Annotated in this window: 47 protein-coding genes, 1 tRNA gene, 1 pseudogene, 1 CRISPR repeat array and 1 other annotated feature (1 of these 51 running past the window's edge); of the genes and pseudogenes, 35 read left to right on the top strand and 14 right to left on the bottom strand. The window is 40.0% G+C overall.

Annotated elements, in window-relative coordinates; translation table 11 throughout:
* Window positions 1–385 carry the 3' end of an acyl-CoA thioester hydrolase/BAAT C-terminal domain-containing protein gene (locus DWW85_RS11415; RefSeq protein WP_173783669.1) on the top strand. Its footprint begins 557 nt before the window's first position, so the window shows 385 of its 942 coding nt (coding positions 558–942); the start codon falls outside the window, past its left edge; the stop codon is at window positions 383–385.
* 187 nt (window positions 386–572) lie between these two features.
* A complete protein-coding gene (locus DWW85_RS11410) occupies window positions 573–2,843 on the top strand; it encodes a glycoside hydrolase family 3 C-terminal domain-containing protein (RefSeq protein WP_117808691.1) in 2,271 nt (756 codons plus the stop codon).
* Window positions 2,844–3,063: 220 nt separating this feature from the next.
* Here DWW85_RS11410 and DWW85_RS11405 read toward each other — a convergent pair whose 3' ends face one another.
* The gene (locus tag DWW85_RS11405) at window positions 3,064–3,798 is read right to left on the bottom strand and encodes an N-acetylmuramoyl-L-alanine amidase (protein ID WP_117785320.1); all 735 of its coding nucleotides are present in this window, start codon (window positions 3,796–3,798) and stop codon (window positions 3,064–3,066) included.
* A 282-nt stretch (window positions 3,799–4,080) separates the two neighbouring features.
* Here DWW85_RS11405 and DWW85_RS11400 point away from each other — a divergent pair, with 282 nt between their 5' ends.
* Window positions 4,081–4,932, top strand: a complete 852-nt coding sequence (locus DWW85_RS11400; protein ID WP_117808690.1) for an amidohydrolase family protein — start codon at window positions 4,081–4,083, stop codon at window positions 4,930–4,932.
* A 462-nt stretch (window positions 4,933–5,394) separates the two neighbouring features.
* Here DWW85_RS11400 and DWW85_RS11395 read toward each other — a convergent pair.
* Window positions 5,395–5,467: transfer RNA gene (locus DWW85_RS11395), tRNA-Gln, on the bottom strand.
* Between the two features lie 214 nt (window positions 5,468–5,681).
* Between DWW85_RS11395 and DWW85_RS11390 the strand changes: the two genes are divergently transcribed.
* The 5 genes from DWW85_RS11390 (at window position 5,682) to DWW85_RS11370 (ending at window position 9,865) form a co-directional block, all read left to right on the top strand.
* The gene (locus DWW85_RS11390) at window positions 5,682–6,410 is read left to right on the top strand and encodes an acyl-ACP thioesterase domain-containing protein (RefSeq protein WP_021943622.1); all 729 of its coding nucleotides are present in this window, start codon (window positions 5,682–5,684) and stop codon (window positions 6,408–6,410) included.
* On the top strand, window positions 6,407–7,240 hold the full coding sequence (locus DWW85_RS11385) for a S1-like domain-containing RNA-binding protein (RefSeq protein WP_117808689.1): 834 nt from the start codon (window positions 6,407–6,409) through the stop codon (window positions 7,238–7,240). The genes DWW85_RS11390 and DWW85_RS11385 overlap by 4 nt, the downstream gene beginning before the upstream one ends.
* A gap of 94 nt (window positions 7,241–7,334) precedes the next feature.
* Window positions 7,335–8,447, top strand: coding sequence for a 3-dehydroquinate synthase (aroB, locus tag DWW85_RS11380; RefSeq protein WP_117785388.1), 1,113 nt, complete (start codon window positions 7,335–7,337; stop codon window positions 8,445–8,447).
* Window positions 8,448–8,473: 26 nt separating this feature from the next.
* On the top strand, window positions 8,474–8,854 hold the full coding sequence (locus tag DWW85_RS11375; protein WP_008401150.1) for a RidA family protein: 381 nt from the start codon (window positions 8,474–8,476) through the stop codon (window positions 8,852–8,854).
* Between the two features lie 69 nt (window positions 8,855–8,923).
* On the top strand, window positions 8,924–9,865 hold the full coding sequence (locus DWW85_RS11370; RefSeq protein ID WP_173783670.1) for a type II CAAX endopeptidase family protein: 942 nt from the start codon (window positions 8,924–8,926) through the stop codon (window positions 9,863–9,865).
* A gap of 768 nt (window positions 9,866–10,633) precedes the next feature.
* Here the strand turns inward: DWW85_RS11370 and DWW85_RS11365 are convergent.
* Entirely contained in the window at window positions 10,634–10,834 is a 201-nt protein-coding gene (locus tag DWW85_RS11365) for a DUF378 domain-containing protein (RefSeq protein WP_008401155.1), read from the bottom strand.
* A 301-nt stretch (window positions 10,835–11,135) separates the two neighbouring features.
* Here DWW85_RS11365 and DWW85_RS11360 point away from each other — a divergent pair, with 301 nt between their 5' ends.
* The 3 genes from DWW85_RS11360 (at window position 11,136) to DWW85_RS11350 (ending at window position 13,717) form a co-directional block, all read left to right on the top strand.
* Entirely contained in the window at window positions 11,136–11,498 is a 363-nt protein-coding gene (locus tag DWW85_RS11360) for a metalloregulator ArsR/SmtB family transcription factor (RefSeq protein WP_021943626.1), read from the top strand.
* Window positions 11,499–11,522: 24 nt separating this feature from the next.
* The gene (locus tag DWW85_RS11355; protein WP_021943627.1) at window positions 11,523–11,741 is read left to right on the top strand and encodes a heavy-metal-associated domain-containing protein; all 219 of its coding nucleotides are present in this window, start codon (window positions 11,523–11,525) and stop codon (window positions 11,739–11,741) included.
* A gap of 104 nt (window positions 11,742–11,845) precedes the next feature.
* A complete protein-coding gene (locus DWW85_RS11350) occupies window positions 11,846–13,717 on the top strand; it encodes a heavy metal translocating P-type ATPase (RefSeq protein WP_117808687.1) in 1,872 nt (623 codons plus the stop codon).
* Between the two features lie 487 nt (window positions 13,718–14,204).
* On the opposite strand, the gene DWW85_RS11345 is transcribed toward DWW85_RS11350, so the two are convergent.
* A complete protein-coding gene (locus tag DWW85_RS11345; protein WP_117785327.1) occupies window positions 14,205–15,821 on the bottom strand; it encodes a CTP synthase in 1,617 nt (538 codons plus the stop codon).
* A gap of 260 nt (window positions 15,822–16,081) precedes the next feature.
* Between DWW85_RS11345 and DWW85_RS11340 the strand changes: the two genes are divergently transcribed.
* Complete coding sequence (locus DWW85_RS11340; RefSeq protein WP_117808686.1) at window positions 16,082–17,887, top strand: metallophosphoesterase; 1,806 nt, start codon at window positions 16,082–16,084, stop codon at window positions 17,885–17,887.
* A 31-nt stretch (window positions 17,888–17,918) separates the two neighbouring features.
* Here DWW85_RS11340 and DWW85_RS11335 read toward each other — a convergent pair whose 3' ends face one another.
* On the bottom strand, window positions 17,919–18,449 hold the full coding sequence (locus tag DWW85_RS11335; RefSeq protein WP_242996189.1) for a nucleoside recognition domain-containing protein: 531 nt from the start codon (window positions 18,447–18,449) through the stop codon (window positions 17,919–17,921).
* Complete coding sequence (locus tag DWW85_RS11330; protein ID WP_117808685.1) at window positions 18,446–19,024, bottom strand: nucleoside recognition domain-containing protein; 579 nt, start codon at window positions 19,022–19,024, stop codon at window positions 18,446–18,448. Before DWW85_RS11330 ends, DWW85_RS11335 begins: the two co-directional genes overlap by 4 nt.
* Window positions 19,025–19,155: 131 nt before the next feature.
* Here DWW85_RS11330 and DWW85_RS13010 point away from each other — a divergent pair, with 131 nt between their 5' ends.
* From DWW85_RS13010 to DWW85_RS11260, 14 genes are all read left to right on the top strand, one after another.
* Window positions 19,156–19,479, top strand: coding sequence for a spore coat associated protein CotJA (locus tag DWW85_RS13010; protein ID WP_242996187.1), 324 nt, complete (start codon window positions 19,156–19,158; stop codon window positions 19,477–19,479).
* Window positions 19,480–19,482: 3 nt separating this feature from the next.
* Window positions 19,483–19,746 carry a spore coat protein CotJB gene (locus tag DWW85_RS11320; protein WP_008401169.1) on the top strand — a complete coding sequence of 88 codons (264 nt, stop codon included), beginning with the start codon at window positions 19,483–19,485 and terminating at the stop codon, window positions 19,744–19,746.
* Window positions 19,747–20,376 carry a manganese catalase family protein gene (locus DWW85_RS11315; RefSeq protein WP_021943636.1) on the top strand — a complete coding sequence of 210 codons (630 nt, stop codon included), beginning with the start codon at window positions 19,747–19,749 and terminating at the stop codon, window positions 20,374–20,376.
* A 230-nt stretch (window positions 20,377–20,606) separates the two neighbouring features.
* Window positions 20,607–21,227 (top strand): flavin reductase, encoded by a 621-nt coding sequence (locus tag DWW85_RS11310; RefSeq protein WP_117808684.1) that lies wholly within the window; start codon window positions 20,607–20,609, stop codon window positions 21,225–21,227.
* Window positions 21,228–21,262: 35 nt separating this feature from the next.
* A complete protein-coding gene (locus DWW85_RS11305) occupies window positions 21,263–21,655 on the top strand; it encodes a pyridoxamine 5'-phosphate oxidase family protein (protein WP_117785333.1) in 393 nt (130 codons plus the stop codon).
* Between the two features lie 595 nt (window positions 21,656–22,250).
* Window positions 22,251–22,973, top strand: a complete 723-nt coding sequence (gene cas6 / locus DWW85_RS11300; protein ID WP_242996186.1) for a CRISPR-associated endoribonuclease Cas6 — start codon at window positions 22,251–22,253, stop codon at window positions 22,971–22,973.
* Between the two features lie 19 nt (window positions 22,974–22,992).
* Window positions 22,993–24,675, top strand: coding sequence for a type I-B CRISPR-associated protein Cas8b1/Cst1 (cas8a1, locus tag DWW85_RS11295; RefSeq protein ID WP_242996184.1), 1,683 nt, complete (start codon window positions 22,993–22,995; stop codon window positions 24,673–24,675).
* Window positions 24,668–25,546, top strand: coding sequence for a type I-B CRISPR-associated protein Cas7/Cst2/DevR (gene cas7i, locus DWW85_RS11290; RefSeq protein WP_117808681.1), 879 nt, complete (start codon window positions 24,668–24,670; stop codon window positions 25,544–25,546). The genes cas8a1 and cas7i overlap by 8 nt, the downstream gene beginning before the upstream one ends.
* Window positions 25,530–26,237: a type I-B CRISPR-associated protein Cas5b gene (cas5b, locus tag DWW85_RS11285; RefSeq protein WP_242996182.1), complete on the top strand. Its 708-nt coding sequence runs from the start codon at window positions 25,530–25,532 to the stop codon at window positions 26,235–26,237. The genes cas7i and cas5b overlap by 17 nt, the downstream gene beginning before the upstream one ends.
* A gap of 29 nt (window positions 26,238–26,266) precedes the next feature.
* The gene (cas3, locus tag DWW85_RS11280) at window positions 26,267–28,636 is read left to right on the top strand and encodes a CRISPR-associated helicase Cas3' (RefSeq protein ID WP_117808679.1); all 2,370 of its coding nucleotides are present in this window, start codon (window positions 26,267–26,269) and stop codon (window positions 28,634–28,636) included.
* 33 nt (window positions 28,637–28,669) lie between these two features.
* Entirely contained in the window at window positions 28,670–29,140 is a 471-nt protein-coding gene (locus tag DWW85_RS11275) for a CRISPR-associated protein Cas4 (protein ID WP_117808678.1), read from the top strand.
* A 12-nt stretch (window positions 29,141–29,152) separates the two neighbouring features.
* A complete protein-coding gene (gene cas1b, locus DWW85_RS11270; RefSeq protein ID WP_117808677.1) occupies window positions 29,153–30,145 on the top strand; it encodes a type I-B CRISPR-associated endonuclease Cas1b in 993 nt (330 codons plus the stop codon).
* A 3-nt stretch (window positions 30,146–30,148) separates the two neighbouring features.
* Window positions 30,149–30,427: a CRISPR-associated endonuclease Cas2 gene (gene cas2, locus DWW85_RS11265; protein ID WP_117808676.1), complete on the top strand. Its 279-nt coding sequence runs from the start codon at window positions 30,149–30,151 to the stop codon at window positions 30,425–30,427.
* Between the two features lie 169 nt (window positions 30,428–30,596).
* Window positions 30,597–35,288: a CRISPR direct-repeat array (repeat unit 30 nt; unit sequence GTTTTAATAGATACATGGTGGAATGTGAAT).
* Between the two features lie 37 nt (window positions 35,289–35,325).
* A complete protein-coding gene (locus DWW85_RS11260) occupies window positions 35,326–36,099 on the top strand; it encodes a hypothetical protein (protein ID WP_117808675.1) in 774 nt (257 codons plus the stop codon).
* Between the two features lie 109 nt (window positions 36,100–36,208).
* Here DWW85_RS11260 and DWW85_RS11255 read toward each other — a convergent pair whose 3' ends face one another.
* From DWW85_RS11255 to DWW85_RS13005, 3 genes are all read right to left on the bottom strand, one after another.
* Entirely contained in the window at window positions 36,209–37,159 is a 951-nt protein-coding gene (locus DWW85_RS11255) for a PIN domain-containing protein (protein WP_117808674.1), read from the bottom strand.
* Between the two features lie 193 nt (window positions 37,160–37,352).
* Entirely contained in the window at window positions 37,353–38,444 is a 1,092-nt protein-coding gene (locus DWW85_RS11250) for a fibronectin type III domain-containing protein (RefSeq protein ID WP_117808673.1), read from the bottom strand.
* A gap of 831 nt (window positions 38,445–39,275) precedes the next feature.
* Window positions 39,276–39,596, bottom strand: a complete 321-nt coding sequence (locus DWW85_RS13005) for a LysR family transcriptional regulator substrate-binding protein (protein WP_278286980.1) — start codon at window positions 39,594–39,596, stop codon at window positions 39,276–39,278.
* 281 nt (window positions 39,597–39,877) lie between these two features.
* Here DWW85_RS13005 and DWW85_RS11240 point away from each other — a divergent pair.
* Together DWW85_RS11240 and DWW85_RS11235 are read left to right on the top strand one after the other, a co-directional pair.
* A pseudogene (locus DWW85_RS11240) lies at window positions 39,878–40,569 on the top strand (thiamine pyrophosphate-dependent enzyme); the annotation flags it as partial.
* 173 nt (window positions 40,570–40,742) lie between these two features.
* Window positions 40,743–42,962: a transglutaminase domain-containing protein gene (locus DWW85_RS11235; protein WP_117808671.1), complete on the top strand. Its 2,220-nt coding sequence runs from the start codon at window positions 40,743–40,745 to the stop codon at window positions 42,960–42,962.
* A 157-nt stretch (window positions 42,963–43,119) separates the two neighbouring features.
* On the opposite strand, the gene DWW85_RS11230 is transcribed toward DWW85_RS11235, so the two are convergent.
* Both DWW85_RS11230 and DWW85_RS11225 read right to left on the bottom strand, forming a co-directional pair.
* Entirely contained in the window at window positions 43,120–44,841 is a 1,722-nt protein-coding gene (locus DWW85_RS11230) for a polysaccharide pyruvyl transferase family protein (RefSeq protein WP_181986563.1), read from the bottom strand.
* 133 nt (window positions 44,842–44,974) lie between these two features.
* Complete coding sequence (locus DWW85_RS11225) at window positions 44,975–47,122, bottom strand: Tex family protein (protein ID WP_117808669.1); 2,148 nt, start codon at window positions 47,120–47,122, stop codon at window positions 44,975–44,977.
* Between the two features lie 355 nt (window positions 47,123–47,477).
* On the opposite strand from DWW85_RS11225, the gene DWW85_RS11220 reads away from it, so the two are divergent.
* The gene (locus DWW85_RS11220) at window positions 47,478–48,146 is read left to right on the top strand and encodes an HD domain-containing protein (RefSeq protein WP_117785361.1); all 669 of its coding nucleotides are present in this window, start codon (window positions 47,478–47,480) and stop codon (window positions 48,144–48,146) included.
* Between the two features lie 138 nt (window positions 48,147–48,284).
* On the opposite strand, the gene DWW85_RS11215 is transcribed toward DWW85_RS11220, so the two are convergent.
* Window positions 48,285–48,959, bottom strand: coding sequence for a uracil-DNA glycosylase (locus tag DWW85_RS11215; RefSeq protein ID WP_117808668.1), 675 nt, complete (start codon window positions 48,957–48,959; stop codon window positions 48,285–48,287).
* Window positions 48,960–49,188: 229 nt separating this feature from the next.
* Here DWW85_RS11215 and DWW85_RS12740 point away from each other — a divergent pair, with 229 nt between their 5' ends.
* Together DWW85_RS12740 and DWW85_RS11210 are read left to right on the top strand one after the other, a co-directional pair.
* Entirely contained in the window at window positions 49,189–49,338 is a 150-nt protein-coding gene (locus tag DWW85_RS12740; protein ID WP_021943377.1) for a hypothetical protein, read from the top strand.
* Window positions 49,339–49,473: 135 nt separating this feature from the next.
* Window positions 49,474–49,712, top strand: a binding site (T-box leader).
* 108 nt (window positions 49,713–49,820) lie between these two features.
* Entirely contained in the window at window positions 49,821–51,482 is a 1,662-nt protein-coding gene (locus tag DWW85_RS11210; RefSeq protein ID WP_117808667.1) for a 2-isopropylmalate synthase, read from the top strand.
* 72 nt (window positions 51,483–51,554) lie between these two features.
* Here the strand turns inward: DWW85_RS11210 and DWW85_RS11205 are convergent, their stop codons facing one another.
* Entirely contained in the window at window positions 51,555–51,965 is a 411-nt protein-coding gene (locus tag DWW85_RS11205) for a CBS domain-containing protein (protein WP_117808666.1), read from the bottom strand.
* Window positions 51,966–52,236: 271 nt separating this feature from the next.
* Between DWW85_RS11205 and DWW85_RS11200 the strand changes: the two genes are divergently transcribed.
* A complete protein-coding gene (locus DWW85_RS11200) occupies window positions 52,237–53,352 on the top strand; it encodes a hypothetical protein (RefSeq protein WP_117808665.1) in 1,116 nt (371 codons plus the stop codon).
* On the opposite strand, the gene yyaC is transcribed toward DWW85_RS11200, so the two are convergent.
* Complete coding sequence (gene yyaC, locus DWW85_RS11195) at window positions 53,331–53,906, bottom strand: spore protease YyaC (protein WP_021943380.1); 576 nt, start codon at window positions 53,904–53,906, stop codon at window positions 53,331–53,333. The genes DWW85_RS11200 and yyaC overlap by 22 nt on opposite strands.
* Before the next feature lie 232 nt (window positions 53,907–54,138).
* Here yyaC and DWW85_RS11190 point away from each other — a divergent pair, with 232 nt between their 5' ends.
* The 3 genes from DWW85_RS11190 (at window position 54,139) to DWW85_RS11180 (ending at window position 57,441) form a co-directional block, all read left to right on the top strand.
* A complete protein-coding gene (locus DWW85_RS11190) occupies window positions 54,139–55,401 on the top strand; it encodes a LysM peptidoglycan-binding domain-containing protein (RefSeq protein WP_173789106.1) in 1,263 nt (420 codons plus the stop codon).
* Window positions 55,402–55,471: 70 nt separating this feature from the next.
* Window positions 55,472–56,746: a DUF5711 family protein gene (locus DWW85_RS11185; protein WP_117785366.1), complete on the top strand. Its 1,275-nt coding sequence runs from the start codon at window positions 55,472–55,474 to the stop codon at window positions 56,744–56,746.
* Window positions 56,743–57,441, top strand: coding sequence for a CvpA family protein (locus DWW85_RS11180; protein ID WP_117808663.1), 699 nt, complete (start codon window positions 56,743–56,745; stop codon window positions 57,439–57,441). The genes DWW85_RS11185 and DWW85_RS11180 overlap by 4 nt, the downstream gene beginning before the upstream one ends.
* Window positions 57,442–57,671 lie beyond the last annotated feature (230 nt).

The raw sequence follows: 57,671 nt of genomic DNA, 5'->3' as shown, positions 1-57,671 counted from the left end.
CCGTTTTTACTATAATGAATGTTTTAAAGACCGTACGGATGCCAGCCGTATCAAGGTGGAAAATATACAGGGCGATGTGTTGTTGCTTGCACCGGAATATGATGATACATGGCCGTCGGATGAAGCATTTCCAAGAATCATGAGAAAGTTAGAAGAGGTTCATTTCCCTTACAGATACGAATGTGTGATTTATCCGGAAGCAGGTCATTGTCTGACGATGCCGGAGAAAGCGTTGTCGGGAATTGGTGGAGAAGAGAAGATGAACCGGATGTTGGCACACTTTATGACAATGGAAGCCAAATATCCGGAGGGTTGCCGGAAGGCAAGAGCGAAAAGCTGGAATAAGATGGTATCATTTTTTAAAGAAAGTTTCAGTGTGGAATGATTTGCATTGACGATTGCATCGGGGAGGGATTAAAATCAGAATAGAATAGATGCTATAAATAAAGCATTTGAGCAGGCAGAGGGACGGAACTTGAAGTGAAAGCCGACACAACGGTTCATACAGCCTGCAGCAACCGTATCGTTTGCAGATAAGGGTTGTAAATATCTGGACAGAAAGGAAAAATACGATGTTTCACAAAGATTATGAAAGAAAGATCAATCAGTTAGTAAATGAACTGACATTAGAAGAAAAAATAAAGATGATCCATGGTGCGGGTCTGTTCCGCACCGGGGCAGTAGAAAGACTTGGAATCCCCCCAATCGTGATGTCGGATGGTCCGACCGGGGTGCGGTTCGAATTTTTTAATGATAATTGGGGCAGAGCTGGACATAATGATGATGGCGTTACATACTGTCCGAGCAACAGTGCGATTGCAGCAACATGGAACCGGGAGCTGGCAGAAAAATCAGGAACGGTACTTGGTGAAGAAGCCAGAGGACGTGGCAAGGATATCATACTTGCGCCGGGTGTTAATGTTATGCGGACGCCGCTTTGCGGGAGAAATTTTGAGTATTTCAGTGAAGATCCATTTCTGATATCGGAGATGGCAGTTCCGGTGGTCAAGGGGATCGAGAGTTCTGACGTGGGTGCCTGTGTAAAACATTTTGCTGTTAATAATCAGGAAACAGAACGGAACTGGGTAAATGTCGAGATCGATGAACGGACGCTCCGTGAGATCTATCTGCCTGCGTTTGAAGCTGCAGTAAAGAAAGCAAATGTAAGATCTATTATGGGTGCTTATAATCTGTTCCGTGGAGTCCATTGTTGTGAAAATAATGAACTGCTCGGTGAGATACTGCGGAAAGAATGGAATTATGACGGTCTGATTGTTTCTGATTGGGGCGGCATCCACGATACAAAGGCTGCCGCAGAAAGCCCGATCGATGTAGAGATGTCGATCTATGCAAATTTCGATGAATACTGCATGGCAGATCCATTGTTAAATGCGGTAAGGAATGGCGAGATCGAAGAGGAAAGAGTTGATGAAAAGGTAAAGAGTATTCTTCGATTCATGCTCCGTGTCAAGATGATCGATATTGTAGAAGCCCAAAGTGGGTACAATGAACAGACGGCTACATATGCTGGCTGCACGGAACAGAAGCCGGCCGTCTATGCGGTTCGTGACTGGAGCCGGAAGAAAGGAAGTTATGATACTTCGGCGCATCAGGATGCAGTGTTAGAGACAGCCAGAGAATCAATTGTACTGTTAAAGAATGAAGATCAGAGACTGCCGCTTGCCCCTGAGAAGACACATCGGCTTCTGGTGATCGGACATAATGCAGCAAAGCTTCATTCAAATGGTGGCGGAAGTGCGGAGATTGCGGCACTTTATGAGATCAATCCACTGCTTGGCATTAAGATGGAGCTTGGCGGTAACTGCGAAGTGACCTATGCAGAAGGTTATTATGTACCGGATAAGAACAGACAGCAGGTACTGAACTGGCAGGAGGTAAGTCTGGATGAACTGGCATCGGAGCAGGGTGCTTATGAAGGAAATGATCCGGAAGGACGGAAGATCCAGAAGGCACTTCGTGAAGAGGCGGTTGCACTTGCTTCAGAATATGATGATGTGATCTTTGTTGGCGGTTTAAATCATGATACAGATGAAGAAGGATACGACAGACCGGATCTGAAGCTTCCATATCATCAGGATGAACTGATCACGGAGCTCTTAAAAGTGAATCCGAATATGGTCATTGTCATGATGGCAGGTAATCCGGTTGATATGAGCGCATGGATTGATGATGCAAAGTCGATTGTATGGATGAGTTATGCAGGAATGGAAGGTGGCAGAGCACTCGGTGAAATCTTGTTTGGTGAAGTAAATCCATCCGGTAAACTTGTGATGACCATGCCGAAATCTCTTGATCAAGTACCGGCGATGGTTTTTGGAGATTTCCCCGGAAGAACCTTAACGGAAGAAGAACATGAAAGAATGAATGCAAAATTGACGGAAACATACAGAGAAGGCGTATTTGTCGGATATCGGTATTATGACAAATATCAGATCCCGGTACAGTTCCCATTTGGCCATGGATTATCTTATACGACATTTTCCTATGGAGATATGCAGGTAAAAGAGCCGGATGGTCAGACATTTAAGGTACAGATCCCGGTAACAAATACCGGAAAGCTTGCCGGAAAAGAGACGGTAGAGCTGTATGTCGGAGAAGCGGAGGTAAGTCCGGAGAATCCTGTGAAGGAGCTGAAGGGCTTCTGCAAGTTATCACTTGCACCGGGAGAAACAAAGTATGCGGAATTTGAATTGACAGCAGATGCATTTCGTCATTTTGATGAGAAGACGGATGCGTGGAAGGTCATAGCAGGAAGTTATACGATCTATATCGGAAGTTCTGTTTCTGATATTCGATCGGTAACAACCATAACAATAAAATAATGAATAGATAAAATGCCGATATGAACAAACTGTCTGCCGGTACTATGAAACATCCATAGAGCAGCCGACTGATTTTCATACAATTTTGTGCTATGTCGGAGCTGCAAATGACTTTATTGCAGCAAAGACATATGCATATAAAATTGTATGAAAGGAAGGTAGGCAAACGTGATATTTCATAGTACCCGCAGGCGGGTTGTTTATATCGGCATCTGTGCGTTTATTGATATTCGTTGAGCCATTCTATTATGCCGTTTGCGATCGCGGCGGCGTAATCGTCCATGTTATCATCGTAGAGCTCTACGTCATTTTCGTTGCTGATAAAGCCCATCTCGATGATCAGACTTGTCATATTTGTCTGTTTGATAACGATGTAATCGTTGTCACTGTCAAACTGTGTTCCGGTACGGACACCACGGTTATCGGAGATTCCGACCTTTTCCAGATTGGACAGGATGGTATCTGCGATCGCATGGTTCTTTTCGGAACCGGAGCTGTAGATCCATGCTTCTACACCACAGGCCTCAGGATTTGCTGCGTAGTTCCTGTGGAGTGCCAGATAGAGATCTGCGTCGCAGTCATTTGCAATCGCAGCACGTTCTTCGGAAGAAACGGTAGAATCATCATCACGCGTCATGACAACTTTTACTCCGTTTTTCTTTAATAGTTTTGCAACCTTTAAGGAAAGCTTCAGATTCCCGTCTTTTTCATGAATATTATTAATTCCGGTTGCACCGATATCGGAACCGCCATGTCCCGGATCCAGACAGACTGTGTATTTTCCGTCCGGTTTTATGATCGAGACGGCATCCTTGCTGCTTTTTGACCGACTGACCGCCAACAGGACGGACAGAACGATAACGGCGATGAGCAGGACGATGTTGACACCGATCAGGAATTTTATGACAGACCGCATCTGTGTAACGGTCAGTTTCTTTTTTGTTTTTCCAGCCATAATGTATAAAACTGCCGGAGCAGCCCTTTCTGTTTCTAGTTTATTCTCAACTAAGATACTCTAAAATGATCGGATTTTCAATACGATAGAAAAGATTTAATATTTGTGTATATGGGCAATATACGAAGAAAGATGGAATGACAGGTGACATAATACAGCAATTTATATAGAAAAAACCAAAAGAAACCGATAAATTTCTAAAGATTTCAATATTGTCAAATGAAAATATGAGTGTTACCCTAATATAGGGTGGCAGGGAGAAGATAAGAAAAGGAATAAAAGATGATCGTAGATTTTCATACTCACACATATCCGGATAAAATAGCTTCAAAGACACTTGAACTGTTAGTAAGTAGATCAAAGACAAAGCCGGCATCAGATGGTACACTTGCAGGCTTGCAGCATTCAATGGCGCAAAGCGGCGTTGATATTTCTGTTGTCCTTCCTGTTGTAACCGCACCTCATCAGGTGGAGCGGATCAATACCGTGGCAAAGACAGTAACAGCCCAGTTTACGGGTAGTGGTGTCTGGTCATTTGGCGGAATCCATCCCGGAAATGATAACTATAAAGAGATTTTAAATGGTATCAAGTCTGCCGGATTAAAGGGAATTAAGCTGCATCCGGATTATCAGGATGCCATGTTCAATGATATCCGTTATAAACGGATCATCAGTTACGCAACAGAGCTTGGTCTGGTCGTTGTGGTTCATGCCGGAGTAGATATCGGGCTTCCCTCTGTAACACATTGTACACCGGACATGGTGTGCGAAGTATTAGATGAAGTTCAGCCGGAGCGGCTCGTTCTTGCACATATGGGTGGCTGGAATCTCTGGGACGAGGTACTTGCGAAGCTGTGCGGAAGAAATGTATATATGGATACAGCATTTTCCTATGGAGAGATTGCATGGCTTTCGGGTGCTGAACATCGTTGGAAGCTGGCATCAGAGGAGATGTTCCTGAAACTGATCAGAGCACATGGAGCAGACCGGATCGTATTTGGAACAGACAGTCCGTGGACAGATCAGAAGCGGGCCATAAAGGACATACAGGCACTTCCGTTATCAGATGAAGACAAGAAAAAGATCCTTGGAGAAAACGCATTGCAGCTTTTGGGACTGCCGGATGCAGAATAGAAAATATAAAGAGAACTATACAATATATTTGAAAGCATTAGAGGATTCATATATAAAAGTAAAATAAATTTCCGATAAATTAGTAAAAATAGACATTGCGCAAAAATTAAAAATGTGTTACAATTTTGTTACAATAAGAAAAGGAGAGAAGATAGCTCCTAAGACATCCGAAATTTAAGTCGTTGTTTTTTTCACAAAAAAATATTCATAAATACAAGGGACTGCCTGTAAGATGGCGGTCCCTTTCCCTTTCTTGTGCAATCAGGTTCCTCTCGTCTAACGACTCGATGATTAGCGGTCGTCAAATTGAAAACAATTTTGTGCAATCAGGTTCCTCTCGTCTAACGACTCGATGAACATTGACCATCATATAGAAATTTGTGCTCTTGCGTTGCAAGCACAATTTCTGCATGATGATTGATTGCACAAAAAAAGAACCAGATCACATCTGGTTCTTAAGAGCTGGGCTACAAGGATTCGAACCTTGAAAATGCTGGAGTCAGAGTCCAGTGCCTTACCATTTGGCGATAGCCCATTGCTGTCAACAGATGATATTATATTATAACAGTTTGAAAAAAGCAAGCACTTTTTTAAAAAAATTACAAAAAGTTATTTATACGCAATGAACACGAAAAATTTGAGAATAAAAATCAATGGAAATAGAAAATCCAGGTAGAAATAATAGCCCGGCTGTTGTATAATGGGAGCACTTGTGGAGATGACATTATAATAGGAAATGGAGAATACATATGTACAGTTTTGATGCGATCGTAAGATACAGCGAAACGCATGGAAGACAGGAAGCAAATGCGGCAACGATAGCAAATTACTTTCAGGATTGTGCGATCTTCGATTCAGAACAGGCAGGAATTGGAATTGAATATCTGAAGGACCATAACCGGGCATGGTTTCTGATCTCATGGCAGATCGATGTGGAGCGGTATCCGGTATTACAGGAGAAGATCAGGGTTGGAACCTGGGCATATGATTTTAAAGGTTCCATGGGATATCGTAATATAGTTATTCGGGATGAGAATGGAGCGAATATTGTACAGGCAGCTTCCCAGTGGAGTTATATTGATACTGATACGCTTCGTCCTGTAAGAATTGAGCCTGAAGTAGGAGCAGCATATCCTCTTGCAGAAAAGCTTCCGATGGAATATGCTCCGAGAAAGATCCGGCTGATCGAAGGCATGGAAGAGACAGACAGAAGGGTTGTTCTGCCTTATCAGATTGATTCGAATAACCACATGAATAATGAAGCATATATTGCGCTGGCGTTGGAATATATCGATTCGGATGACATGATCTGTCAGATCAGAAGCGAGTATAAGCGGCAGTTTGTAAAAGATGAATGTATCGTAATAAAGAAAGCAGAAAGAGATGATCTGATACAGTTTGTATTTGCAGATGAAGAAGATCAGACCAGATGTATAGTAGAATTTAAAACAAAGAGAACGGGGAGACAGACAGCATGATCAAGATTGGCGAATGGAACCATTTAGAGGTTGTAAAAGAGAAAGATTTCGGCATTTACCTTGCCGGGAAAAAATACGATGACGAGGAAGTCCTGCTTCCGAAGAAACAGGTACCTGCGGGAACAAGAATGGGAGATCAATTAGATGTATTTATCTATCGTGATTCCGCAGATCGCCTGATCGCAACAACAAATCATCCGATCATAACGATGGGAGAACTTGCAGTATTAAAATGTGTCAATGTGACAGGCATCGGTGCATTTATGGACTGGGGACTGGAAAAAGATATCCTGCTTCCTTTTAAAGAGCAGACAAGCAAGGTAAGGGAAGGTCAGTCGTATCTGGTCCGGATGTATGAGGATCGTTCCAAGCGTTTGTGCGTCAGCATGAAGGTATATGCCTATCTGGAGACACAGTCCCCATATAAGGCAGGGGATTCCGTAAGTGGAACGGTATTTGAATTTAATCAGAATCTGGGAGCCTTTGTTGCGGTTGATAATCGTTATTCAGCCCTGATCCCGATGAAGGAGATCCATTCCCGGATCAATGTGGGTGAGACGGTAGAAGCCCGTGTGGCAAATGTCAGAGAAGACGGCAAACTCAATCTGAGTTTACAGAAGCCGATCCGTGAACAGATCAACAATGACAGCGAGATGGTATACAATATCATTGAAAGCTATGGAGGAACCTTACCATTTAATGACAAGGCAGATAAAGAAGTGATCGAGAAAGAGTTCGGACTTAGCAAGAATGCATTTAAGCGTGCGGTTGGACATCTGTTAAAAGAGGGTAAGATCCGGATCACAGAGAAAAACATTATCATCAAATAATGTATTCGTAAATGAGCAGGAATGTTCAGGAGAAACAAAAAGACAGCTATGCGTGTTATATGGCTGAAAAGTACCAGGAAATGAAAGGATGAATATGAGTAATTTCAAGGTTGAATTAAAAAAAGTAGTAGACGACAGCTATGAGATCGAGATTGGATATGAGCTGGAACAGAAGCTGATCGATGATCTGAAAGCCGGTCTGGTTGGAAAAATATCCAAATTTGTAGTAGTTACAGACAGCAATGTAAAAGAGCTGTATGCGGACAAGATTTATAAGATGCTTGAAGAAGCAGGATACAAGACAGATCTTATAAGTTTTCCGGCAGGAGAACTGAGCAAGACCAGAGCGACAAAGGAGTATGTAGAAGATACCATGCTTGCAAAGGGATATCGGAGAGATTGCTGCATTATCGCCGTTGGCGGTGGCGTGGTGACAGACCTTGCAGGATTTGTAGCCGGAACCTACGGCAGAGGAATTCCGTTTATCAATTATGCAACCACACTGCTTGCGGCTGCTGATGCATCGGTAGGTGGCAAGACTGCTGTTGATACGCCGCTTGCTACAAATCTGATCGGCCTGTTCAATCAGCCACAGAAGGTATATCTGGATATCGCAACATGGAAGACACTTCCACAGCGACAGTTATCTTCAGGTCTTGCAGAGACGATCAAGCATGCTTGCCTTGCAGACAGGGAATTCTTCGATTATCTGTCAGAGCATATCAAAGATGTGCTTGCAGTAAAGGACGAGGTATGCAGACATATCGCGGAGAAGAACTGCGAGATCAAATATCAGGTCGTTATGAAGGACGAGCGGGAAAGCGGTTTGCGTGAGGTTTTGAACCTTGGACATACGGTTGGAAGAGCCATCGAGACAGTCAGTGATTATAAGCTGTTGCATGGAGAGGCCGTTGCGATCGGTCTGGTTGCAGAGGTGAAGATGGCAGAACATTTTGGCTACTGTACAGCAGAGGATGAAGCAGCTATGGTTGCCATGTTGAAGCAGGCAGATCTTCCAACGGAGATTCCGGATTATATAGACCGTGACGCTCTGGTTAAGAAGCTGTATACCGATAAGAAGGTCAGAGACGGACATTTGCGTTTCGTTTTACAGCATGGAATCGGCGCAATCGAGGTATTTGATGGTGACCAGTACGCAAAAGCCATACCGGAGAGTCTGGCAAGAGAGATTATTATGGAGATGTAGGCATTAAATTTCAGGAGGATATAAAAATGGATAAGAAGATAATCAGCACAGAGAAAGCACCACAGGCAATCGGACCATATTCACAGGCAATCGTTGCTAACGGATTTTTATTTACGTCAGGAATGGTTCCGATCGATCCTGCAACGAATCAGTTAGTAGAAGGAGATATCACAGTTCAGGCAAAACAGGCAATCTCAAATCTGAAGAATCTGATCGAGGCATCCGGTTCATCCTGTGACAAGGTTGTAAAGACTACAGTATTTATTAAGGATATGAACCAGTTCTCAATTATCAACGATATTTACAAAGAATATTTCAACAAAGATTTCCCTGCACGTTCTTGTGTAGAAGTTGCAAGACTTCCAAAAGACGTACTGATTGAGATCGAAGCAGTAGCAGTTGTATAAATAAAGATTATAAAATGATGGTGTGGCAGATGTATGAATGATATCTGCCACATTATTATAAGAGGGTATATGGAGACAAGAAAGAAAATTTTTGGAGCTGAATGTTTGTTTACAGCATTGATCGCAGTTTACGAGGTCGTAACGGTGTTGGCGTTATTTACAGATCTGTTTTCCGGCATCACGATAAAACAAAACATATTATTCAGTCAGAGTCTGATATTTGTACCAACAGTGTTATATCTGTTCATCATGAGAAAGCATGTAAAGGATATCATCTGGTTTCGGAGATTTCATCCGTTGACACTCCTGCTGATTCCACCACTGGTTCTGTTTATGGAGCCACTTATTACATTGTTAAATGCAATTTCAATGTTATTTGTGCGAAATGAGATCAGTAATGCAGCTTCAGCATTGGTTGATCATAATACACTTGGAACTTCGCTTTTTTTCATGGCATTTTTGCCGTGTGTGATAGAAGAACTGGCGTATCGTGGTGTCATGTTCGGAAGCTTTCATGAAGCCGGCAGATTAAAGGCCATATTGATGTCAGGTTTTTTATTTGGACTGATGCATATGAATTTTAATCAGATGGCATATGCGGTTGTGATCGGTCTGATCTTTGGATTTGTTGTAGAAGCAACCGGAAGCATTATTCCAACAATGATCATGCATTTTCTGATCAATGGTTTTTCTGTTGTTATAAAGCATATTGCAAATATCATTCCGGCGTTAAAAGATCAGGCAGAAAATACAGAAGTAACACAGACGATGCTGCTCAGCACCATCCGGGCATATATACCTATGGCACTGGTTGGCACTGTAATATCAGCAGGAATTATTTATCTGCTTGCAGTCATAAATGGCAGAAAGGAGAGCTTCGCCGCTGTATTCACCGAACCTTTTAATCGGTACGATGAAAATGGCAAAAAGCTTCGACTGCTTACCCCGCTTATGATCGTGGTCATCCTCTACTGCCTGATCCGCTGCGTTGTCGAAGAATTTTTATTTTAAGCATAAAACATCAGCTATCCCCATTCTGCAGAAGTTTAAGGTATTGAGCTTAAGGATTCCCTTTGTTTGAATACCTGTCTGCAAAGACTTGTTCAGTTTTCTATGATCTGTACATGTCTGATTCGCTCATGCTCCTGTGCTAACTCGTCCTTCGGACTCAAACAAGCACTCGCATTCGCTGACAATGTACATCTCATAACGAAAACTCCACAAATGTCTTTTCAGGCAGATATTAAAACGCAGAGAATCCTTAAGAATCAACAAAAATAAAACTGCGGAATGACGATAGCTGATATTTCTTTTTAGAACGCCTACCAAAATAATTCTATCAGATACCAGATAGCATTTATTTGGTGGGCGTTTTGTCGTTATATGTAAATGAGTGAAAAAATGTTCGCAAATGTTTACGAGTTTAAAAAGTGAGCGGACTGTGTATAGCAGGAATGATTACAGCAGAAAAAATCCCCCCGCAGAAACAATAAAAAGCTAAGATGATGAACAGAAAAATACACCATTCGATATACAGGCATTTATCCAGTTTCGGGTGTTGGTGTTTCCACTATGAAAAACGTTCGCGAGAGTTTCGTTATGAGATGCATATTGTCAGTAAATACGAGTGCCTGTTTGAGCCGAAGGCGAGTTGGCACAGGAGTATTTACGAATCAGACATATGCATCGAATAGGAAGCGAGCGAGTTTATCATAGTGGAGATATCAATAGCAGAAATTGGATAATCCCGTAAAGGTAAATGGTGTATTTTTCGTTCGGCTAGTCCTCGTTGCAGATCAGACCGTAGAAGGAGATCAGGTACAGTCCGGCGATACCAACGAGTGTGTAGATGATTCTGGAAAAGGCGGAGCCGGTTCCGAATAAAGCATCTACAAGATTAAAATTAAAGATTCCGATGATACCCCAAACGATCGCCCCAACGATCACAAGAGTAAGACAAATAACATTAAATACTTTCATGGCATTCCTCTCTGATTTCTAGTTATTTGGACATTAGTTTTTGGCAAGGTGTCGCAAAATTAATGGTTCCATATCTCTAGTTTGTGCGAATATGGAAAAAATATACTGCCATTATAAGGAAAAATGTATACACAGGATGAAGGTATAAAATGAAAAAATATAACATAATGAATCTGGCGACAAAAATTTATTTGAAGCAAATATAAAAATCAGTTGACAGGGTACAAACATAATGTTATATTAAAAACAACATATGAACAGATATTCAAATGTTCAATAAAACAACGAGAGGAGGAACAGAATGAATACGGACAGCAGGGAAGCATGTGAATGCAAAGAGAACGATATTGCTGAGATCACCGCTGAGATTAATGAGATGATGCCGGACGAGGAGAATCTGTATGATCTGGCCGAGTTGTTTAAAGTATTTGGCGATTCTACCAGAATCCAGATCTTATACACACTGCTGGATCATGAAAAAAGTGTTGGTGACATCGCAGAAGAGCTTGGAATGAATGCATCTGCCATTTCTCATCAATTAAGAGTGTTAAAACAGGCGAAGCTGATCAAGAACCGCAGAGCCGGAAAGAATATGTTTTATGAGCTTGCCGATGACCATGTAGCAGTGATCATGCGAATGGGACTTGAGCATATATTTGAATAATAAGAAAGGTTAAAGGTGAATATTATGAAGAAGAGATATAATTTAAGTGATGTAGATTGTGCAAATTGTGCAGCAAAGATGGAGGAGCAGATCAGCAAGTTACCGGGAGTTAACAGCGCATCTATCAGCTTCATGGCACAGAAACTTACATTAGACGCAGACGAAGATAAATTAGACGAGATCTTAAAGCAGGCAGAAAAGATCATCAAGAGCATTGATGAGGAAGCTACGATCGAATATTAGAAATAATGCAGATCTGAACATTAATACGTTACAGATTTACATAAGCTGAAAGAGAAGATAAAATAAGAAAATTATCGCAGATAGCAGAAAAAAGGTGATGGATTATGAGTAAGAAGCAGAGAAAGATGTTAATTCGAATCATCGTTGCACTGGTGGTATTTATCGCATGCGAGATTGCAGAGAAGCTCATCCATTTGAATGGAGTGTGGGATACAGTTGTAAAGGCTGCGATGTTCGCAGTACCATATCTGATGGCAGGATATGATGTCCTTTTAAAGGCGATCAAAAATATCAGCAAGGGTCATGTATTTGACGAAAACTTCCTGATGGCAGTTGCAACTGTAGGCGCATACGGAACCGGAGAATTTGGCGAGGCGGCAGCCGTTATGCTGTTCTATCAGGTCGGAGAATGGTTCCAGAAATATGCAGTCAACAGATCAAGAGCCAGTATCACAGATTTGATGAACATTATGCCGGAATATGCAAATATTGAAAAAGATGGACAGATCGTTCAGGTAGAACCGGAGACAGTTGCGATCGGTGATATCATCATCGTGCAGCCGGGTGAAAAAGTTCCTCTCGATGGTACTGTTATCGAAGGTGAAACATTTGTAGATACAGCAGCGCTTACCGGTGAATCCGTACCTAGAAAGCTGTCTGTTGGTGACGAAGTGTTAAGTGGCGTGATTAACCAGAACGGTGTGATCCGTGTCAAGGTATCAAAGGAATTTGACGATTCGACCGTATCGAAGATTTTGGAACTGGTGGAAAATGCAAGTACGAGAAAAGCACAGTACGAGCAGTTCATTACCAGATTTGCAAAATACTATACACCGATCGTATGTTTCCTTGCACTTGCAGTAGCGATCATTCCGCCGATCTTTGTAGGTGAATTTGGTAAATGGTTCCACCGTGCACTGATCTTTCTGGTAGTATCCTGTCCATGTGCATTGGTCATCTCCATTCCACTTAGTTTCTTCAGTGGAATCGGCGGAGCATCCAAGGCAGGTATCCTTGTAAAAGGAAGTAACTATCTGGAACTTCTGGGTAAAGCAAAGATTGCCGTATTTGATAAGACCGGAACTCTGACAAAGGGTGTATTCAAGGTTGTAGAGACATGCGCAAATGGAATCAGTGAGGATGATCTTCTGGAGCTTGCAGCATATGGCGAATATTACTCCAACCATCCGATCGCAGCATCGATCAAGGCTGCATATAAGGGAACGGTACAGATCGACCACCTCGATGGATATGAGGAAATCTCCGGAATGGGTATCAAGGTCTTAAAAGATGGAAAAGAAGTGTTAGTCGGAAATAAGAAGCTTCTGGATTCCAGAAAGATATCCATGGCAGGAGCAAAACAGCCATCCAAGGTTGGAACAGTCCTTTTCGTAGCGGAAAATGGTGCATATAAGGGATGTATCACGATCGCTGATGAGATCAAGGATGGCGTTAAGGATGCGATCGCATCAATCAAGAAATGTGGAATTGATAATGTTGTTATGCTGACCGGTGATAAGAAAGAGGTTGCTGACAGTGTAGCAAAAGAGCTTGGCATTGATACTGTATGTGCAGAACTGATGCCGGGTGATAAGGTAGATAAAGTAGAACAGCTTCTCCGCGAGAAGGATGAAGACAGTACATTGATCTTCACCGGTGACGGAATCAATGATGCGCCTGTTTTAATGCGTGCCGATGTCGGTATCGCAATGGGAGCTATGGGTCAGGATGCTGCGATCGAAGCAGCAGACATCGTTCTGATCGATGATGATCCGGGCAAGATTGCCGTAGCATATGCAATTGCCAGAAAGACGGTTCGTATCGTGCAGCAGAACATTGTGTTTGCACTTGCTGTCAAGATCATTGTTATGGTACTCGGTGCCCTTGGTTTTGCAAATATGTGGGCAGCGGTATTCGCCGATGTCGGTGTTGCCTTCCTCGCGATCATCAACGCAACCCGCGCACTGAAGCCATGATGTATAAATAAAAATACCATATAAGCATGAGACATCTATATCTTTATTACGCAGAACACTTTCGTTCTATTCTCACGCAGCGGTTCTAACCTCACTGCCTATGGCAGTTCACTAAGAACCGGCGTTCGAATAGGTCTGCTACATAAAATATAGATGTCTCATTTCTTTTATATGGTATTTTTAATTTGTTGCTTATGACGAGAGCGTTTCAAACTATAGATCTATGAATAAATCAAGATGATTCGAAAGCGAATACTTTATAACTGGTGTGTTTTCATATTGAGAATTTGAATAAAAAGAGAAGACCGTCTTACTATTATGAAGCAAGCCTGTTTCAACGCCGGTTCTTAGTGAGTCGCCAAAGGCGAGGAGCTTAGTACCGTTGCGTTGAAATAGAGTGCAAACGACTTGCGTAATAATAGGTAAGACGATCTTCTTTTTTTCATAGATTTATGAAAACACACCAGTTGTAAAGTGTTCGCATAAACTACTGCTCTTCGTGAGCGAGTGCCGCAGCAACAAAGCCTTTGAAAAGCGGATGCGCTTTATTTGGTCTGGACTTGAATTCCGGATGCGCCTGAGTTCCGATGAACCAAGGATGATCCGGAATCTCGATCATCTCAACGATATGACCGTCAGGAGAGAGACCAACCAGTTCCATACCATTATCTGTTAAAGCCTTACGGTAGTCATTGTTGACTTCATATCTATGTCTGTGACGCTCATGGATGTATTCTGTGCCATAGAGCTCATAGGATTTGGAATCTTTGCTGAGTACACATGGGTAAGAACCAAGTCTTAAGGTTCCACCGAGGTCTGTTACATCATGCTGATTCGGCATGATATGAATAACCTGATGGAAAGAGTTCGGATTGAATTCTGAGCTGTGGGCATCTGCATAACCAAGGACGTGTCTTGCAAATTCAACGATCGTGAGCTGCATACCGAGACACAGACCAAGGTAAGGAACCTTTTTCTCTCTTGCATACCGGATCGCTGTGATCATGCCTTCGATACCTCTGTCGCCAAAACCGCCCGGAACAAGGATTCCATCGACGTCACCCAGTGTTTCTTCCACATTTTCAGGAGTTACAAGTTCGGAATCTACCCATTTGATCTCGACCTCGGCATCGTTTGCAACACCGGCATGCTTTAAGGATTCAACAACGGAAATGTATGCATCATGCAGTGAGACATATTTGCCGACGAGAGCAACACGAACCTTTTTTTCCGGATTCTTCCAGGCAGTGATCATATCATTCCATTCCTTCCATGCATGTGGTTCCGGAGCAGGACAATCCATATGTAAGCATTTGCATACAACATCAGCGAGATGCTCTTTCTCCATAGCGAGAGGAACTTCATATAATACATCAACATCCAGATTCTGGATGACATTCTGGCTAGGTACATTACAGAATAATGCAATCTTATCCTTTAAGCCCTGATCCAGTGGATAATCAGAACGGCAGACCAGAATATCCGGCTGGATACCCATTCCCTGCAGGTTCTTAACACTCGCCTGCGTTGGCTTTGTCTTTAATTCACCGGAAGCTTTCAGATAAGGAATCAGAGTAACGTGGATCATAATGCAATTCTCATGTCCGACATCATGTGTGAACTGACGGATCGCCTCTAAGAAAGGCTGGCTCTCGATATCGCCGACTGTACCGCCAATTTCGATGATCGCAACCTCGGTATCCTTTGCATCCGGATTCCGATAGAAGCGCTCTTTGATTTCATTTGTTATATGTGGAACTACCTGTACGGTGTGTCCGCCGAAGTCGCCGTGGCGTTCTTTCTGTAAGATACTCCAGTAGATCTTACCGGTCGTAACATTCGAATTCTTATTCAGACTTTCATCGATAAAACGCTCATAATGACCAAGATCCAGATCAGTCTCCGCACCATCATCGGTTACGAATACTTCACCATGCTGGATCGGGTTCATAGTACCCGGATCCATGTTGATGTATGGATCGAATTTCTGGCTGGTAACCTTGTAGCCTCTCATTTTGAGCAGACGACCAAGGGAGGCAGCAGTGATACCTTTACCAAGACCGGATACGACACCGCCTGTGACAAACACGTACTTAATAGGCATAATAATTTCCTCCTGATATATTCTAAAAACGCATAGACATACGCTCTCATTAAAAAAACACTCATTATTATACGAGAGCATTTTTCAAAAGTCAATCAGCCGTATCGAAAAACAGGATGTATCCGGCATAAAAATATGGTATGATAGTATATAAGAAGTCAAACTTAATAAAATTATGGAAAAATATTTACAAACTTTAGAAAATAAAGTTAAAAATATACATTTGACAGGAAAATGAAGTGAGAAGACGGGAGATCTCGATGGGAGCAATTCAGTTTATCCATATCAGTGATGTGAATATCGGACGAAAAGCAGACAAATTACTGTTCGGACAGACCTGTGAAAAGGACGGGATAACGACCTTGAAACAGGTTGTTTCTGATGCAGGAAAATTACAGGCTGATTTTGTATTTATCACAGGGGATCTCTTTGACCATCCGGCAACAGAAGAAGATCTTGCGTGGATTGATGAGATATTTCTGCCGCTTGATAAAACGGCGGTCATTTATTGTCAGGGAGATCATGATTACATGAAATCAGATAGTGCACTTACGGGCTATTCTTTCCGGTCAAATATTTATGTGGCAGGCTGCAGCGAGTATCGGAATCCGGTTCCGGCAGGCTCTGCAATATATGGAGTAAAGCATGAAAATGCAACTGCCATGATCGATGTTATCCGGTTTCCGAAAAAAAATGCGGTACTTTATTGTGCCGGCTATTATAGTGCCGGAGCGCAGATGGCAGTTTTAGATGAACTGACACCGGCGGATGATGAGATGACAAATATTCTGCTGGCTCATGCCGGAAATCATGGTGCGATACCGATCGATTATCCGACGATCCGGAAAGCAGGATTTGATTATATCGGATTAGGACATGAAGCTTCCTATAAAAATATGTACAATGGCAGGATTTGTTATCCGGGTGTATTGGAACCGGACAATAACAGGGAGACCGGACCGCATGGCTATGTGCAGGGAAAGTTATCAGATGGCGTGGTATCGGTACGGCTTGTGCCTGCATCACAAAAGGAATATAAGACGATCCGCTATCCGGTCAGTAATTATATGTCAGATGAAGAACTGGCAGATGAATTGCATCGTATTATTGCAAGAGAGGGAGAAGAAAATATTTATTCGATCTATCTGGTACGACCGGAAAAATGTGAGAAGACCTTTCATTTGCAGGAGGCACTGGCCACTTACCGGATTGCCGTGCTGATCGGAGAAGTGTATCAGCGTGAGGATTATGATGAATACAGAAAAGCAAACCGGGGAAATGCATTTGGACGATTGCTTGATAAACTGGATGCTGACTCTCCGATCCGGGAGGATGGGGCGAAGCTGGCAGTTGACCTCGTTATAGAACGATCAAAGATATACACCAGAAGCAGCCGGAAAATGAATGACCGGCTTTATGAGGAAACGATCCGGGTAGTGCTTGAGAATCTGAAACAGGATATGGATAAACTCCGTACCTCAAAGGATATTCAGGAATATGAACAGGCAAAGGAACGGCTGGCAGAAAGTCCGGATGTACTGGAACGCTTAAATGAAGCATGGGCAATGGAACGGAAGAACAAACTGGAGCTTCTGACTGCCCGGAACAATCAGGCGCAGATCGTACCAAGACACAGAAGCAAGTGGATACGAACCGGTATCCGTGCCGCCATTGTTCCATTTGTCATATTCTGTATCATGGAATTGTTCCTGATGCCACGGGCGTACATTCAAATGTCAGAGCGTATGAATGGTACAGATGTGGTTCGTTTTCTGGTTACATCAATACTTGCGATCGTGCTCTGCTTTGTGATCGGTTACGTATTTGCGCGACTGATCGATCAGAATAAGGCAGACGGAATACGAAAAGAACGCGCAGATGCAGAACGGCTTGAACGCGAGTTGGCTGCAAAAGGCGAGCAGCTTCACGAAGTCAGAACCGGATATCAGTTACAGGACACGAAGCGGCGAGAAATCCAGTCGGATGTGAATGCCAGAGAAGATCTTGTAGCGCAGACGATCTACAAGATTCAGGTGATGGAAGAAGCGATGCGGATGTTAGAATAAAAAGAAAAAGGGCACTTGAAAAACAGGTGCCCTAGGATACTAACATATTTGCCAGCAGGATACTTACGACGATCCCTGCACCGAGAGACAACAGGGCGCAGGGGATGATATATCGGGATTTGCGGACTTTGGCAGCCATCAGATATACAGACATCGTATAGAATAAAGATTCCGTACAGCTAAGGATAATGGCAGCGGTGAGTCCTTCTCTGGAATCAGGTCCATAGTCGTTAAAGATATTTAGCATCAGACTGGTGGCAGACCCGGAGGAGAACAGCTTCGTTATAATGACGGGGATCACACAATCCGGGGTATGTATGAGAGAAGCAATCGGCTTCAGAGCGGTTGTGATCAGGCCAAGGGCACCGGAATCATTCAGGATTCGCACAGCCACAAATAGGCCGATCAATGTTGGAACTAATTCGACTACGATCTTCATTCCGTCAAATGCTCCGTCAATAAAATCTTCATAGACATTCGTCTTTTTAATACAGCCGTATAACACAACAGCAAATATGACCATCGGGATGATACTGTTTGAGATTGTTGTCAGCATATTCATTTTCCCCTCTTATTTATAATTACAGCCAGCAGGACGGCGACGGCGGTGGAGCAGACCGTTGCGATGATGCCGGGCAGGATAATGGCGGTAGGATGTTCAGAACCATAGGTTGCACGATAGGCAATGATATTTACCGGGACCAGTTGCAGCGAAGAAATATTCAGGATCAGGAAGACGCACATCTCACGGCTGGCAGATTTGCTTCCCTTGTTGTCCTTAGCCAGTTCCTGCATCGCCTTTAGTGCCGGCGGTGTTGCAGCCCACCCAAGCCCTACAATATTTGCAATGATGTTCGTACACATATATTCATATGCCGGATGCTCCGGGGAAAGTCTCGGAAATAAGAATCTCATGACAGGGGACATTTTCGATGACCATTTCTTCATCAGACCGGTGCGTTCTGCGATCTTCATGATTCCACACCACATCGTAACAATTCCAAGCATGGTGATGCAGAGTGAAACGGCGTCACTCCCGGCATCAATGATACCTGCATTCACATCTTCCATATGCCCGGTCAGAAGTGCGGTGATAATACCGACTAAGATCATGGCAGCCCAGATCAGATTAATCATAGAATCCCCTTTGATTTTGCTGTTACATAATGAATATATGCGGGGAGCAAAATATAATATGTCACATTTTTACATTTTCCCCATAAAGTATAGAGAGATGAATAATATGCAAATTCAGGAGGTATATTCATTTGGAACAGTATAGAAACTGCAACAGAAATGGCGGCAGATATCCTGCTCAGCCAAATCTCATGATGCAATATGCAAATAACCGCAATGCCTCTTCCTGCAATGGAAACTGTCAGGGCACAGGCGGCTGTCCTTCCAGACAGGATCATTGCGAAACAACAAGAAAGGATGTAGAGACCTGTGGCAGATTCAGTCCGCATCCGATTGGTATGGCGTATGTGCCAAGTCAGGAATTTGGGGAACTCTATGATGCGAAAAAGGGTCTGTGCGAAGGAACCATGTTCCCGGATCTGAATCTGATCTTTTGTGGTGTAAGGGGGAAATAGGCAATGAATAATATGAACAAACAGCAGCTCTTTGCCTTTATAACAGAAGTGTCCTTCGCGTTGGATGACATTTCCCTGTATCTGGACACTCACCCGGAATGTCCAAAGGCACTGGCAGCATACAGCAATTATAAAGCAATGCGGCAGCAGGCAGTCCGCGAATACACGACCGCCTATGGTCCATTGAACCGATATCAGGTAAATGACGACAATTATTTTGACTGGGTTGACAAACCTTGGCCATGGGAAAGGGAGTGTGGTTGTTAAATGTGGATCTATGAAAAAAGATTACAGTTTCCGGTAAATATTAAAGAGACAAATGCGCAGCTTGCGCAGGCGATAATCTCACAATACGGCGGACCGGATGGTGAAATGGGTGCATCTATGCGATACCTGTCCCAGCGTTATGCAATGCCGGACAATAAGGTGAAAGCGATTCTTACCGATATTGGTACAGAGGAGTTGGGACATCTGGAGATCGTTGCCACGATCATTTACCAGCTTACCTGCCGGTTATCGATCGAGGAGATTAAGGCATCGGGATTTGACAAATATTACATCGATCACACCTTAGGAATCTGGCCGCAGGCAGCAGGCGGCATTCCATTTAACGCCTGCGAATTCCAGAGCAAGGGTGATCCGATCACGGATCTTTTCGAAGATATGGCAGCAGAGCAGAAAGCCCGGTCGACTTATGACAATATCCTGCGTCTCTGCAAGGACTATCCGGATGTATATGAGCCGATCAAATTCCTTCGCGAACGTGAGGTCGCACATTTCCAGCGCTTCGGTGAAAGCCTTGGCATTGTCCGCGACAAGATGGATACAAAGAACTTCTATGCATTTAACTCAGCATTTGACACAAGTGCTCCTTGCGTGGAGAAATGCGGGAAGTAGAAGATAGCAGCTACTGGTTATTTATTATATAGTAGTGATAGAAAAAATATCAGGCAGCAATCCTGAATCGAGGATATCAAGCTGCCTGATTTTTTCACAATGTATATTATTGAGAATAATTCTTGAAAAGAATTATAAATTTATTCGGTTTGTGGTATAATGAGTATAAAATCACTTGCTTTCAAGGATGAAAAAACAAATCGTATTTTGTAAAAGGGAGGTACAAGCATATGGACAAAAAAGCAATCTATAATTTATCCTATGGTGTATTCATGTTATCCACCAGATCAGGGGAGAAGGTAAATGGCTGCATCACAAATACATGTATGCAGGTGGCAGGTAATCCGGTTCGGGTTGCGATATCTGTATTAAACACGAATTATACATGTGATCTGTTGAAAGAGAGCGGGATATTCGCCTTAAGTATTCTGGATCAGACCTGCTCATTTGCGACGATAAAACATTTCGGGTTCCAGTCCGGCAGAGATGTGGATAAATTCGCAGATCTGCAAATGCCAAAGGACTGCAATGACATTCCGTATATGGGATGGAATGCCTGTGCCGTGATCAGCGGAAAAGTGGTAGAACAGCAAGACCTTGGTACACATACATTATTTATCGCAGAAGTTGTAGATGCCAAGCTGATCAATGAAAATGCACCGCTGACTTATGCGGATTATCAGACAAAGGTAAAACCAAAAGCAGAACCGAAAGCCCAGGACAAGAAGATCGTAGGCTGGCGCTGCCGTATCTGTAATTATGTATATGAAGGAAGCGAGCTGCCGGCAGATTTCACCTGCCCGATATGTGGACATGGGGTAGAGGATTTTGAGCCGGTGTATGAGGCGTAAGCTATTAAAAAGCTTATAAACAGGAGGACAATGCTATGGAACGAGTAGCAAAATTTTTAAAGGACGCAGAAACTTATTATTTAGCAACTGTAGAGGGTGACCAGCCAAGAGTCAGACCATTTGGAACTGCCCATATTTTTGAAGGCAAGTTATACATACAGACAGGCAAAGTAAAAGATGTATCAAAGCAGATCCATGCAAATCCGAAGGTTGAGATCTGTGCTTTTATGAATGGAGAATGGCTTCGTGTAGCAGGAGAATTGGTGGAAGATGACCGTAGAGAAGCAAGACAGTCTATGTTAGATGCATACCCTTCATTACAGAAGATGTATTCCGCAGATGATGGTAACACCGAGGTATTTTATTTTAAGAATGCAACAGCAACTTTTTCATCATTTACACACGAACCGGAAGTTGTGAAGTTTTAAATGTATTACATGGTTTGACAAACGCCCTCGCTTGTATAAGCGGGGGCGTTTGTGCGTTTGTAACATATTTATAAAAGTAACTATTAGCAATGATAGGATAAGATAAGAAAAAAATATTTTCTTTAAATTGACAAAATATGCGTATATTATTGCGCATTATGACAAATGAAGGTATAATATTTCCATAATAAAAGGGGGCGGGTCTGAGATAGAGGCTTTTAAGTTTTCTATATTTCTTAATACGAAATCCCTATGATTATGAAGTGAAATTGATACAATGGACGATTTTTTGTACATGGTATAGATTAGTATATTCATATTAATGATTGATTGTAATAAAAAATACATTGTGGAATATAAGGTGCATTCCAATATGGGACTATTACTAAATATCTTAATAACAGATTAATATTTACATTCCACAATGTATTTAAAATTATATATGGAATGAAAAAAAAATACAACACAAGGATTTTGTTGTCACGTTAAAATCGATACCTATTAAACTGTTTATAAGTTATTGCTATTGACATTGCATGAGAAGTGTGCTATTTTGATAATGCAAAGTCAAATAAATTATGAAGGAGGTGAAAAAATGTATCAGATTAAACTGCGTTTTAAATTGGAATTTCCTTTTCTTCCGAAGGAGATGGATCGTTTGTTTACAAGTTTTTTAAAGGCTGCGACGAAGAATATTTCCGAAGATTTGTATCAGCGTTTATATGATAAGAGCAGATCAATCATGAAGATGTTTACATATGCGTATTATCTTCCGGGTGCTAAGTTTACAGACGATAAGATACTTCTCGATAAGGACGAATTCATGGTATTTTTTACGGATGCGGATGATAAGGAATTTTTATATTTGTTTAATGCGTTTCAGACTATGAAATTTCGGCATTATTCGATGAACAAGAATTCCATGCAATTAATATCTGTGTATATTCAGAATATAAATGATATCACAGATGATGAAATCATCATAAAAATGCAGAGTCCATTACTGGCAAGATACCATGATAATGATACCAATTCAGACAGTTATTATACGTTTGATAAGGATGAGTTTTCAGACGTTGTGAAAGAGAATGTTAAGATCTTTATTCAAAGAATGAATATTCCGGTTGAGACAGATGATTTTTCTATTCAGGCGATCAAAGGGAAAAAGGTTGTAATACCAGTGTTTGGAAGAAATACAGATGCTTCGCTTGGTATTTTCAAATTAAAAGGCTCTGTTGCTTTATTAAATGTTCTGCAGAGATCCGGAATTGGAGTACGCAGGTCGACAGGAAATGGAAAGTTTGAAGTATTAGGTTAGAAGAAAGGAGGATTATAAGTTGGGTAAAATCTATATACCAATGGGTGATTTTCTGAAAAATGCGGGAATCGTAGGTATGCATTATATACTGGACGAAATTGCTGCTGCATCGGAAGATTTGGATTATGGCTATACGGAAGATAATCAGCAATTATGGCTTGATACAGATTTCTGTCAGGAAACGGACTGGACGGATTTATACTTTCGTGGGATCACGACATATTACAGGTCACATAGTGTATATCAAACAATATTGGATAAGATTAAGAATTTGTTAGCTGCACTGGATTTGCCGGAATGGGATGGTAAAAAGTGGAAAGATGATATCAAATTCATTAACGATAAACTTTTGTCTAACAGTTATAAATCGGGCATTGCCAGTATAAAGGATGAGGTTGATACCACAGAAGCATATGAGCTGCTTAAAGCGGTAAAACTGAAAGAATCTATGGAACCGGAACTGTTGCGGAATCGATTGGTTCAGTTACATGAATTTCTTATTCAGCCCATTTGTGCAGAAACCTTGATCATGAAGAGTGCCATATATAATTACATCAATCGTTTCTGGGATGGAAAATGTTTTCTATTACGTGCAAATGCAGCGAAAAATATGCGAGAGGTTTTTGAAAATGATTTTTCAGAACCATTTCGGACTTATATAGCAATTGATCAAAAGAAGGCAAAGGAGATATGCATTGATTGTGGTGCAATGATTGATTCGAAGACGAAAGTATCACTTGCATTTATGAAGGATCAGGCAGATGATCTGGCAAGAAAACAATCAGCTTTCTGGAATTGTAAAGTAGATGCTTTCTTATGTCCGGTGTGTGCATTTGTATATGCATTATCTCCGCTTGGTTTTTATCTGATGGGAAATCGATTCCTGTTTATTAATACGGATCAGAACATTCAGGAATTATTAGAGGTAAATCATAAGGATGGCATTATGCAGGATGCGGAAAGAGAAGATGGAGAACGATATACTTCATGGATTTCCAGAACATTGAATCTGTTATTGAAGATGAAGACGGAAGAACTAGGTAATATTCAGATCATAACCAGAGGCAGGGATGAAAGCGAACGTTATACATTTGATATTATCAATAAAAATATCCTTGCAATATTGAATGATGAGAAAGTAAGGGCTGGACTTGATGTATTAAGTAAATACCCATATATAAAAAAGGGGACTGAATACATAAATATACATGAAACAGTTATATTGAATATTCTTCGGTATAGAAATCAATATCCATTATTAAATATCTTGTTAAGGCAGTCTATGGATGTAAAGACATATTTGGTAGATGCTTATTGGGTATATGATATTCAGATTCGTGTAAGTTTATTGAAGAAAGATAATGAAGATAAGAATAAGATAGGAGGTGCAATAGTGAATCGATACAAAGTTAGAGAGTGTGGATATGAATTAAGAAATAAACTGTTAGCAGCGAAAGGCACAAGTGATGATTCAAGAATCAGAGGTACTGTATATCGATTGTTGAATGCAGTTGCAGTTGGAGATGTTTCTCATTTTATGGAAATTATAATGCGTATCTATTGTTCTGTAAATCTGACAGTTCCGGATGCATTCATAGAGTGTCTGGATAATCGGGAGAAGTTTAGAGAGTATGGATATGCATTCCTTATGGGATTAGAAGGAAGTCATTATGAAAAAAAGGAGGAAAAGGTTAATGATTAGGAATGGTTTAACACTTACAATGGTATTTCTTGCAGAAAGTGCAAATTATGGAGAGGGCGTAGGTAATATTACTACACTCAAAAAATTATCACGAGGAACATATGAGCAATATTCTTATATATCAAGACAGGCACTGAGATACAATATTATTCAGCAGTTAGGATGGGATACAACACCTGTTGATGGAAAGAGTGGAGTCGTTCAGTTTGCACCAACTGCTAATATAAAAGATTATCCGGAAATTGACTTTTTTGGTTATATGAAGACCAGTGCAAAAGGAGAGGATAAAAAAGGCGGAGCTGATACCAGAAGTGCAGTTGTTCGACTGAGTAATGCGGTATCATTAGAGCCTTATCAGAGTGATTTGGAATTTTTAACAAATATTGGATTGGCAAGACGCCAGGATCTTGATAATGCGATTGCACAGAGTGAGATACAGAAGTCATTCTACTCATATACGATCACTATAGATCTTGATCGTATTGGTGTGGATGGAGATCTTGAGATATCTGCAGATGAAAAAGCAGATCGAGTAAAAAAATTTCTTGATACGATTCAGTATTTATATCGTGATATAAAGGGAAGAAGAGAGAACCTTAGTCCTGTATTTGCAATCGGTGGTCGATATTTAAGAAAAAATCCGTTCTTTGAAAATAGAGTATCTTTGGAAAATGGAGCCATAAACACGAAGATGCTTGGAGAGATTATTGAAAGTGATGAGGATATAAAGAACAATACCAGTGTTGGAGTTGTGACAGGTATTTTCCAGAATGATGCAGAATTAAAAGATACATTGAACACAAAGACAGTTGCAGATGTATTTAAACAGTTGAAAAAGGAAGTTGATGAATATTATGGAGCGAGCAATTAGAATTGATTGTTTTCAAAACCTTGCGAACTACAGAAAACCAAGTAGTTTCATTATAAAAGAATCTTATCCGTTGCCACCATATTCAACTGTTATTGGTATGATTCACGCAATTAGTGGATTTGACAGTTATCACAAGATGCAGGTAAGTATCCAGGGAGAAAACGCAGGTTCTGTATCAGAATTGTATACAAGATACTCATTCAAATTCGATACAAAGTATGAAGAAGGCAGACATCAGCTCTGTATCAAAGGTGAAGACAAAGATTATGGTGTGTTTAAGGGGATTGCACATGTAGAACTGATTTGTGATAATCGGATGGTTTTACATATTATACCTGAAGAGGAAGATTTTGATAAGATTTATCAGTCATTGAAGTGTCCGATTATTTATCCATCATTAGGTCGATATGAAGATTTGCTGGATATTCAAAATGTAGAAATTGTTGAATTGCAGAAAGTTGAATCAGCAACAATTCAAAATAATATTTACATTCCATTTCAATCAGAGTTGGATATTGGACGACGCACAAGCACAACATACATGTTAACAAAGGAATACGAGATAACGTCGCAGGGATATCGCAGATGGAAACCGGATGGTGGAAAGATAAAAGTGCATTATATGCCGAAGGATACTTCAGTAGTGAATGCATATGTCGATACCTATGGGGATGTTGTTGCGTTCGCATAACAAGATAAGAGAGGGATTGACAATACGATATGGAATATTATGCAAAGTCAAATGACACCAAGAAGGAAGTTAAAAATGTAAATGACATCAGAAACATATTGATTTATCTTTTGGACAGCCAGATGGATAAATTGAATGAAAACGAGTCGAAGATGATCATTTCTTACTTGGATTCTTTGAAACAGCAAACTGTTCAGGAGCAAAAAACTTTAAGAGAACATGAGAAGGATATTGTTAACTGTGCAGGAAAATTCTTTGAGATTTTTGATATGTATTTTACAGAAAAGGAAAAGAATCTGGTTTTAGAGGCATGCCGAGTGCATGACCTTGGAAAAGCTAATTATATTTTCCAGACAATTGTCAATCCCCAACTTACAAGGATGGCTGAAAGGCAGATACCACATGGTTTTCTTAGTGCACTTAGTTTATCAGAGAAACAGGTTAAGCAGGAAATACCAGAATGTACAGGCGATGACTTTTCTGTGTTATTGACAGCCGTCTATTATCATCATGATCGGAAGGATAGTTTTTCTGATAAGGATTTTTATGACTATTACGATAAATGGTATAAAAAATATTTGCAGGAATATTTGGGAAAGGAAGATGTGAAATTTTCTGCCGCAAATCGTAATCAACTGTTGTATTCGAATAATCCTACAATGAAATTGAGAAGTGTAGATGAGCAAACATGGTGTGAATATATGTTGATAAAGGGCTTGTTGAATAAGTTTGACTGGACGGTAAGTGCAGGATATGAAGAAGCAGAATTACACAGTGACATTGCTGAGAAAAAATTATGCAGCACGATTCGCGATTACTTTTCAAATTCATTGCGTGAGTTGCAGGTTTTTATGCAGGAACATAGTGATGATAATGTTGTAGTTATAGCACCTACTGGATCAGGAAAAACAGAGGCAGCTTTATTATGGGCAAATGGCGAGAAAGGTTTTTATACATTACCGTTAAAAGTTTCTTCTAATGCCATATATAGCAGAATAAAGGACAGGTATATGTATAAGGATGTAGCATTGCTTCATTCTGATAGCTTAAGCAGTTATTTTGATGGAACAGATGGGAAATTTACAGATGGGAATACCAGATATGAGCAGGCAAAATTGTTCTCGTATCCACTTACTGTCTGCACGGTAGATCAATTATTTAAATTTGTTTATAAAGCCCCGGGAACTGAGATTTTTGCAGCAACACTGAAATATTCAAAATTAATTATAGACGAGATTCAGTCATATTCTCCTAAGATAGTAGCAGCATTAATTTACGGCTTGTCAGAACTAAAACAAATGGAAGGAAAATTCGCAATCATAACAGCAACATTTCCGCCGGTTTTAGAATTTTTTATGCGAAAATATCGGTTGATAAAGGATCGTGATTATATTTTTAGAGATTTTTCCGATACAATGGGAACAGACAGGCATACGATCGCATTATTTCATGAAGAATTTGATTTTGACAGAATTGCGGAAGATGGATACAAGAAAAAAGTTTTGGTCATATGCAATACAGTATCAAAGGCACAGAAGGTATATGAAGAATTATCCCAAAGAACAGACGAGGTATTCCTGCTTCATTCCAGATATATTCGGAAACATCGAGATCAGTTGGAAAAGATGATAATGGATTTTTCCGATAATGATGAGATGACAGGTATATGGGTAACAACCCAGATTGTAGAAGCAAGTCTGGATATTGATTTTGATGTTCTTTATACGGAGATGTGTACGGCTGACAGTTTATTGCAAAGAATGGGACGGTGTAATAGAGCAGGAAAAAAGGATATAACTGATGCAAATGTATTAATTTATGTTAATTATTCAGGATGTATGAAGAATGGAAAAGGAATATATGACAGTGATATATATGATAGATCTGTACGGTTATTAGAGGAATATAATGGAATGCTTTTTTCCGAAAAAGATAAAGTTCAGTATATGAATAAAGTTTATGATGTAGACGCATTAAAGAATACGGCTTACTTCCAAACGATAAAAAGAAATCTGGCTAAATTTAAATCGTTGCAGCCGTTAGATTATACATCTAAGAAAGATATCGATGAGGATTTTCGTGGAATAAAAAGTATTACAGTAATCCCAGATAGAATATATCAGGAAAATCAGGAGCTGATCGAGGCAATAACGGGTGTTTTAGATACACCATATGTTGACAGTAATATACGAAGGATATTGAAAGCAAAACTGGCAGATATAACTCTTAATCTGAATCTGTATTCGGATCGGAGAAAATTAGATGGTGTGGATTTGAATTGTATAAATGGCAGATTAGATATTCACAGGACATGCTTATTATATGATTTTGATGAAATGACAGGACGGGGTATGGGCTTATCGTTAACGAAGTATGATGATGAGTGGAATTTCATATAAGGAGGAATTGTGGAAAATCGAGTTACTGGTGTAATGATTTATTATTATTTTGTGTGTAAAAGAAAATTATGGTATTTCATAAATGAAATAAACATGGAATCCGATAATGAAAATGTTATGTTGGGTAAATTACTTGATGAGAACAGTTACCGGCGTGATGATAAACACATTAATATCGATAATGTAATAAATATTGATTTTATAAAAGAGCATCAGGAATTACATGAGATAAAAAAGAGCAAGGCAATAGAAGAAGCAGGAATCTGGCAGGTTAAATATTATCTATATTATTTGAAACAACGAGGAGTTAAGGGCTTAACGGCAAAGATTGATTATCCATTGATCAAAAAAAATATTGTTGTAGAACTGTCAGAGGATGATGAAGTACAGTTGCAGAAGACAGTTGCAGATATAGAAAAGTTAAAAATGCAGGAACAACCACCAGCATTTGAAAAACAAAAAATATGTGGAAAGTGCGCATATCATGATTTGTGTTTTATCTAACATGGAGGGATAATGGGACAAAGTTTTTATATTTACAATAGTGGAGATTTAAAAAGAAAAGATAATACACTTCAATTTATATCTACAGGTGGAGAAAAAAGAGATATTCCGATTGAACGAATTGATGATATTTATGTCATGTCAGAAATGTCATTTAATACAACATTTTTGAGTTACATTTCTCAATATGGAATCCCGATACATTTCTTCAATTATTATAATTTTTATACAGGTAGCTTTTATCCAAAAGAAAAGCTGTTGGCAGGTCAATTATTGGTAAAACAGGTTGAACATTATACTGATTATGGCAAGAGATTGACCATTGCAAAAAAAATTATAGAAGCGGCTGCCGATAATATTTACCGAAATCTCCGGTATTATAACGGGCGAGGTAAGGATGTGTCTTCCTATATGTCAGAAATTGATTCGTTGAGAAAAGAATTACCCAAAACATCAACGATTCAAGAGTTAATGGGAATAGAAGGAAATATACGAAGACATTATTATGCAGCGTGGAATGTTATCATTGATCAGGAAATAGAGTTTGATAAAAGAGTTATGCATCCGCCTGATAACATGATTAATTCGTTGATTTCTTTTGTTAATTCTCTGATTTATTCAAAGGTTCTTAGTGAGGTATATCATACACAATTGAATCCGACGATAAGTTATCTCCATGAACCTGGTGTCAGAAGATTTTCGCTATGTCTGGATGTAGCAGAAATTTTCAAACCGTTGATAGGAGATCGACTTCTTTTTTCTTTATTAAACCGTAATCAGATAACAGAAAAAAGTTTTACGAAGGAGTTGAACTATTTGCATTTGAATAGGGATGCATCCAGATTGATTGCACAGGAGTTGGAGAAAAAATTACAGCAGACAATTATGCATAAAGATTTAGGTCGCCCTGTTACATATCAGTATCTGATGCGTTTAGAGTTATACAAGTTGATCAAGCATCTGATCGGTGAAAAAGAATATGAAGGATTCAGAATATGGTGGTGAAATATGTATGTAGTATTGGTATATGACATAAATAAAGAAAACAATGGACAAAAACGATGGAATCATATTTTTAAGATTTGTAAAAGGTATTTGTCCCATATACAAAATTCTGTTTTTGAGGGAGATATCACAAAAGTACAACTTGTGAAGCTGAAACAGGAGCTGGATGAATATATTGATCATGAATTGGATTCCGTTATTATATTTAAAAGCAGGCATGAAAAATGGTTGAATAAAGAATTTTGGGGTAAGGAAGATGACAAAGCCAGTTTCTTTATTTGAAATTGTCGACCATAAATATTGCAAAAACTGCCGTCAGTCGACAATGTGATGAAATATAGAAAAATGGAATATACAATTAAAAAATAGAATGTGTATTCCCAGTATTGAAGCAAGGTCGACAGAAAGAGGATATGAAAGCATTGTAAAATATTGCTTTTTTATAGTGTTGGTTTTAATAGATACATGGTGGAATGTGAATAATTTTTCCACGGTTTCAACTGTCTTTGTGTTACCCGTTTTAATAGATACATGGTGGAATGTGAATGAAAGATCGTATTCTGATACATCGCCCTGTTCCGCGTTTTAATAGATACATGGTGGAATGTGAATACGCCATTATGGGGCATCTGTTCGGTTGGCATTATAGTTTTAATAGATACATGGTGGAATGTGAATAATGTTTGATACGCAAGGTGATATTCCGGAAAATGGTTTTAATAGATACATGGTGGAATGTGAATGTGTACCGTTCGCGTATGGAATTTGGTGGATACCTGTTTTAATAGATACATGGTGGAATGTGAATTATAAGACTAAAGTAACAACATCAAAAACAGCAAGGTTTTAATAGATACATGGTGGAATGTGAATACTATGACATACGCTATAATACCAACCGAACAGAGTTTTAATAGATACATGGTGGAATGTGAATGATAAATCAGATTCTACAGAAAAAATAGGTGCAGGTTTTAATAGATACATGGTGGAATGTGAATAGAGACGAACCAGAAAACGTGGACTTGTTTCCATCTGTTTTAATAGATACATGGTGGAATGTGAATAAGCTTTCCGAAAAGGATAAAAGCTATCTGCTGGGGTTTTAATAGATACATGGTGGAATGTGAATAGTGTTGTATTTGCTGCGACACCCTCTGTCTCGCATGTTTTAATAGATACATGGTGGAATGTGAATACCTTTAAAATTTATAATTCTTCCATTATCATGACCGTTTTAATAGATACATGGTGGAATGTGAATTTTATCCAGTGAATTTCCTGTTCCCCTTGCGTATACCGGTTTTAATAGATACATGGTGGAATGTGAATCGCATATCGGTCACTATGATTTCAAAAGTCAATACCCGTTTTAATAGATACATGGTGGAATGTGAATCCATCAGCAGGGTAGTTATGTACTAGCTCAACATAGTTTTAATAGATACATGGTGGAATGTGAATCGATAACCACCGCCGTATTCTGTAGAATCAGTTTTAGTTTTAATAGATACATGGTGGAATGTGAATAAGCTGTTCCTCACCGAAAGACTGAGGGGTTAAGATAGTTTTAATAGATACATGGTGGAATGTGAATGAATTTTTAGCAGTGATTGATAAATACTTTACTGTTGTTTTAATAGATACATGGTGGAATGTGAATGAATTTTTAGCAGTGATTGATAAATACTTTACTGTTGTTTTAATAGATACATGGTGGAATGTGAATGAATTTTTAGCAGTGATTGATAAATACTTTACTGTTGTTTTAATAGATACATGGTGGAATGTGAATAAATAATCCCCATGCGCAAAAGCGCCTAGTTCGATAGTTTTAATAGATACATGGTGGAATGTGAATTTTCCAAGTGGTTTTTTTATCGAACTTACAGGAGATGTTTTAATAGATACATGGTGGAATGTGAATACGAGTGTAAGATAGCGTGAGAATACATCGTCATAGTTTTAATAGATACATGGTGGAATGTGAATTATTTTCATAATGATACATCATCCTTTCATCCCTTGTTTTAATAGATACATGGTGGAATGTGAATCACTTTGATTCTAACTGACACAATGCAGAAATTAGCGTTTTAATAGATACATGGTGGAATGTGAATGAATTTACTGTGTTAGTTGTGTCGCCCTCACCCGAGTTTTAATAGATACATGGTGGAATGTGAATGAGTATATTTTTTTGATATACTTTTGATGCACCAGTTTTAATAGATACATGGTGGAATGTGAATTTTTTTACCTCCAAAATCGTTATTTTTGCGCTGTTGGTTTTAATAGATACATGGTGGAATGTGAATAATCATACGCGTTGTAGATGAATATGGAATAGACACAGTTTTAATAGATACATGGTGGAATGTGAATGCGCCATTATGGGGCATTTGTTCGGTTGGTATCATAGTTTTAATAGATACATGGTGGAATGTGAATAAATTTATTTACACAGTACAGGCTGCCAGTGATCTGAGTTTTAATAGATACATGGTGGAATGTGAATTTTATCTATGCAACTATTCGCAAAACTGATATTTTGTTTTAATAGATACATGGTGGAATGTGAATCTGGATGGATACAAAGGGCAAGATTGTTTGATTTTGTTTTAATAGATACATGGTGGAATGTGAATGCCGAAGACAATAGACGATGTGTATTTGCTTCTGTTTGTTTTAATAGATACATGGTGGAATGTGAATATATTAAGCAACTTTTCCGGCAGATTCTTTATAGCGTTTTAATAGATACATGGTGGAATGTGAATAGTGTTAAGTATCCACCGATTTCCTCCATCACTTTCGTTTTAATAGATACATGGTGGAATGTGAATAGCTTGAATTATTTCAAAATTCAGAGCAAGAAAAATGTTTTAATAGATACATGGTGGAATGTGAATATATTACCGCTTTGCGTCTCTTCGAATGTATCTGGTTTTAATAGATACATGGTGGAATGTGAATATCGCAATCACAATTGTGGTAATCCGCTATTTATCGTTTTAATAGATACATGGTGGAATGTGAATTATTAAAAAATAAGTTGCAAAGCGTAAATAATCAGTGTTTTAATAGATACATGGTGGAATGTGAATATGATAAACAATGATGAATGGATTTCAGCAGAAATTGTTTTAATAGATACATGGTGGAATGTGAATGAAAGAATCGGAAAAATTCGTGGAAAATTTGCGGAGTTTTAATAGATACATGGTGGAATGTGAATAAGATATATATACACGTCATATTTCTATCCATGTGGTTTTAATAGATACATGGTGGAATGTGAATGAACCATCCTCATCTTTATTTTGATTTGAAATTGCAGTTTTAATAGATACATGGTGGAATGTGAATATTATTGCGCGGTGCGTGGAGACCAGAAAGTGCTTAGTTTTAATAGATACATGGTGGAATGTGAATTGATGCTGTTTTAGCAAGAGCCGCCGCGGCTTCTGGTTTTAATAGATACATGGTGGAATGTGAATCATATTCGTCAATAACAGAATAATTTGCACGATATGGTTTTAATAGATACATGGTGGAATGTGAATGAAAAATCACTAACTTTTTTACTCAAAAACGTACTGGTTTTAATAGATACATGGTGGAATGTGAATATACGGTTGTTAATACTCCGTTTGACATATTTTTTAGTTTTAATAGATACATGGTGGAATGTGAATCCAATAGCCTCCACGCATGACATTATTCTTAATACCGTTTTAATAGATACATGGTGGAATGTGAATATATCAAATGTCTATACAGTTTTTAATGCTGCACAGGTTTTAATAGATACATGGTGGAATGTGAATTGTCATAACTAAGTACCTTCCTTTCTCCAGATTTAGTTTTAATAGATACATGGTGGAATGTGAATTCATAAACCAAATCGTCTTCCGTATACTTTGGACAGTTTTAATAGATACATGGTGGAATGTGAATGTAGATAGTGTCTGGTGTAACTGCCTTTGTTCCGTGTTTTAATAGATACATGGTGGAATGTGAATGTATATACTTCTGATGAACTTGTGTATACTGGGGAAAGTTTTAATAGATACATGGTGGAATGTGAATACACCTTACAGAGCATAAGGTTCATGTCGCCATTTGAGTTTTAATAGATACATGGTGGAATGTGAATTGTATGCGTTTGCGGATAATCCTGCTGTATTATATGGTTTTAATAGATACATGGTGGAATGTGAATATGAGTGTAAGGTAGCGCGAGAATACATCATCATAAGTTTTAATAGATACATGGTGGAATGTGAATGTCGTTTGGTGAAGAACAGTTAAAAGAAGCATTTCGTTTTAATAGATACATGGTGGAATGTGAATTTGCGATCTGACGATATGTGCCGGTACATGTAAACCAGTTTTAATAGATACATGGTGGAATGTGAATGAAAGCGGTTTATTGGTATCAAGTGCAATTTTCTTGTTTTAATAGATACATGGTGGAATGTGAATCTTGGAAAGGACCAGTTCGATCTTGCTATAAGTAGTTTTAATAGATACATGGTGGAATGTGAATCTAATAAATTGAGCTCGGCAATCGTTGGAATTTACTGTTTTAATAGATACATGGTGGAATGTGAATATTGGTTTCCCGTACCTCTCGCGTATACTGTATTGTGTTTTAATAGATACATGGTGGAATGTGAATAAAGTTCGGGCGAAAGTTTTTGAGGAGGGAAAAGCGTTTTAATAGATACATGGTGGAATGTGAATGAAGAAAAGCTGTCAGATACTATCCTGGTCTATAGGTTTTAATAGATACATGGTGGAATGTGAATTTTGGAGCATGACGACGGATAAGGCGGTTATTGTTGTTTTAATAGATACATAGTGGAATGTGAATACTGCATTTTGTATAACTATTGCAGGTCTTATGCCAGTTTTAATAGATACGTAGTGGAATGTGAATTTATAGAGGACGAAATAGACCGGAGCCGGGATCTTTGTTTTAATAGATACGTAGTGGAATGTGAATTGGCGCAAGGATTGGTCGGCTGTATCGGATATGCCGGGTTTTAATAGACACATGGTGGAATGTGGATTATGGACATTTTACATAGTATTGAGCTTGAGTTACGTTTTAATAGATACATAGTGGAATGATAACAAAGAAAATATAATTAAAATAAAAGGGGGAAAATAAAATGAAACAAGGAGAACAGGAAGCGAAGGAGATTTTACAATTAAAAGGCTATATATTTGACAATCAATATTATGATGATAATTCAAGTAAGAGTATGCCTGATCTAAAATTTCAAGGAGGGAATTATTTAGAAGTAACACATACGCAACATAATAATAAAATAGCAAAATCTCCAACACAATTTGATAGATTATCTATTAGAGAGAAAACGGAGAAATTACAGGAAATAAGTGAAGCGCAAATGCGTTTTATTGCATTGGATTATGAAAGAAATATCGATGGTTCATTTACAGAAGAAGGAAAATGTCAATTCGATAAAGATAAACGACTTCTTGCGAAAAGTTTTAATTACAAAGATGGGCAACCCTCAGAATTTAAATCGGATATACCAGTGATAGAAGCTGATATAGATAATATTATTGCGGGAATAAAGAAAAAGGAAAAATTACATCCTAAAGGGGATACGGACTTGTTTATATTTGTTTTAGATGATGAATTTGATTGTATGGAACATCTGTTAAAAACAAAAGAAAGAAACGGTGTTACGGATTATTTTCTTAGGGTTATAGAGAAATCACCATTTGAAAAGGTGTTTATATGTGAATGGGATTTTGAGAAGCAGTGCTATATAAAGGAGAATCCCAGACTGATTTGCTATACAACCATAAAAGAACAAGAAGTAAGCTATATAGATATATGCAGTTATAAATTATATGAGAATTTAATAAGACCATATAGATACAAATACAGATGTAACACTGAGATCAAAAAGTAGTAGCACATGTACATACTCCCCCCACCACAGCCTTACTTACCACATCCCCTATATGCGATTCGGCTCCTGTGGCGGGGGAGAACTTTGTTCTGGTTCTTTTTATTACATGCTAGAATGTCTTTTGCAGAAATTCTGCATGCGATTTATAGTAGCGATAGTATTCGGTACCCTTTTCCTGACCATATTTGGTCACGAAGAGGTTGTGAATTTCCCGAAGGTTTGCTTTGTGCGGGTATAGTTTTTTATAGAAATCATCAATGAGAGCAATACCGGCATTAGAGTAAACAATCGATAAGAATTTACGGTATTTTGTTTTCTTTTGCCAGTTGACCTTTGGTATCTCGTAGGATGAACTCTTTACTATACCATAGATATAACTTCCTTTTTCCTGACCGTAGATTGATATAAGTATGTTGTGGATGGCGGATAGATTACTTTTCCCGACACAGGAAAGTAATGTATCGACCTGTTCCTTATCATACAGCGGCGTAGATACAGCTTCTGGAATAGCAGCTTGTTTATCAATCTTAGCAGAAACAGCAATTTTGACAGGATTCGCAGCGGGAGTGGCTTCTACGATCACGTCCGACTTTGGATTTTCTGCCTTTATTACTGAATCATCAATACTTTCCGGTACTGTAGCAAAAGCAGGAATTGCAGGAAGCAGCGGTTTTTGTACAGATAGTTCATTTGCCAGTGTGTGGAAAATGGAGGGAGCCTTGCGGCATACATGGTATCCGCGTTCCGTCCAGAAATGTACCACGCTGTCAAAACCTTTATCTTTTGAAACAATGATGAGGTTGTCGTCCGGATTTTTAACAGTATACGAACCAAGGTAGGTTACAAGTTGAAAATCTAAGGCATTATCAGTCCCGTTTTCACAGAGGATGAACTCAGGTTCAAAAGGGGACTGTTTCAATGCGACAACATTTGCATAGGACATGTTAGGAGACTTGTCGGTGTAGAATACAAGGATACAGTCATCGTCATTCAGATAATCAAATAGTTGTATCCAGGAATCGCCGACATTCTCACTATCTACAAAAAATATATTTCTCATGATTACCTCGTTCAACCAGAACAAAATAAGTATAGCATATAATTATATCTAACTGAACAAGAAAATATCGACATAAATGTCGGCAAAAAAACACCTCCACCCCATAGTAGTTTCATATGCAATACATTTCAGAAATTCTGTCTTGTATCATATAACCACCATGGAGCAGAGGTACTTTATATTATGCGGTTATTTAATGAATCGCTTCTGAATTCATAACAGTCTTAGCTGTACCGGCATAAGGGTAGGCCCAGAGGAAACTGCTAATTTTACCATAAGTAACATCCATATTCAGTTCATAGGACTGTACATTTTTGAGATTCTTAATCTTTACATCTTGTGTAGCACGAACCTTGAGCCAGAGTGTTTCATTTGCCTTAAGAGTCAGGCTCTGGTTGCTTTTGTATTTCTTCCATGGGCCATCACCTTTGCGATAGGAAATGATATCAATACCTGTTTCAATGGTCGAACCATTATCCAGTTCAATCGTCAGTACAGCATTGTCATATAATTTTAATGTGTCATTATAGGCTTTGCTGGTGATCTTATATACTGTTTCGTTATCAGCGCATTTTACACTGTTGTCAAATTTGAACGTATATTTACCGCTTCGGTTTGTTGCAGATATCTGTTCGTAGTCCGTAAATGCACTGTAATATTTCTTTTTGCCGACCTTAATATAAGTTCTGACTTTATAGCGGTATGTCTTGCCGGCTTTTACCGTCTTGTCTTTGTAGTTCAGACTTTCTACACTTTTCTTGACTGTTGCAATCTTCTTGTAGCCCACGATACCCATTTCTTTCCGGTAGATTTCATATCCGGTTGGAAGTACGCCGCCTGAACTGTATAATTTCAGCGTGATCGACTTTGTACTTCTTGGGGCTTCTGCAAACTGGTACTCGTCAAATGAACACACAGGGCCTGTATAGGCAGAAGCTGGGATACCGGTTTCGATAACTTTCTTTTTGTTTTTATAACCACGTATCATATAAGTATAACGTTTTTCCGGTTTCGCTTTTTTGTCGGTATAGCTTTTCTTCTTACCCGAAATGGTTGCGATCAGTTTGTATTTGCCTGCGTTCCAATCCTCATCCGCAACCGCCCGGTAGATCTTATATTGCGTAACTCCTTTTTGTGCTCCCCATGACAATTTCACCGAGGTGATCGAGGTAGCGGTAGCTGTTACGTCAAGATAGTCACTGGCTTTTACGACTGGCATGCTCGTAAACATGAGCTCTCCGATCATAATAAACATGAGTATGAGACTGATAATCTTTTTGTTCATAACCTTCAACTCCTTTCTTCGTCCGATATATACAGTTTATATTTGATGTATTTTTATATTCTGCTTGTGCCTTTGTCAACAGACCTTATAAATGACACACTTCGTTTTCTATTCGATGCATATGTCTTTTTCGTAAATACTCCTGTGCCAACTCACCTTCGGCTGAGCGGAGCACTTAGTGAAGACGAGCGTTAGCGCGAAGTCTGAGGTTCGTGTAGCTAACTCTAATTTGCCAGCGTGCATCTCATAACGAAAGCCTCGTGTATGCCATATTACAAGGTATATTGCCATAGACACAAACAGAATATAAAAAATAAACGTTAATTCTATACCTGTATATCCGGCTCCATAACCCTAAATTCCAACATACCATTTTCTTGATATGCTTATATCAATTGTACCATAGGCCGGCTTATAACGCTACTACGAAAGCACAGTCAAAATGACGAAAAAACCAAGAAAATAGGCGGCTTGCGGCTATATCTGGCAGATTATACATTCTATCAAAATTTGCATTATAAAATCTGTTAGTGAATTGCGGTAGATAGTGATACAAATTAATTAGCCAAAAGCATTCAATAAACATCCCGTTGCATATCAGCCTGTCACCCTCTTCCCACTATAATAAGACGTAAAATGAGGATTTCGTTATGAGATGCACGCTGCTGGTAAATACGGGTGCCTGTTTGAGCCGAAGGCGAGTTGGCACAGGAGTATTTACGAATCGAGCGTGTGCATCGAATAGAAACCGCAATGGTCATTTATAGTGGGAAGAGGGTGACAGGCTGATATGTAATGGGATATTTAACATAAACCTTCGGCGTATCCACATCACCCCTCCATCAGCCGGATAAGCTCCTTTGCGGCATTCGACAGATAATGCCCGTTCATATAGCCGATGCCAAGTGCATAGCTGGCGCTTGGATAGTTAAGCTGGATCACATTGAGGTTGTCAGTCAGCTTCCGGTCAGACAGAAAATTGCCGGGATAAACCGTGCATCCATAGTGGTTGATACACAGATTATATAAGGTTTCCAGATTGTTGGATTCCACACCAACCTTGACAGCCATTTTTTCAGACTGGAAGATGCTGTTCATGGCACTCCGGATCGTATTGCCGGTTTTATTGAGAAGAAAATTGCAAGGTTCCAGAACCTGGATTCTTCCGGTGCTGATCAGGATGCTCTTGACGTGACTGAAGTCCGGTCCGAAACAATTTTTTAGATATTTATCCGTAACCAGCAGATACAGATGATCTGTCCCTTTCGTTCATCTGCGATATCCTGGAATTCACTCATCATTTCTGTTTCCGTCTGAACCAGACGGTTCGAATAGTCCAGAAATCGTTCTCCGGCATAGGTAAGCTTCAGTGGTGTCGTTCGTTCAAATAATTTTGCACCCAGCGTCTGCTCGATACATTTATAACGACAAGACAGAAGGATTACCAGAATGTGATATTAGAAAAGGCAGATCTGATTATTACAGTTGGTTATGATATTGTCGAGTTTGCACCGATCAAATGGAATCTGAAGGATGACCACAAGATCATTCATATTGATTCACGGCCGTCTGCGATATCCGATCCGTTATGGGTAAGGAGGATATTCTGGTATCTGATGTTGGAGCCTATAAGATGTGGATATCCAGACATTATAACTGCTATGAGCCAAATACCTGTCTGATCTCAAATGGTTTTGCAACGATGGGTATAGCGGTTTCCGGTTCAATCGCAGCGAAGATGTTATATCCGGAAAGAAAGGTACTTGCTGTTACAGGTGATGGTGGTTTCATGATGAATTGTCAGGAGATTGAAACAGCTGTTCGGATGAATGTTCCGATCGTCGTTCTGGTCATGCGGGATGACAGCTATGGTTTGATCAAATGGAAACAGGATGACCGGTTTGGCGATCACTGTTTTGTAGATTTTACAAATCCGGATTTTGTAAAAATGGCAGAGAGTATGCATGCAGTTGGACTTCGTGTAGATAAAACAGAAGATTTGAAGGATGTTCTGGAACAGGCATTTGCATCTGGTAAAGTCTGTATCATTGACTGCCCGGTTGACTATGCAGAGAATACAAAACTGACGGAACACTTAAAACAGATGATCGCAGAATTGGAATGATAAATGTATGAAATGCGCGAAGCACATCATGCAGCTATTTAGAAATAAAAATTCTCATAGTATCCTCTTACCATCTATGATAAAATAGAACCAGTATAAAAGGTACGGAATACAGTATAAAACAAGAGGGTGCACAGACTGGATGCACAGCAGATTGATACAGGGGTGATGCTATGAGAAGATATAGGAAACTGAAAATATTTGTGGCAGGGCTTGCCATGATCGCAGCGGTGGCAACGGGCGGCGGAACCGTATTTGCAGCGGGAACAACAATGGCAGAGATAACAACAGATAAAACGCACGATACTCTGTCAGGAACGGAAGAACAGACAGAGGAAGAAGCGGATACATCTATACAGGTTGAAGATCGACAAGAAGAAACAGATAAAGATGAGATTTTGGCTGCGGAGCCGGAAGAGGATTCGTATGGTTGGGAAGAAATCCTGGGTGACGTAAATGCGGTCACGATGGGAAATGGAATATCCGCCTATAATCTTCGGGAAGACAGGACAGCAACGGACCGGTATTATGATCAGTTGGATGATGTGTCAAAAGAAATCTATAATATCTTATATGATGCCTATAAAGATGGCTCTACAACGAGTACGATCACGTTGAATTATTCCAGCGTGTGGAAGGATCAGAAGATTACGATCACATCGGATAATAAGATGGTCATGCCGGATACCTTTCATCCACAGGTGCTGAGCTGGGAACGTGACATGCTGACTCCGGCATTTCTTGCTCTGATCTATGACCATCCGGAGCTTAGCTGGCTGTCGGGTGCAACCTATTATATGTCATACAAAATAAATGGAATTTCATATTATTCGTCTGAGCTGGATGAGAATAACAGTATGGTAAAAGATGTAACAGTTCCATGTATTACGACCTATATCAAAGAACCATCGGTGAATGCAACAAAGGCGGAGATGGATACGATTGTGTCGGAAGCAACGGAATCGATCAATAAGAAGCTTGCGGGAAGTACATCCAGATATCAGACCATAAAAGAGATTCATGATTATATCTGTAACAGTACATCCTATGCAAAATCTAATACGACAAGCAGTGAATATCAATCGGCTTACAGTGCATTTCGTGACACGAATGGTGATGGAACGGTGGAGACGGTCTGTGCAGGATATTCCAGAGGCTTTAAGCTGTTGTGCGATGCATATGGAATACCATGTGTGCTTGTGACCGGAGTGACAGATACCGGTGGAGCCCATATGTGGGATCTGGTTCAGATGGAGGACGGTATCTGGTATGGAGTAGATGCGACCTGGGATGACCAGACCAGTCGGACCTATTATGATTTCTTTTTGGTTGGATATGCAACGAAGCCGGATCATTTTGCAAAGACCGATTTCGGAAGCTGTCATATAGCAGAAGGCGCCTGGGATGCAAATGGCGCATATGAATTCGTCTATCCGGAACTGAGTACAGACCTGTATCATGAAGATCAAGATGGAGATGGAATCTGTGATCTGTGTAATGCAATGTTAGATGGTATGAGCGCATCACTTGCCGGATATTCGCTCCGGCTGGAGGAGGAGACGGGAATCTGCTTTTATCTGCGGTTTACAAATACAGTTTTAAATGACAGCGGTGCATATATGGAATTTACGATGCCGGATGGAAGCACAACGCAACAGAAGGTGACGGATGCAGAGAAGCAGACAGTAAATGGAAAACAGTATTATGTATTTACCTGTTATGTGGCAGCAAAGGAGATGGCGGATGATATCCGGGCACAGGTATTTCTGTCCGATGGAACTGCATGTGGAACAATATATCGGTATTCGGTTCAGGATTATGCGGGATATATGTTAGACCGGAGCAGTACCTATGCAGCAGAACTTCCGGTCGTGAAGGCAATGCTGAATTACGGAACTGCCGCACAGGAATTGTTTGGTTATCATACCGGTGATCTGGCAAATGCAATTCTGCCGGAGACGGAACGTCAGATAGGAAGCATGGATCTGACTGCACTTGCATCCTATCAGTCCGTGCAGGCAGGAAATATGCCGGATGGAATTTCCTATTATGGAAGCTCCTTGGTGTTGCGTTCAGGAACACTGATCCGTCATTATTTTACAAAAGCAGGTGATGTGGAGCTGAGTGATATAACATTTACCTTAAATGGAAATGCAGTAACTCCGGTATCCGTCGGATCCAATATGTTTTATATAGAAATTCCTGCCGTGCATATTCAGAACATTACACAGATGAATACATTGGCAGCAGGAGAGAGTGGAGCGATAACATATGGTGTTTTAAGTTATGCGTATACGGTGTTGTCGGCTCAGACATATGGAAGCACACTGGAACAGGTTATGAAAGCTATGGTTATATATCAGCAGACAGCACAGACCTATCTTGCCAGATGACACATGCTTGTTCAGAATATAAACGAGGGCAAAGAACTGACAAAATAAAAAAGAATCAAAAAATAGAAATAAAGACGAATTAAAACAGGAGACAGTATACAAGCATGAGTTGTACACGGTCTCCTGTGTTTCTATCCGATAAAATCCGGATCGTTATTTATTTTTTACGAGCCTGTACCATATATTCTTTGAAAGAGGCACGCAGGCTTCGCTCGATATTCGGAATAATATGTCCGTTTTCATTATTTTGCCATACCGCCTGCAGGAAGAATGAATTTCCGGTCAGGAAACGATTCCTTGTAAAGGCATCCGTCTGTTCCTGATCCTGAAAACGACATAATTCGATATCATCATGATATAGAATCTCGGCTGCGGTGTGGAACTGTCCGTCCGTACAGTACCATTTGTAGATACCGTGAAAAGTTGTACGGCAATACCATCCAAGGAAAGTAAAGCCTTTATAACGGAATGGATTCTTTGCCAGTTTTACAATTGCGTTGCCGTCATATTTCTCATTTGGACGAAATTCAATCGATTTTTCCCGGATCGATTTGTTCAATCCAAAAGTAAATAACCGACAGACAAGATTTTTATTCTTAGCAGAGGAAGCATAGATCAGGTTAAATGGTTCCTTCTTAAAATGCGTATCTGCCAGATTGTATTTCTTTTCAACAGAATGGATCGCATTCAGTATGAAATCACCGGAGGCTTTTCGTTTTTCCTCCAGAAGCTGACCAACTTTGCTATAATCGATCGGTTTTGCTGATTTTGTACTGTCATAGATTTTTGTAAAACGGCGATCCTCTAAATCAAAGGTTTTTAAGATTGTATCAACTTTATCGCCATGTCTTGCACCAACATAAAACTGCTTTTCAAATAAGATCGAGAATGCACAGGCATGGAATGAATTTGTAAAGATGTATTCTGCCTGTTCTATATATCCAAGCCATTCATCCGGACCAACATTATAGATGACTTTGTAATCGCCTTCTTTTGGCAGATGGACATTGCTTTCATAGGAGGACAGAATGATAAGTTCCAGACCTTTTTCCTTTGCAAATGCCAGAGCCTTCTGGATGGAGTCAATCGCACGCTCCATTACAGCGTAGAGCAGGACATATTTGCGTTCCTGATTTCTGGGCGGGATCGCAATATCGTGCCAGAATTTTTTATCCTTTAAGAATACAGGATCCAGTACAACCGGAACATCTTTCCCCGTCAGTTCATGAATGTGTTCGGCAAAGCTTGACTCTCTCGCAGCAATTGCCTCGAATGGCGTTGTATATTCGATAAATTCTTTTTCCTGTTCTTTTGTCCAGCCGTTAAAGACACCACGACTGACAGCATATCCGATCTTCGGAGCGTTTTTCATAGGCTCGGCAGCCAGAAAAAATCCACGGTCAAAGCCTTTATCCGGATTGTACTGCCAGATAACATCCGTAGCACAGATGTAGCAGTCAAAATCCAGTTTCTGATCATCCAGATCGTCATGGTGATAGGTTTCTTTGGTGCGGATATAATGAGCATTGATAAAGTTCTCAAATTTCTGATACCGCTTTGGCCATATCGTGTACAACTTGGCAAATTTATTGATCGTAAGTATTTTCAGGTTATGCTTATGTGTCCAGACCTTTTGTTCATCTTTTGTAAGGCCTTCCGGCATTATTTCTGTCAGAGCTTTGTTGTAGCCATGTTGCAGATAAAAATGCAGAGGATAGACCGGATCGTATTCTTTGTTATTGTAGATAGGCATATAGTCAATGACTGTACTTTCGATGCCATGATCTGATAAAAATTGCTGGAAAGCATATGTGTGTAAAGGACACGCAAAATTAAGTGCTTTCGTATGTGTATTTATTGAAATAATCCCTATCTTCAAAACGATAGTTCCTCCCTGAACTTTACATATAATTTATAAACCTTAACAGGCCACATATAGTTTTATTTTATCTTATAATTATATATAAATCAAGCGCAAAAGACAGAATCAGACATTTGTCGTGGAAAATCGATCAGTTAATTCCTTTCATTGTAAGCTGGATCCGTTTCTTGGCAAGATCCACGCTCATAACCTTAACCGTTACGATGTCACCGACGCTGACGACATCCAATGGATGCTTGATGAATTTATCGGACATCTGGGAGATATGCACCAGACCATCCTGATGAACACCGATATCGACAAATGCACCAAAATCGATTACGTTGCGGACGGTTCCCTTTAAGATCATGCCTTCCTTCAGATCCTTCATTTCAAGGATATCACCACGCAGGATCGGCTGTGGCATTTCGCTTCTAGGATCTCTGGCTGGTTTTTCCAGTTCTTTTACAAGGTCGGTGACGGTTACTGTTCCGACACCCAGTTCTTTTGCGAGTGCTTTGATATCACCGGCTGCTTTTGTAATGCCCTTTAACTGACCGGATGCAAGATCATCCATGGAATAACCGAGATGCTGGATCAGTGTTTCAGTAACCTCATAGCTTTCCGGGTGGACAGAGGTTGCGTCCAGTGGATTTGTACCACCAGTGATCCTCATAAATCCGGCACACTGTTCAAATGCTTTCGGGCCAAGTTTAGCAACCTTTAACAGTTCTTTTCTGTTCTTAAAACGGCCGTTTGCTTCTCTGTATTCTACGATATTTTTTGCCAGGGTTTTGTTGATACCGGAAATATGTTCCATCAGAGGAGCGGAAGCGGTATTTAGATCGACACCGACCTGGTTTACGGAATCTTCTACAACAGCGTCTAATGCTTCTGTCAGCTTCTTTTGATTCATATCGTGCTGATACTGACCGACACCGATCGCTTTTGGATCGATCTTGACCAGCTCAGCAAGCGGATCCTGAAGTCTTCTTGCGATTGAAGCAGCACTACGCTGGCCTACATCAAAGTTCGGGAATTCTTCTGTTGCAAGTTTACTTGCAGAGTAGACGGATGCGCCGGCTTCGTTTACGATCACATATTGAATCTTTGTATCCAGCTCATGGATAAGATCTGCAATGATCGCTTCGGATTCACGGGAAGCAGTACCGTTTCCAACTGAGATAAGGGAAATATGATATTTCTTGATCAGATCTTTTAAGATCTTCTTGGATTCTTCCACTTTGTTCTGAGGGGCAGTTGGGTAAATAACCTTAGTGGCGAGCACCTTTCCGGTTGCATCAACGACTGCCAGCTTACATCCGGTACGGAAAGCAGGATCCCAGCCGAGAACCACATGACCATTGATCGGTGGCTGCATTAAAAGCTGCTTTAAGTTGCTGCCAAATACCTTGATCGCGCCATCTTCAGCAGCTTCTGTCAGACTGCTTCGAATATCGCGCTCAATAGAAGGTGCGATCAGACGTTCATAACTGTCAGTTATAGTGTTCCTTAAAATGTCATTTGTATTTGGATTGTCGCGTACGATCACCTGACGGATCAGATAACCGGTGATCTCATCAACTGGTGCTTCAATCTTAACAGAGAGAAATTTTTCCTTTTCTCCACGGTTGATCGCAAGTGTACGGTATCCGGCCATTTTGCGTACAGGTGTGCTGAAATCATAATACATTTCATATACGGATTCTGCTTCCGGATCCTTGGCAGTTGTCATTAAAATACCCTTGTCCATTGTAAGGCTTCGGATTTCTGTACGATATTCAGCGTTATCTGAAATAGATTCTGCAATAATGTCCATAGCTCCGGCGATGGCTTCTTCTGCAGAGTGGACTTCTTTCTCCTCGGATACATAAGCCAGTGCTTCCTCCGGAATCGGCTTATTTGTCATCTGAAGGGAGATGATGTTGGCAAGTCCGGTAAGACCTTTGCTCTGTGCGATTGTCGCACGCGTTTTTCTCTTTGGTTTATAAGGACGATACAGATCTTCCACTGCAACGAGTGTTTCAGCAGCCAGAATTGACTTCTTTAGTTCATCGGTCAGCATGCCCTGTTCTTCGATCGAAGCGAGGACCTTTTCCTTCCGGTCTTCCAGTCCTCTGAGATAAGTGAGCCGTTCATCCAGAGTACGAAGCTGTTCATCGTTTAAAGAACCGGTAGCTTCCTTTCTGTATCTTGCAATAAAAGGGATCGTGCATCCCTCATCTATCAATTTAACGGCAGCAGCTACCTGCTCCTGTCGGCACATAAGTTCCTGACTGATTTTCAAAATAATATCCATAATCGTGAAACCTCTTTCTTAATTTGTATCATTCACCGTAACAGGCAATGACATATATATTGTGCGTTCAAGTCCGCTTGTTGCAACCCGCACGGACAGGTTGGAACATTATATAGTTGAATATTACGGGAAAGCAGAATCTAGTATATGCGAAATCCCGGCAGGATTCAAGCTTGGAGACAGACAAATTATGGAAAAGTACAAGACAGAAAAACGAAGCAGATGAAAAAATGAAGTATCTATAAAATGACAGATTTGCTGGAAAGATATGGGCGGCTGTGTTATACTGAAATAGATACAAGGTGCGGGTGGACATGTCCGGTTATGTCATATTAAATACCAGTTAAGGTACAGAATGGAGCAGAACATGCAGGGTTTTACAAATACAGCAGACAGGAATGAAACAATTTCTTATATAGAAGAATGTGGCTGTCAGACAGAAGCAGCAGAAGCAGATTGCGTGAAGACTGCAATGGCATTTGCCAGGCAATGTCATCAGGGGCAGACACGTCTTGGAAGAGATGGCAAAGTGCCGTATTATGATGAACATATTCTTGGCGTTTACCATATATTAAAGGACGAATGCCATGTAGAGGATGAAACTGTACTTGTAGTTGCGTTATTGCATGATACGGTAGAAGATACGGACTGTACATTTGAAGATATTGAAAAGATCTTTGGTACGGATATCAGGGATCATGTATATTTATTAAGTAAACTTGAAGGAGAGACCTTCTCTGACTATTCAAAACGTCTATTTGACCACGCCCCGGCACAGGTGGTCATGATCAAACTTGCAGACAGACTGCATAATCTAAGAACTATCCTTTTTGTATCCAATCGCAAATGGATCCAGAGAAAAGTAAATCAGACTTATACCGATATCCTTGACCGGTTAGAACAGGTAAAAGACAATCTGGGAGAGAACTATGCTTCCGAGATATCTATGTTAAAAGATAAAATTATCGAACAACTTGCTGTTGTTCAGGCAGAACTGGACAAGAAGCGGGAGACAATTCAATAATACCGATTTCTCTGTCCGTCGGACTTTCGAAATCGTACAGCTATTCGCCCTTCTTGCGCATATCTGTTTATCTGCCAAATAAATAAGCAGCGTTGTCTTTATACAGACACGTTGCTTATTTGCTTGGCAGATTTATTGTCATATGTTTTCAATCTGCCAGTCGATCGGTTCAACACCGTGCTCAGTCAGGAAGTTGTTCGTTTTGCTGAAAGGCTTGCTTCCCCAGAAACCACGATAGACAGATAACGGACTTGGATGCGGAGCTTTTAAGATCAGATGATTCGGATTGTTTAACATCGAAGCTTTTTTTTGTGCATACGATCCCCATAAGATGAATACGATCGGACGATCCTGGCGGTTTAAGATCTCCATACAGGCGTCTGTAAATTGTTCCCAGCCATGTCCCTGATGGGAGTTTGCCTGATGCGCCCGGACGGTCAGAACAGCATTTAACATCAGGACACCCTGCTCTGCCCATTTGACAAGATAACCATTATTGGGTATATAGCAGCCAAGGTCATCGTGAAGCTCCTGATAGATATTAGCAAGAGAAGGCGGGATGTCGACACCCGGCTTTACGCTGAAGCTCAGACCATGCGCCTGCCCTACGTTGTGGTAAGGATCCTGACCGATGATAACACATTTGACCTTTGATAATGGTGTCAGATGGAACGCATTGAATATATCATCGGCAGGAGGAAAGATCTCTCTTGTGGCATATTCATGTCCGACAAAATTAAACAGTTCTTTATAATATTCTTTTTTATATTCGGGCTTCAGTTCCGGAGCCCAGTCATTTGAAATAGCTGGCATAATTCAGACTCCTTATCTATAGTGTATAGGATACGTTTTTCATTTCGAGACGACATTCTGCATTCTGAAAATAAAAAGAGTATCATATGTGTTCATTTTCAAAAATAGTGTAACATAAAGAATATTTAATGTAAATTTTAAGGTGTAATTTTACTCTGAAACATTGTCAGGTGAGAGACTTTGTGGTATCATCTTTTCAAATGAAATTTTTGCAGAAGGGGTGCTGAAAATGGAGAAAGCATATAAGACAATGAAAACTTCAGGCGCAATAAATATTGCATTAGGCGTAGTGGTTCTGGTGCTTGGACTTGCATCCGGTATATTGATGATCGCATCAGGCGGTTGTCTCTTGAAGAACAAACGTCATATTGTATGGTAGGAATGACAATCCTATGCACGCGGATACAGGAAGAACAGTTGCCGCGTGCATATTTTTTGCAGATCTTTTCATGACGGAGTTTTTCTGTAAAAATGGGGTTGACAGACAGCGAGACACTGTGTTAAAGTCGATACAGATAATACGATGAAGAGGAATAGTAGAATCTATGAAGCATTCAGAGAGTTGCCGGTTGGTGTGAGACAACAGTGGAACAGATTTGAACTCGCCTCAGAGTAGCCCGCTGAAAGGAAGTAGGATGGGATGGAACCTGACCATTATAGCAGGAGGATATAAGAGATTCTATCTGTATCTGTAACGAGAGCATACAACATGTATGAAATAGAGTGGTACCGCGTATAACTTACGTCTCTATAGGTGATGAGATGTAGGTTTTTTTATTGCCATATTTTATGTAATATATGAATCGGAGAACAAAAGCCGTTACAGGAGCTTATACAGAAAACAGAAACAGGAGGTTAAACATGAAGAATTTTGAGCATTACAAAAGAGGCTACTATATGCCGCCGGAAAAGTCTACAAAATGGGTAGAAAAGGAATACGTTGATAAGGCACCGATCTGGTGTAGTGTAGATTTAAGAGATGGAAATCAGGCACTGATCGTTCCGATGAATCTGGATGAGAAACTGGAGTTCTTCAAGGAACTTGTACGAATCGGTTTCAAAGAGATCGAGATCGGTTTCCCTGCAGCATCAGAAACAGAATATGAGTTCTGCCGTACCCTGATCGAGAAGGATATGATACCGGATGATGTAACCATTCAGGTACTGACACAGGCAAGACCACATATTATTAAGAAGACATTTGAAGCAATTGACGGCGCAAAGAATGCAATCGTTCACCTGTATAATTCAACATCTTATGCACAGAGAACACAGGTATTTAAGAAATCCCAAGAAGAGATTTTACAGCTTGCTGTCGATGGAGCAAAACTGTTGAATCAGATGGCAGAAGAACATGGAGTGAACTATCCATTTGAATATTCACCGGAGAGCTTTACCGGAACAGAGATCGATTATGCACTGGAAGTATGTAATGCAGTTATTAAAGAATGGAAGCCTACCCCGGATCGTAAGGTTATCATCAACCTTCCTGCAACCGTAGAGATGTCACTGCCACATGTATATGCAAGTCAGATCGAGTACATGAGCGAACATCTGATTGACAGAGAAAATGTTATCCTGTCCTTACATCCGCACAATGACCGTGGCTGTGGCGTAGCAGATGCGGAGCTTGGTATTCTTGCAGGTGCAGACAGAATCGAGGGAACTTTATTTGGAAATGGTGAAAGAACCGGTAATGTAGATATCATCACACTTGCGATGAACATGTTTACACATGGAGTAGATCCTGAACTGGATCTGTCCGACATTCCAAAGCTGACAGAATTATATGAGCGCGTGACAAATATGCATGTATACGAGCGTTCTCCATATACAGGTAAATTAGTCTTTGCAGCATTCTCAGGATCTCATCAGGATGCGATCGCAAAGGGTATGAAGTACAGAGAAGATCAGGGAGACGGCATGTGGACAGTACCATACCTGCCTCTGAATCCGGAAGACATCGGAAGAAAGTACGACGGAGATGTTATCCGTATCAACAGTCAGTCAGGAAAGGGTGGAATCGGTTATATTCTTCAGTCCAAGTATGGCTTTGATCTTCCGGCCAAATTCCGTGAAGACCTTGGATACACAGTTAAAGATGTATCCGATAAGGCACATAAAGAATTATCCGCTGCAGAAGTACTGGATATTTTCCAGCGTACATATGTCAATATCGAAGGTCCGGTTCAGATGTTAGAATGCCATTTTGTGCAGGGCGATGGAATCTCAACGGAGATCACGATCATGAAATATGGTGAGAAGAAAGTATATCATGGTAAAGGAAATGGACGTCTGGATGCTGTCAGCAATGCAATTAAAAAGCATTTTGACATTGACTTCAAGATCATCTGCTATGAGGAGCATGCATTACAGGTTGGCTCTAACTCACAGGCAGTCGCTTATGTAGGTCTGGAAGGAAAAGATGGAATAGTTACCTGGGGTGCAGGCATTAAGGATGATATTATTGATGCATCTGTATATGCCTTAATCTCAGCAATCAACAGAACAGGCGTGTTATAATAAATAAAAAGCCATTCAGCCGGTATAATAATAGTATCGGTTGGATGGCTTTTTAATTTTTTTGAAAAAAGACTATGAAGTCTGGCTCAGCTTTTTATAGCAGTAGCCGATAATATCTTTTCGGGTTACGATACCGATGAACTTGTTGTGGTCGTCGACTACCGGAACAAAGTTCTGTGCCATTGCACGGGCAATCAGATCTTCCATGTTTGAGTTGATTGATACGGAGGCATATTCGAATTTTTTCGGAATGTCGGACAGATGGATATCTTCAGATTCGGACAGATGGTTTAATCCGGCTTTCTTGCAGAACCAGAGAATATCACCCTCGGTGATTGTTCCGACATATTCGCCGTTACCCGACAGAATCGGGATTGCTGAATATCGATGGATCTCCATCTTTTCAAGAATCTGTCTTAAAGTAAATGTATTTTCTATAAATGCAACCTCGCTCTTGGGAGTCAGAAAAAATAAAATATTCATAGGTCAGGTTAAATCCTCCTTTATGTAAAATATATGCTGTTTAAAAGTCATATCTGCCGGTATTGTTTTTGTTGTACCGGTAGTTGTTTTTTCTATTATAGAAGAAGTGGACACGGTTTGCAATTTACATTCTCTTAATTTTGTTTGAAAAAAGTGTGACAGATTACAGAGAAACCAGAGAAAAAACTTCTGGTTGTTTAATAAGGGGTTATTTGTTAAAATAAATATAGTGCAGGCTTGTGCGTGTACATTTACAGACAGGAGGAAAACTATGGCTGCGGATAACGTATATGATGAAGATCAGGAATACCTGATTGAAGCACGTGATACAATCTCCGAATTAGAAGATTTAAAAGATAAGCTGGAGGAGATCAAACTGCTCCAGAAGAAGAATAAACGGGCAATCGTCCGGGAAGAACGGGCGACCGGCGATGAGATCAGTGCCACGTTAAAGAAAAGAAAAGAACAGATCGCTGCAAGCTATGACAGACAGATCGATGTAAATAATTCCAAGATCCGTCAAGTGCAGACGAAGAAGGATAAAAAGAAAAGCCAGAGAATGGAAGATAGGATCAATAAGGAGACGGCAGATATCCGGGAGGAGAATCGTCAGCTGAATGCGACTATCAAGACCTTATTCAAAAAGAACCATGTTCCGCCGTTTTGTAATACGAAGATGTATTATTGTCTGTTTTCCCCAAAAGGCATGAGCGAATTTCTGGAGCTGTTTGTAATTCTTTTGGTTGCATGTGGAGAAATTCCTGCAGCAGTGATAGCGGTTTTGATGAATACAAAGTTTAAGACAGGAAGTCATACTGCAATGTGCGTGTTGATTGCAGCATTGATCATAATTGCTGAGTTTATTATTTATTTTATTGTATTTAACCTGACAAAGGTGAAACATAGGGATTTGATCCGGGAGGGAAGAAGAACCCGCGATAAGATCATAGCCAATGAGAAGGCTGTAAAAGCAATCAAGAATTCAATTGCAAAGGATAAGGATGAGAGTATTTACAGATTGGGTAAATATGATAAAAAGATTCAGGAATTAGAGGATGCAGGTGGAGTGATCAGTGATGAAAAACTGGATGCACTTCGTACATTCGAGAAAGAAACCAAGCAGTTGATTACGGATGAGATTACCGGACGCAGAAAAGAGAAACTGGACCGGTTGAAATCCGAACGTGATACACTGGAAAATGATTTCGGTGATACGCAGAAGAAGATATCTGAATACGAGCTTATGATCACGAACAAATATGAAACATATCTCGGAAAGGATTTTTGTACAGAAGAGAAATTATCTGATCTGATCTCAATTATGGAAGAAGGATCAGCAAGTACAGTATCTGAGGCTATCAAAGTTTATAAGGGAGATGACAGATGATGATCGGCATAGATCAAAGCCTTTCCGATGTATTCTGCCATTTGTTTAACTGTATATAATCTGGTATTCTGGAGAAGATTTGCTCCGGTATGACCAGACAGATTCACAATTCCGGTAATGGACATATCGCCTATTGCCGGAAGTTTTTTATTTACGCCTTTTCCGGGAAAAAGGTGGGAGTTGGTGAGCGTGACCAGTCCCATGTCCTTTGACATGCCAAGAGAGGCATCGACAGCAATCACAAAAGGATTGTCAAAGTCCGCATAAATGTGTTCGATGGTATCCTTGATATTTAAAGCATGGACAGGGTATTGCAGCGTGCCTGCAACCTGATAGGTTGTGTTGTGAGCCAGGATATAATCACCGACCAGAGGACCAAGGGCATCTCCGGTTGCGCGGTCTGTGCCGATGCAGATAACGATGATATCCTTGGAAGCACCATCCATTTCATATATCATTTCTATGATCTTATCCCCAAGTGCTTTACAGGTATGGCTACGGCTGGGATCAAAATATTCAGTTTTTCGTTTCGTTTGTTTTTTGCTGATATTCATAAACACCTTCCAGAAAATGTATCTTACTATAAAGTATTACCAGGATTGATAAAGTTTACACAAAGCTGAAAAATAAAATGTCGAAATAATAAAAAAGAAAAAATATGGATTGCAGGATCTGTTGACAAAATTTGATAAGTACAGGCTATCTGGAATGCTATTATCAGAATTAATCTCAAAATAGAGAACTTTCGATAGAACGAAAGTAAATAAAAGTATGGGGAGTGTTATCATGATAGAGATTGTATATGACAAGGCGACAGCAGAAAAAAATGCAAAAAATGATGGTCACTACAGAATGCCAAAGAATATCAGACAGATAGGAAATGCCCCGGATAAAAAGAAGATATACATAGAAGATTATGTAATGACATTTCTTCGCAAGATTGCAGAGCCGGGAAATACAACCTCCCGCGGTGCGATCCTACTTGGAGAATATTTTAAAGACGGGGATACAGAGACCTTGTTCATCAGTGGAGCGGTAGAAGCACAGAATCTGGAGTTTGATGTAGAACAGATTAAATTTGATGATCATATCTGGAGCAAGCTCTATGCGGATATCAATAAATATTTTGAAAATCTGTCAGTTGTGGGATGGTTTTTATCCAGGATGGGATTTTCAACAGAAATCAATGACAAGATTACCAGACTTCATCTGGAAAATTTTCGGGGAAGAGATAAGGTACTGTTTGTTATGGATTCTCTGGAATGTGATGATGCCTTTTATGTATGTGAGAAGAACCGGCTGATGCGGCAACGTGGATACTATATTTATTATGTCAGAAATGAAGCAATGCAGAGCTACATTATCAGCCGTAAGAATATGTCCTGTGAGGACAAGCAGAACGCAGCAGTACGGAAGGATGCGGAGCTTGTAAAGAATTTCCGCGCCATGCGCGGTGACACACCTGAAAAACCAAAGAAGAACCGCACCTATGTCCGGTATGCAGTAGCCTCTTTTGCAGCTTTATTTGTACTATCCATGGGAGTTGCTGTATCCGGAAACTATGATAAAATGAAGAACATCGAATCTACGATCCGCAAAATGGAACTGGAAAATGGAGATTCCGGGGTACAAGTATTTTCAAACAGCAATACAGAACAGACAATATATACAAAAGATATAGACAGTACGACTGCCGGAACATCGGCTGTTACGGAAACGCAGACAGAGTCTGCCGGCACAGATAAGGCAGGAGTAACAGGATCAAATGGGGCACAGAACAAAACGCAGGTAGATCAACCGGATACAGAGAGTCTGATAACAACGGAACAGACAACTTCACAGGACAATACTCAGGAAAATACCCAGGAGACAATGGCAGAGGGAATTCTGCAGTATTATACGATTAAAGAAGGAGATACATTGATGAGTATTTCGATCAAGATGTACAAGTCTCCGGAATATGTGGATGCCCTGATGAATGCAAATGGAATTAAAGAAGGAGATACAATCTATCCGGGGGAAAAAATAGCTATTCCATCTGTAAACTAAAAATGATATACTGTCCACATGTGAAAAGAAAAACTCTTATTTAAAATTGCAGATAATATAGAGGTATAGTATGACAAAAGAAACAACTGAAGAACTGAATAAAAAAAGAAAACCTGCTTTTGGGAAACGTCGTTTTGAAAAACAGGACAGGACACAGGATACAGACAGCAACATAATAGAAGTAACACCAGGAATGTCAGGAAGATTAAAGCTGCTGATCCTTTTACTTGTGATATTAATTGCAGCGGTAACGATCGTATCCGTGCGCAGATACATCAGCACAAGAGAATATAGAGCATATGACGTGGTGACATCTACCGAGACATCCGGAGATAATATAGCCAATTATGTATTGTTCAGTGATAATGTCCTGAAGGTAACAAAGGATGGAGTATCCTATATTGATCAGAGTGGTAATACTGTCTGGGACTGCAGCTATTCCATGAAGATGCCGCAGGTAGTTGTAAATGGAGACTATGCTGCAGTTGCAGATCTGAATGGCAGAGATGTGTATGTATTTAATAAATCCGGTAAGGTCAGTAACCAGACACTGAACTATGATATTACCAATATCGACGTGGCAGCACAGGGCGTTTATGTAGTGATCCTGTCGGGAGAAAAAGAAAATTATATCAATGCTTACGATAAAGACAGCAAGAGTATATATGAGATGAAGACATCGATCGAGAACAGTGGGTATCCGCTGGATATTGCAATATCAGATGACGGAGCCAAGTTATTTACCAGTTATGTGAAGGTAGACGGGACTTCTGTGCCGGATTATCTTGCAGCCTATAATTTCGGATCTGTGGGACAGAATGAGAATGCGGATCGTCTGATGGGTGGCTTTACCTTTGATGACACCATATTTCCATACATAGATTTTGTAGACAATGACACAGTTGTCTGTTTTGGTGATAATAAGATCGTTGTATACGCCATGTCTGAAAAACCAAGTGAAAAAGCGGAGATCAATCTGGAGAACCGTGAGATGCTTGGTGTATTTGCAAATACAAAATATCTGGGTTATATCACGGCAGATAACGAAGATAGTGACAACAGATACCATATCTATATCTATGATATGAGTGGTAAGCTGACAGCAGAAACGGATTATAACAATTCATTTTCCAATATATATGCAACAGATGATGAACTTATCATTTCGGGGGAATTCGACTGCAGTATTTATTATCTGAATGGAGCAAGAAAGTTTGCAACGACCTTTAATAAGAATCTGATCAATATTGTGCCATCCAAAAATAAGCTGGAGTATATTGCGATATTTGAAAATGAAACCCAGGTGATCAAATTAAAGTTAAAGAACGAAAAGGAGAAAAAATGAATCTGTTAGTTCTCGGAATTCTGGCATTTATTTTGCTACTGGTATTTCGTGGATATAGAAAAGGCTTTTTTAAAAGTGCTGCCAGCGCGATAGGAATTGTGCTGGCAGTTCTTCTTACTGCTATATTATATCCTGGCGTGAATAAACTGTTGTGTCAGTATACCGTTCTGGATGATGTCATAGAACAGAAAATCATAGAAAAATTTGAACTGCCGGAAGAAACAAAGACGGCAACAAGAAATGAAGAGATTGATACGATAGAAAATCTGGACCTTCCGGATAATGTGAAAGGCTGGCTGATTGCAAACTGCAACGGAGAAACGTTCCTGGAGAGTGGGGTGGATAATGTATGCAGTTATATTGCAAAGTCTTTAACAGCGATGGTAATGCGGGGAATTTCCTATGTGCTTACACTCCTGGTGCTGTTGCTTCTTCTTCATATATTGATTATGGTGCTTGATGTTGCAAACTATATACCAATCGTAAAAAGCATTAACAAAGCCGGAGGTGCAATATTTGGTGCCGGACAGGGAATCCTGATTGTCTGGATCTTTATGGGGATTGTGACGCTGTTGTCAACATTTAGCTGGGCATATCAGGTCATACAGATGATCGATGAAAGTCCGCTTTTGGCATGGCTTTACAAAAAAGACATTTTTTTGAAAATAATAGTTGACATCTTGGAAAAGATTTAGTATAGTATCACTTGCTGGTCGCGAGAACAGCTTGAGCAACAAAAAAAGATTGAAAATAATCGAAAAAGTTGTTGACAAACATTAACGATATGTGTTAATATATCGGAGTTGCTGTTCGAGACAGCGACAAACAACGACAAATGATTTCATGATGATTCTCATCTGGAAAGTATGCAGAACATCAAAAAAGAAATTAAAAAAGTTGTTGACAAAGAACACTGAATGTGATA

The organism is Clostridium sp. AF17-21AC (assembly GCF_003461365.1).
Taxonomy (GTDB): domain Bacteria; phylum Bacillota; class Clostridia; order Lachnospirales; family Lachnospiraceae; genus Coprococcus; species Coprococcus ammoniilyticus.
The sequence above is the reverse complement of the archived record's forward strand: the minus strand, read 5'-3'. Positions and strand labels throughout refer to the sequence as shown.

What these genes read in the sequence shown, in the direction of transcription:
- DWW85_RS11410 (WP_117808691.1), top strand. Translation starts at nt 573, where the DNA reads ATGTTTCACAAAGATTATGAAAGAAAGATCAATCAGTTAGTAAATGAA.
- DWW85_RS11405 (WP_117785320.1), bottom strand. Translation starts at nt 3,798, where the DNA reads ATGGCTGGAAAAACAAAAAAGAAACTGACCGTTACACAGATGCGGTCT.
- DWW85_RS11400 (WP_117808690.1), top strand. Translation starts at nt 4,081, where the DNA reads ATGATCGTAGATTTTCATACTCACACATATCCGGATAAAATAGCTTCA.
- DWW85_RS11390 (WP_021943622.1), top strand. Translation starts at nt 5,682, where the DNA reads ATGTACAGTTTTGATGCGATCGTAAGATACAGCGAAACGCATGGAAGA.
- DWW85_RS11385 (WP_117808689.1), top strand. Translation starts at nt 6,407, where the DNA reads ATGATCAAGATTGGCGAATGGAACCATTTAGAGGTTGTAAAAGAGAAA.
- aroB (WP_117785388.1), top strand. Translation starts at nt 7,335, where the DNA reads ATGAGTAATTTCAAGGTTGAATTAAAAAAAGTAGTAGACGACAGCTAT.
- DWW85_RS11375 (WP_008401150.1), top strand. Translation starts at nt 8,474, where the DNA reads ATGGATAAGAAGATAATCAGCACAGAGAAAGCACCACAGGCAATCGGA.
- DWW85_RS11370 (WP_173783670.1), top strand. Translation starts at nt 8,924, where the DNA reads ATGGAGACAAGAAAGAAAATTTTTGGAGCTGAATGTTTGTTTACAGCA.
- DWW85_RS11365 (WP_008401155.1), bottom strand. Translation starts at nt 10,834, where the DNA reads ATGAAAGTATTTAATGTTATTTGTCTTACTCTTGTGATCGTTGGGGCG.
- DWW85_RS11360 (WP_021943626.1), top strand. Translation starts at nt 11,136, where the DNA reads ATGAATACGGACAGCAGGGAAGCATGTGAATGCAAAGAGAACGATATT.
- DWW85_RS11355 (WP_021943627.1), top strand. Translation starts at nt 11,523, where the DNA reads ATGAAGAAGAGATATAATTTAAGTGATGTAGATTGTGCAAATTGTGCA.
- DWW85_RS11350 (WP_117808687.1), top strand. Translation starts at nt 11,846, where the DNA reads ATGAGTAAGAAGCAGAGAAAGATGTTAATTCGAATCATCGTTGCACTG.
- DWW85_RS11345 (WP_117785327.1), bottom strand. Translation starts at nt 15,821, where the DNA reads ATGCCTATTAAGTACGTGTTTGTCACAGGCGGTGTCGTATCCGGTCTT.
- DWW85_RS11340 (WP_117808686.1), top strand. Translation starts at nt 16,082, where the DNA reads ATGGGAGCAATTCAGTTTATCCATATCAGTGATGTGAATATCGGACGA.
- DWW85_RS11335 (WP_242996189.1), bottom strand. Translation starts at nt 18,449, where the DNA reads ATGAATATGCTGACAACAATCTCAAACAGTATCATCCCGATGGTCATA.
- DWW85_RS11330 (WP_117808685.1), bottom strand. Translation starts at nt 19,024, where the DNA reads ATGATTAATCTGATCTGGGCTGCCATGATCTTAGTCGGTATTATCACC.
- DWW85_RS11320 (WP_008401169.1), top strand. Translation starts at nt 19,483, where the DNA reads ATGAATAATATGAACAAACAGCAGCTCTTTGCCTTTATAACAGAAGTG.
- DWW85_RS11315 (WP_021943636.1), top strand. Translation starts at nt 19,747, where the DNA reads ATGTGGATCTATGAAAAAAGATTACAGTTTCCGGTAAATATTAAAGAG.
- DWW85_RS11310 (WP_117808684.1), top strand. Translation starts at nt 20,607, where the DNA reads ATGGACAAAAAAGCAATCTATAATTTATCCTATGGTGTATTCATGTTA.
- DWW85_RS11305 (WP_117785333.1), top strand. Translation starts at nt 21,263, where the DNA reads ATGGAACGAGTAGCAAAATTTTTAAAGGACGCAGAAACTTATTATTTA.
- cas6 (WP_242996186.1), top strand. Translation starts at nt 22,251, where the DNA reads ATGTATCAGATTAAACTGCGTTTTAAATTGGAATTTCCTTTTCTTCCG.
- cas7i (WP_117808681.1), top strand. Translation starts at nt 24,668, where the DNA reads ATGATTAGGAATGGTTTAACACTTACAATGGTATTTCTTGCAGAAAGT.
- cas5b (WP_242996182.1), top strand. Translation starts at nt 25,530, where the DNA reads ATGGAGCGAGCAATTAGAATTGATTGTTTTCAAAACCTTGCGAACTAC.
- cas3 (WP_117808679.1), top strand. Translation starts at nt 26,267, where the DNA reads ATGGAATATTATGCAAAGTCAAATGACACCAAGAAGGAAGTTAAAAAT.
- DWW85_RS11275 (WP_117808678.1), top strand. Translation starts at nt 28,670, where the DNA reads ATGATTTATTATTATTTTGTGTGTAAAAGAAAATTATGGTATTTCATA.
- cas1b (WP_117808677.1), top strand. Translation starts at nt 29,153, where the DNA reads ATGGGACAAAGTTTTTATATTTACAATAGTGGAGATTTAAAAAGAAAA.
- cas2 (WP_117808676.1), top strand. Translation starts at nt 30,149, where the DNA reads ATGTATGTAGTATTGGTATATGACATAAATAAAGAAAACAATGGACAA.
- DWW85_RS11260 (WP_117808675.1), top strand. Translation starts at nt 35,326, where the DNA reads ATGAAACAAGGAGAACAGGAAGCGAAGGAGATTTTACAATTAAAAGGC.
- DWW85_RS11255 (WP_117808674.1), bottom strand. Translation starts at nt 37,159, where the DNA reads ATGAGAAATATATTTTTTGTAGATAGTGAGAATGTCGGCGATTCCTGG.
- DWW85_RS11250 (WP_117808673.1), bottom strand. Translation starts at nt 38,444, where the DNA reads ATGAACAAAAAGATTATCAGTCTCATACTCATGTTTATTATGATCGGA.
- DWW85_RS11235 (WP_117808671.1), top strand. Translation starts at nt 40,743, where the DNA reads ATGAGAAGATATAGGAAACTGAAAATATTTGTGGCAGGGCTTGCCATG.
- DWW85_RS11225 (WP_117808669.1), bottom strand. Translation starts at nt 47,122, where the DNA reads ATGGATATTATTTTGAAAATCAGTCAGGAACTTATGTGCCGACAGGAG.
- DWW85_RS11220 (WP_117785361.1), top strand. Translation starts at nt 47,478, where the DNA reads ATGGAGCAGAACATGCAGGGTTTTACAAATACAGCAGACAGGAATGAA.
- DWW85_RS11215 (WP_117808668.1), bottom strand. Translation starts at nt 48,959, where the DNA reads ATGCCAGCTATTTCAAATGACTGGGCTCCGGAACTGAAGCCCGAATAT.
- DWW85_RS12740 (WP_021943377.1), top strand. Translation starts at nt 49,189, where the DNA reads ATGGAGAAAGCATATAAGACAATGAAAACTTCAGGCGCAATAAATATT.
- DWW85_RS11210 (WP_117808667.1), top strand. Translation starts at nt 49,821, where the DNA reads ATGAAGAATTTTGAGCATTACAAAAGAGGCTACTATATGCCGCCGGAA.
- DWW85_RS11205 (WP_117808666.1), bottom strand. Translation starts at nt 51,965, where the DNA reads ATGAATATTTTATTTTTTCTGACTCCCAAGAGCGAGGTTGCATTTATA.
- DWW85_RS11200 (WP_117808665.1), top strand. Translation starts at nt 52,237, where the DNA reads ATGGCTGCGGATAACGTATATGATGAAGATCAGGAATACCTGATTGAA.
- yyaC (WP_021943380.1), bottom strand. Translation starts at nt 53,906, where the DNA reads ATGAATATCAGCAAAAAACAAACGAAACGAAAAACTGAATATTTTGAT.
- DWW85_RS11190 (WP_173789106.1), top strand. Translation starts at nt 54,139, where the DNA reads ATGATAGAGATTGTATATGACAAGGCGACAGCAGAAAAAAATGCAAAA.
- DWW85_RS11185 (WP_117785366.1), top strand. Translation starts at nt 55,472, where the DNA reads ATGACAAAAGAAACAACTGAAGAACTGAATAAAAAAAGAAAACCTGCT.
- DWW85_RS11180 (WP_117808663.1), top strand. Translation starts at nt 56,743, where the DNA reads ATGAATCTGTTAGTTCTCGGAATTCTGGCATTTATTTTGCTACTGGTA.